The organism is Acidovorax sp. GW835-FHT14G06 (genome assembly GCF_058793595.1).
Map to the genome: position 1 here is coordinate 1 of NZ_JBXAGA010000010.1, position 52,750 is coordinate 52,750.

General features: G+C 62.6%; 67 protein-coding genes and 1 tRNA gene (1 of these 68 cut by a window edge). 51 read left to right on the top strand and 17 right to left on the bottom strand.

The features are described 5' to 3' along the window. Nucleotides 1–76 precede the first annotated feature (76 nt). The 4 genes from AC1Q64_RS17820 to AC1Q64_RS17835 all read right to left on the bottom strand — a co-directional run bounded on the left by AC1Q64_RS17820 (nt 77) and on the right by AC1Q64_RS17835 (nt 1,119). The gene (locus tag AC1Q64_RS17820; RefSeq protein ID WP_492252241.1) at nt 77–286 is read right to left on the bottom strand and encodes a hypothetical protein; all 210 of its coding nucleotides are present in this window, start codon (nt 284–286) and stop codon (nt 77–79) included. Beyond that, on the bottom strand, nt 286–504 hold the full coding sequence (locus AC1Q64_RS17825; RefSeq protein WP_492252242.1) for a hypothetical protein: 219 nt from the start codon (nt 502–504) through the stop codon (nt 286–288). The genes AC1Q64_RS17820 and AC1Q64_RS17825 overlap by 1 nt, the downstream gene beginning before the upstream one ends. Nucleotides 505–640: 136 nt before the next feature. Beyond that, a complete protein-coding gene (locus tag AC1Q64_RS17830; RefSeq protein WP_492252243.1) occupies nt 641–799 on the bottom strand; it encodes a hypothetical protein in 159 nt (52 codons plus the stop codon). A gap of 14 nt (nt 800–813) precedes the next feature. Next, complete coding sequence (locus AC1Q64_RS17835) at nt 814–1,119, bottom strand: hypothetical protein (RefSeq protein WP_492252244.1); 306 nt, start codon at nt 1,117–1,119, stop codon at nt 814–816. On the opposite strand from AC1Q64_RS17835, the gene AC1Q64_RS17840 reads away from it, so the two are divergent. Further along, nucleotides 1,107–1,394, top strand: a complete 288-nt coding sequence (locus AC1Q64_RS17840; protein WP_492252245.1) for a hypothetical protein — start codon at nt 1,107–1,109, stop codon at nt 1,392–1,394. The genes AC1Q64_RS17835 and AC1Q64_RS17840 overlap by 13 nt on opposite strands. A gap of 226 nt (nt 1,395–1,620) precedes the next feature. Here the strand turns inward: AC1Q64_RS17840 and AC1Q64_RS17845 are convergent, their stop codons facing one another. The 3 genes from AC1Q64_RS17845 to AC1Q64_RS17855 form a co-directional block, all read right to left on the bottom strand. Further along, the gene (locus AC1Q64_RS17845) at nt 1,621–1,977 is read right to left on the bottom strand and encodes an XkdD/Y8K6 family phage-associated protein (protein ID WP_492252246.1); all 357 of its coding nucleotides are present in this window, start codon (nt 1,975–1,977) and stop codon (nt 1,621–1,623) included. After that, entirely contained in the window at nt 1,974–2,222 is a 249-nt protein-coding gene (locus tag AC1Q64_RS17850; RefSeq protein WP_492252247.1) for a hypothetical protein, read from the bottom strand. The genes AC1Q64_RS17845 and AC1Q64_RS17850 overlap by 4 nt, the downstream gene beginning before the upstream one ends. Before the next feature lie 496 nt (nt 2,223–2,718). Continuing rightward, on the bottom strand, nt 2,719–2,880 hold the full coding sequence (locus AC1Q64_RS17855) for a hypothetical protein (protein ID WP_492252248.1): 162 nt from the start codon (nt 2,878–2,880) through the stop codon (nt 2,719–2,721). Nucleotides 2,881–3,350: 470 nt separating this feature from the next. Here AC1Q64_RS17855 and AC1Q64_RS17860 point away from each other — a divergent pair, with 470 nt between their 5' ends. After that, nucleotides 3,351–3,881 (top strand): hypothetical protein, encoded by a 531-nt coding sequence (locus AC1Q64_RS17860; protein ID WP_492252249.1) that lies wholly within the window; start codon nt 3,351–3,353, stop codon nt 3,879–3,881. A 31-nt stretch (nt 3,882–3,912) separates the two neighbouring features. Here AC1Q64_RS17860 and AC1Q64_RS17865 read toward each other — a convergent pair whose 3' ends face one another. Together AC1Q64_RS17865 and AC1Q64_RS17870 are read right to left on the bottom strand one after the other, a co-directional pair. Beyond that, a complete protein-coding gene (locus AC1Q64_RS17865) occupies nt 3,913–4,260 on the bottom strand; it encodes a zinc-ribbon domain-containing protein (protein ID WP_492252250.1) in 348 nt (115 codons plus the stop codon). A 10-nt stretch (nt 4,261–4,270) separates the two neighbouring features. Further along, nucleotides 4,271–4,888 carry a LexA family protein gene (locus AC1Q64_RS17870; protein WP_291440016.1) on the bottom strand — a complete coding sequence of 206 codons (618 nt, stop codon included), beginning with the start codon at nt 4,886–4,888 and terminating at the stop codon, nt 4,271–4,273. 103 nt (nt 4,889–4,991) lie between these two features. Here AC1Q64_RS17870 and AC1Q64_RS17875 point away from each other — a divergent pair, with 103 nt between their 5' ends. From AC1Q64_RS17875 to AC1Q64_RS18070, 40 genes are all read left to right on the top strand, one after another. Then, a complete protein-coding gene (locus AC1Q64_RS17875) occupies nt 4,992–5,246 on the top strand; it encodes a transcriptional regulator (protein WP_492252251.1) in 255 nt (84 codons plus the stop codon). Nucleotides 5,247–5,332: 86 nt separating this feature from the next. After that, nucleotides 5,333–5,710 carry a hypothetical protein gene (locus tag AC1Q64_RS17880; RefSeq protein ID WP_492252252.1) on the top strand — a complete coding sequence of 126 codons (378 nt, stop codon included), beginning with the start codon at nt 5,333–5,335 and terminating at the stop codon, nt 5,708–5,710. Beyond that, a complete protein-coding gene (locus AC1Q64_RS17885) occupies nt 5,707–5,871 on the top strand; it encodes a hypothetical protein (RefSeq protein WP_492252253.1) in 165 nt (54 codons plus the stop codon). Before AC1Q64_RS17880 ends, AC1Q64_RS17885 begins: the two co-directional genes overlap by 4 nt. A gap of 200 nt (nt 5,872–6,071) precedes the next feature. Beyond that, entirely contained in the window at nt 6,072–6,245 is a 174-nt protein-coding gene (locus AC1Q64_RS17890) for a hypothetical protein (RefSeq protein ID WP_492252254.1), read from the top strand. Beyond that, nucleotides 6,246–7,052, top strand: coding sequence for a hypothetical protein (locus AC1Q64_RS17895; RefSeq protein ID WP_492252255.1), 807 nt, complete (start codon nt 6,246–6,248; stop codon nt 7,050–7,052). Continuing rightward, nucleotides 7,049–8,413 carry a replicative DNA helicase gene (locus tag AC1Q64_RS17900; RefSeq protein ID WP_492252256.1) on the top strand — a complete coding sequence of 455 codons (1,365 nt, stop codon included), beginning with the start codon at nt 7,049–7,051 and terminating at the stop codon, nt 8,411–8,413. Before AC1Q64_RS17895 ends, AC1Q64_RS17900 begins: the two co-directional genes overlap by 4 nt. 193 nt (nt 8,414–8,606) lie before the next feature. Then, the gene (locus tag AC1Q64_RS17905; RefSeq protein WP_492252257.1) at nt 8,607–9,254 is read left to right on the top strand and encodes a ParB/RepB/Spo0J family partition protein; all 648 of its coding nucleotides are present in this window, start codon (nt 8,607–8,609) and stop codon (nt 9,252–9,254) included. After that, nucleotides 9,251–9,535 (top strand): hypothetical protein, encoded by a 285-nt coding sequence (locus AC1Q64_RS17910; RefSeq protein WP_492252258.1) that lies wholly within the window; start codon nt 9,251–9,253, stop codon nt 9,533–9,535. The genes AC1Q64_RS17905 and AC1Q64_RS17910 overlap by 4 nt, the downstream gene beginning before the upstream one ends. Before the next feature lie 184 nt (nt 9,536–9,719). Further along, nucleotides 9,720–9,947 (top strand): hypothetical protein, encoded by a 228-nt coding sequence (locus tag AC1Q64_RS17915; protein WP_492252259.1) that lies wholly within the window; start codon nt 9,720–9,722, stop codon nt 9,945–9,947. Beyond that, complete coding sequence (locus tag AC1Q64_RS17920) at nt 9,940–10,359, top strand: recombination protein NinB (protein ID WP_492252260.1); 420 nt, start codon at nt 9,940–9,942, stop codon at nt 10,357–10,359. Before AC1Q64_RS17915 ends, AC1Q64_RS17920 begins: the two co-directional genes overlap by 8 nt. A 140-nt stretch (nt 10,360–10,499) precedes the next feature. Beyond that, entirely contained in the window at nt 10,500–10,853 is a 354-nt protein-coding gene (locus AC1Q64_RS17925; protein WP_492252261.1) for a RusA family crossover junction endodeoxyribonuclease, read from the top strand. Beyond that, a complete protein-coding gene (locus tag AC1Q64_RS17930) occupies nt 10,847–11,110 on the top strand; it encodes a hypothetical protein (protein WP_492252262.1) in 264 nt (87 codons plus the stop codon). The genes AC1Q64_RS17925 and AC1Q64_RS17930 overlap by 7 nt, the downstream gene beginning before the upstream one ends. Continuing rightward, nucleotides 11,107–11,604: an HNH endonuclease family protein gene (locus AC1Q64_RS17935; protein WP_492252263.1), complete on the top strand. Its 498-nt coding sequence runs from the start codon at nt 11,107–11,109 to the stop codon at nt 11,602–11,604. Before AC1Q64_RS17930 ends, AC1Q64_RS17935 begins: the two co-directional genes overlap by 4 nt. 41 nt (nt 11,605–11,645) lie before the next feature. Next, on the top strand, nt 11,646–12,302 hold the full coding sequence (locus tag AC1Q64_RS17940; RefSeq protein ID WP_492252264.1) for a DnaJ-like cysteine-rich domain-containing protein: 657 nt from the start codon (nt 11,646–11,648) through the stop codon (nt 12,300–12,302). A 160-nt stretch (nt 12,303–12,462) separates the two neighbouring features. Then, nucleotides 12,463–12,567: transfer RNA gene (locus AC1Q64_RS17945), tRNA-OTHER, on the top strand. 213 nt (nt 12,568–12,780) lie between these two features. Continuing rightward, nucleotides 12,781–12,918, top strand: a complete 138-nt coding sequence (locus AC1Q64_RS17950) for a hypothetical protein (protein ID WP_492252265.1) — start codon at nt 12,781–12,783, stop codon at nt 12,916–12,918. Nucleotides 12,919–13,022: 104 nt separating this feature from the next. After that, nucleotides 13,023–13,229 (top strand): HNH endonuclease, encoded by a 207-nt coding sequence (locus tag AC1Q64_RS17955; protein WP_492252393.1) that lies wholly within the window; start codon nt 13,023–13,025, stop codon nt 13,227–13,229. A 298-nt stretch (nt 13,230–13,527) separates the two neighbouring features. Next, complete coding sequence (locus AC1Q64_RS17960) at nt 13,528–13,755, top strand: hypothetical protein (protein WP_492252266.1); 228 nt, start codon at nt 13,528–13,530, stop codon at nt 13,753–13,755. Nucleotides 13,756–14,029: 274 nt separating this feature from the next. Continuing rightward, a complete protein-coding gene (locus AC1Q64_RS17965) occupies nt 14,030–15,697 on the top strand; it encodes a terminase large subunit (protein ID WP_492252267.1) in 1,668 nt (555 codons plus the stop codon). Between the two features lie 3 nt (nt 15,698–15,700). Further along, nucleotides 15,701–17,029 carry a phage portal protein gene (locus AC1Q64_RS17970; RefSeq protein ID WP_492252268.1) on the top strand — a complete coding sequence of 443 codons (1,329 nt, stop codon included), beginning with the start codon at nt 15,701–15,703 and terminating at the stop codon, nt 17,027–17,029. Then, nucleotides 17,026–17,748, top strand: a complete 723-nt coding sequence (locus AC1Q64_RS17975) for a head maturation protease, ClpP-related (RefSeq protein ID WP_492252269.1) — start codon at nt 17,026–17,028, stop codon at nt 17,746–17,748. The genes AC1Q64_RS17970 and AC1Q64_RS17975 overlap by 4 nt, the downstream gene beginning before the upstream one ends. A 75-nt stretch (nt 17,749–17,823) precedes the next feature. Continuing rightward, the gene (locus tag AC1Q64_RS17980) at nt 17,824–19,065 is read left to right on the top strand and encodes a phage major capsid protein (protein ID WP_492252270.1); all 1,242 of its coding nucleotides are present in this window, start codon (nt 17,824–17,826) and stop codon (nt 19,063–19,065) included. A 75-nt stretch (nt 19,066–19,140) separates the two neighbouring features. After that, nucleotides 19,141–19,311, top strand: coding sequence for a hypothetical protein (locus AC1Q64_RS17985; protein WP_492252271.1), 171 nt, complete (start codon nt 19,141–19,143; stop codon nt 19,309–19,311). A gap of 1 nt (nt 19,312) precedes the next feature. Further along, nucleotides 19,313–19,903 (top strand): head-tail connector protein, encoded by a 591-nt coding sequence (locus AC1Q64_RS17990; protein WP_492252272.1) that lies wholly within the window; start codon nt 19,313–19,315, stop codon nt 19,901–19,903. Further along, a complete protein-coding gene (locus tag AC1Q64_RS17995) occupies nt 19,903–20,220 on the top strand; it encodes a phage head closure protein (RefSeq protein ID WP_492252273.1) in 318 nt (105 codons plus the stop codon). Before AC1Q64_RS17990 ends, AC1Q64_RS17995 begins: the two co-directional genes overlap by 1 nt. 1 nt (nt 20,221) lies before the next feature. Further along, entirely contained in the window at nt 20,222–20,653 is a 432-nt protein-coding gene (locus tag AC1Q64_RS18000; protein ID WP_492252274.1) for an HK97-gp10 family putative phage morphogenesis protein, read from the top strand. Then, entirely contained in the window at nt 20,650–21,003 is a 354-nt protein-coding gene (gene gp17, locus AC1Q64_RS18005; RefSeq protein WP_492252275.1) for a tail completion protein gp17, read from the top strand. Before AC1Q64_RS18000 ends, gp17 begins: the two co-directional genes overlap by 4 nt. Nucleotides 21,004–21,130: 127 nt before the next feature. Beyond that, entirely contained in the window at nt 21,131–21,772 is a 642-nt protein-coding gene (locus AC1Q64_RS18010; RefSeq protein ID WP_492252276.1) for a phage tail tube protein, read from the top strand. Nucleotides 21,773–21,876: 104 nt separating this feature from the next. Then, nucleotides 21,877–22,287: a phage tail assembly chaperone gene (locus AC1Q64_RS18015; RefSeq protein ID WP_492252277.1), complete on the top strand. Its 411-nt coding sequence runs from the start codon at nt 21,877–21,879 to the stop codon at nt 22,285–22,287. A gap of 92 nt (nt 22,288–22,379) precedes the next feature. After that, nucleotides 22,380–22,607 (top strand): DUF1799 domain-containing protein, encoded by a 228-nt coding sequence (locus tag AC1Q64_RS18020; RefSeq protein WP_492252394.1) that lies wholly within the window; start codon nt 22,380–22,382, stop codon nt 22,605–22,607. A 64-nt stretch (nt 22,608–22,671) separates the two neighbouring features. Beyond that, nucleotides 22,672–28,146, top strand: coding sequence for a phage tail length tape measure family protein (locus AC1Q64_RS18025; RefSeq protein WP_492252278.1), 5,475 nt, complete (start codon nt 22,672–22,674; stop codon nt 28,144–28,146). Then, nucleotides 28,143–29,096 (top strand): hypothetical protein, encoded by a 954-nt coding sequence (locus AC1Q64_RS18030; protein WP_492252279.1) that lies wholly within the window; start codon nt 28,143–28,145, stop codon nt 29,094–29,096. Before AC1Q64_RS18025 ends, AC1Q64_RS18030 begins: the two co-directional genes overlap by 4 nt. Next, nucleotides 29,093–29,758, top strand: coding sequence for a hypothetical protein (locus AC1Q64_RS18035; RefSeq protein WP_492252280.1), 666 nt, complete (start codon nt 29,093–29,095; stop codon nt 29,756–29,758). Before AC1Q64_RS18030 ends, AC1Q64_RS18035 begins: the two co-directional genes overlap by 4 nt. Continuing rightward, on the top strand, nt 29,755–30,894 hold the full coding sequence (locus AC1Q64_RS18040; protein WP_492252281.1) for a WD40/YVTN/BNR-like repeat-containing protein: 1,140 nt from the start codon (nt 29,755–29,757) through the stop codon (nt 30,892–30,894). Before AC1Q64_RS18035 ends, AC1Q64_RS18040 begins: the two co-directional genes overlap by 4 nt. A 2-nt stretch (nt 30,895–30,896) precedes the next feature. Beyond that, nucleotides 30,897–31,328, top strand: a complete 432-nt coding sequence (locus AC1Q64_RS18045) for a hypothetical protein (RefSeq protein WP_492252282.1) — start codon at nt 30,897–30,899, stop codon at nt 31,326–31,328. A gap of 63 nt (nt 31,329–31,391) precedes the next feature. Beyond that, entirely contained in the window at nt 31,392–31,637 is a 246-nt protein-coding gene (locus AC1Q64_RS18050) for a holin (RefSeq protein WP_492252283.1), read from the top strand. 62 nt (nt 31,638–31,699) lie between these two features. Then, nucleotides 31,700–32,113: a hypothetical protein gene (locus tag AC1Q64_RS18055; protein ID WP_492252395.1), complete on the top strand. Its 414-nt coding sequence runs from the start codon at nt 31,700–31,702 to the stop codon at nt 32,111–32,113. Next, entirely contained in the window at nt 32,110–32,319 is a 210-nt protein-coding gene (locus AC1Q64_RS18060; RefSeq protein ID WP_492252284.1) for a hypothetical protein, read from the top strand. The genes AC1Q64_RS18055 and AC1Q64_RS18060 overlap by 4 nt, the downstream gene beginning before the upstream one ends. Further along, a complete protein-coding gene (locus tag AC1Q64_RS18065) occupies nt 32,316–32,531 on the top strand; it encodes a hypothetical protein (RefSeq protein ID WP_492252285.1) in 216 nt (71 codons plus the stop codon). Before AC1Q64_RS18060 ends, AC1Q64_RS18065 begins: the two co-directional genes overlap by 4 nt. After that, nucleotides 32,531–32,974: a hypothetical protein gene (locus AC1Q64_RS18070; RefSeq protein WP_492252286.1), complete on the top strand. Its 444-nt coding sequence runs from the start codon at nt 32,531–32,533 to the stop codon at nt 32,972–32,974. Before AC1Q64_RS18065 ends, AC1Q64_RS18070 begins: the two co-directional genes overlap by 1 nt. 115 nt (nt 32,975–33,089) lie before the next feature. Here the strand turns inward: AC1Q64_RS18070 and AC1Q64_RS18075 are convergent, their stop codons facing one another. The 6 genes from AC1Q64_RS18075 to AC1Q64_RS18100 form a co-directional block, all read right to left on the bottom strand. Continuing rightward, the gene (locus tag AC1Q64_RS18075) at nt 33,090–37,511 is read right to left on the bottom strand and encodes a translocation/assembly module TamB domain-containing protein (protein WP_492252287.1); all 4,422 of its coding nucleotides are present in this window, start codon (nt 37,509–37,511) and stop codon (nt 33,090–33,092) included. Then, on the bottom strand, nt 37,511–39,442 hold the full coding sequence (locus AC1Q64_RS18080) for an autotransporter assembly complex protein TamA (RefSeq protein ID WP_492252288.1): 1,932 nt from the start codon (nt 39,440–39,442) through the stop codon (nt 37,511–37,513). Before AC1Q64_RS18080 ends, AC1Q64_RS18075 begins: the two co-directional genes overlap by 1 nt. A 139-nt stretch (nt 39,443–39,581) precedes the next feature. Continuing rightward, nucleotides 39,582–40,769 (bottom strand): vWA domain-containing protein, encoded by a 1,188-nt coding sequence (locus tag AC1Q64_RS18085; protein WP_492252289.1) that lies wholly within the window; start codon nt 40,767–40,769, stop codon nt 39,582–39,584. Nucleotides 40,770–40,793: 24 nt separating this feature from the next. Continuing rightward, the gene (locus AC1Q64_RS18090; RefSeq protein ID WP_492252290.1) at nt 40,794–41,390 is read right to left on the bottom strand and encodes a GNAT family N-acetyltransferase; all 597 of its coding nucleotides are present in this window, start codon (nt 41,388–41,390) and stop codon (nt 40,794–40,796) included. A 20-nt stretch (nt 41,391–41,410) separates the two neighbouring features. Further along, complete coding sequence (locus tag AC1Q64_RS18095; protein ID WP_492252291.1) at nt 41,411–41,656, bottom strand: hypothetical protein; 246 nt, start codon at nt 41,654–41,656, stop codon at nt 41,411–41,413. Continuing rightward, complete coding sequence (locus AC1Q64_RS18100) at nt 41,657–42,511, bottom strand: AAA family ATPase (protein ID WP_055401588.1); 855 nt, start codon at nt 42,509–42,511, stop codon at nt 41,657–41,659. Between the two features lie 106 nt (nt 42,512–42,617). On the opposite strand from AC1Q64_RS18100, the gene AC1Q64_RS18105 reads away from it, so the two are divergent. Further along, nucleotides 42,618–43,280 carry a c-type cytochrome gene (locus AC1Q64_RS18105; RefSeq protein ID WP_291433756.1) on the top strand — a complete coding sequence of 221 codons (663 nt, stop codon included), beginning with the start codon at nt 42,618–42,620 and terminating at the stop codon, nt 43,278–43,280. A 62-nt stretch (nt 43,281–43,342) separates the two neighbouring features. Here AC1Q64_RS18105 and AC1Q64_RS18110 read toward each other — a convergent pair whose 3' ends face one another. Then, nucleotides 43,343–43,825 carry a DUF3429 domain-containing protein gene (locus AC1Q64_RS18110; protein WP_291433758.1) on the bottom strand — a complete coding sequence of 161 codons (483 nt, stop codon included), beginning with the start codon at nt 43,823–43,825 and terminating at the stop codon, nt 43,343–43,345. A 211-nt stretch (nt 43,826–44,036) separates the two neighbouring features. Between AC1Q64_RS18110 and AC1Q64_RS18115 the strand changes: the two genes are divergently transcribed. Further along, nucleotides 44,037–45,299, top strand: coding sequence for a putative Na+/H+ antiporter (locus AC1Q64_RS18115; protein WP_492252292.1), 1,263 nt, complete (start codon nt 44,037–44,039; stop codon nt 45,297–45,299). 3 nt (nt 45,300–45,302) lie between these two features. Here AC1Q64_RS18115 and AC1Q64_RS18120 read toward each other — a convergent pair whose 3' ends face one another. Further along, nucleotides 45,303–46,136 (bottom strand): IclR family transcriptional regulator, encoded by an 834-nt coding sequence (locus AC1Q64_RS18120; protein ID WP_492252293.1) that lies wholly within the window; start codon nt 46,134–46,136, stop codon nt 45,303–45,305. 146 nt (nt 46,137–46,282) lie between these two features. Here AC1Q64_RS18120 and AC1Q64_RS18125 point away from each other — a divergent pair, with 146 nt between their 5' ends. The 7 genes from AC1Q64_RS18125 to AC1Q64_RS18155 all read left to right on the top strand — a co-directional run. Then, nucleotides 46,283–47,551 carry a 3-isopropylmalate dehydratase large subunit gene (locus AC1Q64_RS18125; RefSeq protein WP_492252294.1) on the top strand — a complete coding sequence of 423 codons (1,269 nt, stop codon included), beginning with the start codon at nt 46,283–46,285 and terminating at the stop codon, nt 47,549–47,551. After that, complete coding sequence (locus AC1Q64_RS18130; RefSeq protein ID WP_492252295.1) at nt 47,548–48,081, top strand: 3-isopropylmalate dehydratase small subunit; 534 nt, start codon at nt 47,548–47,550, stop codon at nt 48,079–48,081. Before AC1Q64_RS18125 ends, AC1Q64_RS18130 begins: the two co-directional genes overlap by 4 nt. A 16-nt stretch (nt 48,082–48,097) precedes the next feature. Continuing rightward, nucleotides 48,098–48,961: a branched-chain amino acid ABC transporter permease gene (locus AC1Q64_RS18135; protein WP_492252296.1), complete on the top strand. Its 864-nt coding sequence runs from the start codon at nt 48,098–48,100 to the stop codon at nt 48,959–48,961. Nucleotides 48,962–48,970: 9 nt separating this feature from the next. Continuing rightward, nucleotides 48,971–49,942, top strand: coding sequence for a branched-chain amino acid ABC transporter permease (locus AC1Q64_RS18140; RefSeq protein ID WP_492252297.1), 972 nt, complete (start codon nt 48,971–48,973; stop codon nt 49,940–49,942). After that, a complete protein-coding gene (locus AC1Q64_RS18145) occupies nt 49,939–50,796 on the top strand; it encodes an ABC transporter ATP-binding protein (RefSeq protein WP_492252298.1) in 858 nt (285 codons plus the stop codon). Before AC1Q64_RS18140 ends, AC1Q64_RS18145 begins: the two co-directional genes overlap by 4 nt. Beyond that, the gene (locus AC1Q64_RS18150; protein WP_492252299.1) at nt 50,780–51,520 is read left to right on the top strand and encodes an ABC transporter ATP-binding protein; all 741 of its coding nucleotides are present in this window, start codon (nt 50,780–50,782) and stop codon (nt 51,518–51,520) included. The genes AC1Q64_RS18145 and AC1Q64_RS18150 overlap by 17 nt, the downstream gene beginning before the upstream one ends. 69 nt (nt 51,521–51,589) lie before the next feature. After that, on the top strand, nt 51,590–52,750 hold the 5' portion of the coding sequence (locus tag AC1Q64_RS18155) for an ABC transporter substrate-binding protein (RefSeq protein WP_492252300.1). It continues 48 nt past the right edge of the window; only the first 1,161 of its 1,209 coding nucleotides appear in the window; the start codon lies at nt 51,590–51,592; its stop codon lies beyond the right edge, outside the window.

The window sequence follows — 52,750 nt, forward strand, 5'->3', positions numbered from 1 at the left end:
CCGAATGCTGCAAAGAATGCGAGAGCCCAGATGACCCAAAAGAGCAGGTCGTCTAGGCCGATCTCTATGTCATCGGTCATGGCGTTTTCCCCTGGCGCGCCAAAGCAAGCCGGTTGCGCTCTGCTTTGCGCTCGCGTTTTGCTGCAGCTTTGGCTACTCGTTCTGCGTCTGCATCGGTGAAGATGCGTGGTTGACGCTTTGTCTGTGTGAATAGCGATGCTCCCGGCAAGTGTTCAACGGAGGAGATAGCAGCTATCGCGTGGACCAAAAGAGAGGCTTTCAACATCACTTCACTCCTTCGCACTTGGCTAGTGCGGCCCAGGCAGCTTTGAGTGCATCTCGCTGGTTGTCGTAGCTGCCCCAGGCGTTAGGCTGAAAGAACTCAACCATCTCTTTCAGCGCCACCAGCAGCTCATCCCTCTGCTCCACTAACTGCACAGGTGACAGGCCAGTGTTGTGAAACACTGTTCCGGCTTCTGCGATCAGGCGGGTGTTGTCTCGCATGTGCACTCCAGTGGCATAGTCGGAGCCCGACCATCCAGGCATACCAGTTGCAAAAGTGCAATCCGCTATGCACGAAACTGCGTTTGACGATACGACTCCGCCATCAGCCTCCCAAGGCCCCGGCGTCGGCTTCATTTCACCCATGGCTGGCCTCCTGGTTCTGTTGTTCGCCACGTACTTCGCGCACGTAGCCGATATACCGGGCTCCTTCTTCTGGAAAGCCCTTGCGGCGCAGAGACTCCCCTGCGTCTTCCAAGGCTTCGCGCAGGAACAGGTTCTGCTCGTGTTCGGTCATTTGGCTTAGTGGAATCATGGTTTGCCCTCAAAGACCAACTTGCGCATGTCCTGCAAGTGGCGTTCTGTTGCCGCCAAGCTGCCAGCACTTCCAGTGCCTTCTGTGGGGCGCAATCCGCACCCCCAAAGTTCATCCATCAGTTGTTGAGCTGCGGTGAAGTCAAGGCGCAAAAACGGGTCATGAACCACCGTCGCGTCTTGAGCCGCCATCACGACTGGCTGAGCGACAGACAAAACCCCGTCTGTGCGGGATGCCATGTGCAGCTCTATGCCTGACCGCCACGGCGCGCGGGCAGCTTGAAAAATCAATGACGGATTCATCTCTCACTCCTTGCAACAATCCCCACCGCAACATCAGCGCGGGCCTTTTGTCTTTGTTCAAACGCGGCCCACAGTGCGTTGGCGTCGTCCTTGTGGCCTACGCAGGCATGTACCACTTCGTCGTCTCCGCGCATGTGGCTGACTTCAATGTCAACCTTGCACCACGATTCACCGCCGCAGACGATGCAGGGAGGCCCCTTTTGGCGCTTGCCGTTTTGCAGCGGGTAGCCGCGCTGCCTGCCAATCCTTGGGTATTGATGGCGGCTCATGGCTGACCCCCTTGTGCCACCAAGCCAGCAGCAACATCAGCCCTTGCCTTGTGCTCTGCTGTCCACAGTTCGGGTCGGTCTTTCTGTGCCTGGGCTAGGGCATCGCGCAGACTTGCTGCGGTGTCCTCTTGGGCCTGTATCTCTCCAGGGCCATCCAGCCATTGCGCCAAAAAAAAGCAGCCTAGGAGGGCTGCTATTGCTGCGGCGGTATGCCAGTTGGGATGAAGGCGGTTCATGGTGTTTCTCCGATGGCTTTGTTGATGGCCTGTTCGATCTGTTCAAACTGCCATGTGTGGCCGCAGGTCGGGCGCAACACCTTGGCGGCAAATTGCAGCCATTTCAGGAGGTCAGGCGCGGCGGCTATCAGGCGGGCATTTGCTTTGTCTGCTGGGTTGCCATTCATGCTCCCAACAGTGCAGATGCGCCGCGGCGCAATCTCCGCATGACCAACAGATCGAACGGCTGGGTGTAATGCGGTCGGGTGTACTACCCAAGGACCAGGCGTGTGCGCCGCGTTCTCTCCCTTCACCTTCGCTTGTGCCTCTGCACTGAGCTTCTCTGCTAGGGAGCGCTGTTGGGATGGGGTCATGCGAAACCTCTCATGTCGTCGTGGCAGTCATCGAAATAGCCCTGCGCAACCTCGCGCGCTTCTGGTGGCAGGCCGTTGCACATGGTCGCCAGCGCGGCGGCAATCTGCGCCACCAGAGCAGGGCACACAAGGCACGCCGGGACAGACCGAATGGCGGCAATCACGCGATCAGCCTGCTTGTCTGCAGCTTCTTCCAGTTCGCGCTCGGCAATTGCTGCCGCGAGTTCTGCAGGTATTACGTCCATGCTCTGCTCCATGAAAAAAGCCGCACTAGGCGGCTTGGGTTGTGTGGGGTTGGTGGTGGCCGGAGGTGATCCCGGCTTGCTAGCGCTACTCCTAAGCCTCTGACCTGGCTAGCTAGAGAGGGACTCAGCCCATCACCACTGGGCATTCACCACCACATCAGGGCGTGCGGGACTCGAACCCGCGTACTTGCAGCATCACGCCTTATCGGCCGATTGACGTGGGCTGTTGGTCATACCTACGAAACCTTGCCGCCCTGATGTGGTGGCCCTGAGCATCACGCCCAGGTGGCTTGCCCTGTCTATAGGAAGACAGGCAGGGAGCAATCCAGCCCCTGGGGTGTAGGGGCGGGGTTGGGTTACTGCTTTGCCACGAACGCAGTGAATTCGTCGTCGCTCATGTCGGAGCAGTCCACATCGTCAGGCTGCACATCAGCGGGATGCACCCACTTGAATTCCACCCCGCGGTGAACGAAGCGGAACCCCTGTTCCCGCAGGTTCACTGGCCGACACCAATGCTTGCGTCTGCGTTTGCCGCTTCGCACATCGCTTCGAGCGCTTCGGCCCAGCTATCGAAGTTGCCAGCGATGTAAGTGCCGCCGACACGCTGCAGGCCGAACTTGCCGTTTGCCTTGGCGACGATGTTGTGAGTTGCTTTCATGTCTATCTCCTGTTGAATGTCGAAGCGCCCTGACCATCAAGACGCTTTGAAATTCGCCCCTGTCTCCAAGGGCTACGGTCTTGCTTTTCTTGGCGACCAGGCCTCACCGCCGTATAGAACCCAGCGTTGGATTTCGCAGTGCACTGGCAGCCGGTCGTTTCCTTCCTTCGCCCTATCTCGTTCACGTTGCCAATCCCATCCAGGTGGCAGAGCGCTACTAGCCTTCGCACCGACGATCTTTTCTATCCCGCTACCGCCTGCGGTGCCCTGCGTTTACCCAGCCGTGCCTGCTGCAAGAACTCCGTGGTGACCGCCGATCCGCTCACCCTGTCGCTGCGTTTTGCTGCGATGGGTTGAAGTATAGAGACTCTATACATAGTGTCAAGCGTTTCTGAACTAAAAGTGTGGAATTTCTGCACTTTCTGTAAACTCGCGCCCAGCGCCACCCCGGCGCGCAACAGGAGCCGCACATGAAAGAAGCGACAGGCGAAAAAAAACCCGCTCAGGGCGGGCTATCGGGGCGCTGTTGTTCAGCGGTGCGGAAGAAGCGCAATGATCTTCTCGCGCAATTCGCGCATGGCAGATGGGTCAACAAGGATCGGCTGGCCTATTTCGTCTTGGCGGGTGCCGCGTTCTTCGGCCTCTATGGCTCTTCGCACAGCCTTGCGCACGCGCGCAGCTTGGACGCGCCCAGCCCTCCTATAGAGCAGATCCAAGTCGGCCTCACTGATATCGTGGATGCAGTGGCTTTGGGCGCCACGCAGCCGGATCAACTGGCCGCGCAATTGATCGGCAATGGCGTTGTACTCGTTGCGCCGATCCCGCCCGATAGCCAGGCGGTGGCCAAGAATGAAACCAATCAAGCCCGTGACCAACGGGGCGGCAAGCTGGACAACCGGACTACGCAGCAGCTCCTGGAAGCTCTCTTGCTCCATTGTGTGATTTCCTTTTCGGTATCGCTACTGCTTGGCTATGCTTGGGCGTATCGGCCCTGGTTCTAACCATCCTCACACTTGCCCAGCACTGTGCGGGCTACTTTGAAGCCTCGGCCGCCATCTTTTCGCACGCCTCAGCCATGAGCCGCGCTGTGGCCGGGTCGTTTGACTTCTTTGCCTGCTCCTGCCAGCACAGCGCAATTGCGGAACTCTGCCGCGACTTGGCCGCCCTTGATTCAGGAGTGCCGGAGCATGAGCCGATGAGCATCAGTAGCAGGAAGCCGCTCACTGGCACGCCAATAAGCCATTTCCACCAGCTTGACGACTTTGTGGCATCCGGGGGCGCGACCGTGGCCGCCCCAGTGACAGGCGCGCCGCAGTGCAGGCAGGCCGCCGCCTTGTCGCTGATTTCCTTGCCGCATTCGGCGCATGCAATGAGTGCCATCAATCCTCCGTTATCCGTCTTCCCATTTTCCTAGCACCGTGCCCAGGATGTGAAACTTCTCCCGGATGGGCTCATGGGATGGATTCAGCGGCTGCAGCCATTGGCGGCCGTCCTCATTCTTGTAGACCTTGAACGTCACTTCGTCTGTGCCATCAAGGCAGGCCACCACCCGGTCACCGTTTACTGGGGTTTTGCGCTCGGGGTCCACAAAGATGTAGCAGCCCTCGGGGTAGGTCCTGCTGTTGCCGCTGGGCGCCGTCATGGAGTCGCCGCGCACGCGCAGAGCAAACGTGCTGCCGCTGTGGCTGACGGGGCAATCCATCCAGCGGTCGGCCTGGCCTGGCAGGTGTGGATCTGCAGCGTTGCACCACTCACCGGCCTGCACCCAGGAAATCAGCGGCACCTTGCCGCGCAGGTCTGGGCCTGGCTCTGTATTGGCGACGCCCTCAAGCGGAAGTGGGTAGCCAGTCAGGGCTGAAACGCGCTTCATCTGCTCGAAGCTGGGCTTGTGCCGCCCATTTTCCCAGCCGGAGACATTGCCTTTCGACATCTCCAGTTTTTCAGCCAACCCGTCCTGCGTCAGCTGCGCGTGCTTACGGGCCGCCCGGACCCATTCATTCGTGCTCATGGAAGAAATGTAAAGAACATCTGAACAAATTGGGTGTTGAAATGCTTGACCTGCAAGGTGCAGAAGTTCTATACTGGTATCGAAATTCTGAACAGGACCACCGATGCACCCGATTGACAAAGCCGCCGACATCATCGGCTCACAAACCGCACTGGCGGCAGTGCTGGGCGTCAGCAAGGGCGCCGTCAGCCAGTGGAAAGACGAAGACCGCCGTGTTCCTGCCGCCCATTGCGTGGCGATTGAGCAGCACACCAAAGGCGCCGTCACCCGCCGCGACCTGCGCCCCGACGACTGGCACCTGATCTGGCCCGAGCTGGCCAAGCCCGCCCGCAAAGCCAAGCCCACCCAAGCGGCCTGAGCCATGGCAATCAATTTTTCTATTCGTGTTCATGGCGCCCATTGTTTGGCACGCCATTGATAACCAGTGATACCCGGAGATAACACATGCCATCAACCGTTATCAGTGCTGCCAAAGACCAGCTCACGCTGAACTTTGAACCCGGTCTTGCTGAACGCTACGGCTCCCTGCGTGAGTGCATCGCCACTGGTGTCTATCAGCGTGGGCTGAAGCGGGTTGCGATTGATCTGGACCAAGCGCCAAGCAATCTGTCGGTGCAACTGTCCGAAGACGCCAGCCGCAACTTCAGTGTGGACAGCTTGGAAAAGTACATCGAGAAGACCGGCGACACCGCCCCGGTGCATTACCTGATCGAACGTTTCCTGGCATCTGGCGCCCGCAATGACGGCGCCAAGAAGGTCGCCGCCATGCGCGCAAAGATGGCCGAAATGATGCGCGAGCTGGAAGGCATGGGTGCCGCATGACCTTCCCCACAGCCCGCCCCAAGGCCCAGCCAGGCAAAAGCGCTGGCATCCCCAAGCCCAACATGAATCTCAAGCGCTACCCCGGCTTCGTGCTGGAGAACCAAGAGACTGGACGGGCCAGCACCGAGCGCCGCAAGGCTATCAGCAAGGCGTCTGTATGAACCACCAAGCCTACGAAGCCGCCAAGGCATCTTGGATCAAGCGCCACCCCACAGCCACGCCCGAGCAGTACGAAGCCGCCATGAAGGCTCTTGCCAAGAAGTACAGGGTTTAAGAGTTTCACCCGGCTAGGTTCGCAACCGAAAAGCAGCCTCACCCACTGCCTGCCGACGTGATTTTGATGGGTGCATGAAAGGTGAACATGCGATTCGAACAGTTTGAAATTGAAGTGGATGAATTAGAAGACTCCGTCTTCATCAAACAAGATGGCGTTGACGGCGACCGCTACGACGTTGTCCGGCTTTGCCGGAGCCAAATCCCGTATTTCATTGCGTGCCTGCAAGAGGCCGTAGGTAATGCGCCAAGGGCAGAGTAGATGAAGCGTCCCGCCTTTCAGTTTTACCCTGCCGACTGGCGCAAGGACCCAGCTTTGTCGGCTTGCTCCTTGTCGGCTCGTGGGCTGTGGATTGAACTGATGTGCATCGCCCATGAAGCTAGCGCCTATGGCGTCCTGTCCATTAATGGGAAACCGATGGCGCCAGCTCAGATCGCCCGAATGGTTGGCGAATCGCCTGCTGCTGTAGTGAAGCTGATTGCTGAGCTGGAAGACGCTGGTGTTTTTTCGCGTGATGCCCAAGGTTGCATTTACAGCCGCCGCATGGTTAAGGACGAACGCGTTCGGAACGTTAGAGCAGATGCAGGAAGGTTAGGAGGGAATCCAAATTTGCTTAAGCAAAAGGATAAGCAAAACGAAGAGCAAAACCTAACCCCTTCATCTTCATCTTCATCTTCATCTTCAAATACAGAAGAACCTAACGGTTCTGTCGGCAGCGCCGACCGTTTGCCACGTTGCGATACGCAATCCGTGGTTGACCTGTACCACGAAATCCTCCCTGAGCTCCCATCCGTTCGGCTGATGAACGACCAGCGCCGCAAGGCTGCGTCAGCGCTGTGGAAGTTCGCCCTGACAAGCCGGAAGTCCGACGGATCGCTCCGGGCGACGAACGCGGCAGAGGCGACGGAGTGGATTCGTGGCTACTTCGCACGAGCTCGCGAGAACGACTTCCTGATGGGCCGTGGGCACAAGGCTCCGGGCCATGAGGGGTGGCAATGCGACTTCGATTTCCTCCTGTCCGAAAAGGGCAAGAAGCACGTCATTGAAAAAACCCAGGTGCACGCATGAACCCGATTGACCTTCCCCACGAAGAATTCAGCTATTCGCATGAAGCCGAGGGCTCCGTGATTGGCGCTGTGCTGTCCGTTGGACCGGACGCCTACGATGCATCGAACCTGACCGCATCGATGTTCTTTCAACCCCTGCACCAAGTGCTGTGGGCTGAGCTCGAAAAACTGATCCTGGCTGGCAAACACGTTGATGTGGTGGCGCTGATGGAATCTATGCGCGGTGCCGATGTGGACTGGGCCTATGTGCAAGGACTGACAGGCGCTTACGTGTCTGTTCGCGCTGCCCGTGGTCACGCCAAGATCGTTCGCGACTACGCCAAAGCACGCGCCTTGAAGGCTGCTGCCCGCAAGGTGGTGGCGCTCGCCGCTGACGAAAGCATCACCATCGAGCAGCGCGTCGGCCAATCGGTTGGCGAGCTCGAATCCGTAGTCGAGGAAAAGGCTGAGCGTGATGTTCAGCCGGTGTCGGACTTCGCACCCGACTTCATCGACCGCCTGCAAGCCATGGCAGACGGCACCCTGACAGCGGCACGCCCCACCGGCATCCCGACGCTGGACCGGTACCTTTCTGGCGGTTTACGTGACGAACAGTTGGTGATCGTCGCTGCCCGTCCATCGGTGGGCAAATCGTCCTTTGCTCAACAACTCGCCCTGAGCTCCGCGCGCGACGGAGTGCCAGCAGCGTTCTTCGGAATGGAGATGACCAGCCGAGAGCTCACGAACCGCACAGTAGCCAACCTGGGCCGCGTGTCGTTGGGCGGGCTGAAAACCGGCAAGTTGCAGGGCGAAGAATGGACACGCGTTAGCGAAGGCGTGGAAGCCCTGCGCGGCCTTCCCCTGTACCTGTACGACCAGCCCGCAATGACCCTGGCGGAAGTGGCCTCCAAGGCCCGCCGCGTGGTGCGCAAGTTCGGTGTGAAAGTTCTGGTTGTTGACTATCTGCAGTTGATGAAAGGTACCGGTGCCCGTGCTGAGCGCCGAGTGGAGCTCGAAGAAATCACCCGTGGCTCCAAGCAACTGGCAAAGCAACTGGGCATTACGGTGGTTCTGCTGTCCCAGCTAAATCGCGAGGTGGAAAAGCGCAGCAATCCCCGCCCCGTCATGTCCGACCTGAAAGAGTGCGGCGCCATCGAAGAAGACGCAGACGTGATCCTGGGCCTGTGGACGCACAAGAAGGGCGCAGAAGGCCAGGCGGATATCAAGGGCTGCGTCCTGTTGAAAAACCGCGACGGCCAGCAAGGCGAACTGGCATTGCACTTTGACGGCCCCTATCAGCGCTGGTCCGAGTCCACCGAGTCGTTGCAGGCGCCATCCACCCCTATGCCTCCGATGGGCTCGAAGTACGGCAAGGAGCTGTGATGCATGACATGCAGCACCTGCCTCCACTGGTCCCTAAAGCAATCCGGCCAGATGGCCCGACACGGACTAGCAATCTGCCTCAAGGGGCCGCGCTGGACGTTCTATCCGCCACAGCACGCATGTGGAAAGCACCAAGCAGTTGCACCGGATGTGGCGGCTGTGACGGTTCAGTGGCTCAACAAGGGGAAAAGTGATGAAAGACCGCGTGATTTTTGACGCTCAGGTATCCGACCGCAAGATTGTTTTTGTGCCGGTCAACACCATCCGCCACACCCCATACAACCCACCTGGCCGCACGGCAGAGGGCGCCGCACTCACGAAGCTGGTGGACACGATCAAGGCGCACGGCCTGCAGTACCCATTGCTGATTACGTCTGAGCGTGACTTGGTTGATGGGAATCGGCGGTTGACTGCTGTGAAGCACCTTGGCTGGCAGGTAGTCGAGTGCATCGTTGCATCCCGCCAAGCCGACCAACTATTCCGCGACATGAACACTAGCGCTGTGCCAATTCGGGGGAATGGCTGGCTTTACATAGGGCGCACTGGCGGCGCGCTGCCAAAGAAGGAGGCCGCGATGTACGCCGAGTTGCATGGGCTCATCGGCAATTTTGGCGTGGACTCGCTGCTGGCCGCGAAGCTGGGATTGAACGTCCTGCCGTTGTGCAAGAACGTTTGCGCGCAAGGCACGCGGCACCGTCTGGCAGAAGTCATTTTTGCCTGTGCTCAACGCAAGTTGACCAACAAGCTGAACGCCATCCTGCGCGCCGACATGCCGCGCGAGGAGAAGTGCAAGCAGATGGACGCGCTTTTATTCCAAAGCCGCGACGAGGTGACGGCATGAACCAAGACGAAATCATCGCCATGGCGAAAGAGGCGGGTTTTGGTATGCAGATGGCGCTGCTTGACCATCCTTATTGCCAAGCTGACGCGCAACGCCTGTATCAGCAGCTTGAGCGATTCGCCGCCCTGGTAGCCGCAAAAGAGCGGGAGGCTATTCAAGTGCTTATCGAGCAGCTTGATGAGCCGCCATATCGCGGCTACGAAAACCCAAATACTTGGGACGATGCGCTGATTGCTTTGTCGGCTTTGATCCGCGCCCGAGGCACGAAGGAGGGCGCATGACCGTTCACATCCTTTGGTGGCATTTCCCTGCGTTGCTGACGGCCGTATGGGTTGCAGTAGCCATGTGGCTTGGACTGCGCCCAGGAACCGCTTGGGAGGGTCTTATGTACGGGACAACCATGATTTTGCTCGCTCTGCCTGTGCTGTTTGTGTGGGTGGTTGCGATGGCTTGGAGGATCGCAGCATGACCATCGGCGTATTCCTCCCCGAAGGCACAGAAGCCGAAGTCTGCGCAGACATTGCCCGCCGCCAGCAGATGGGCATCAACAAGTACGGCACCACCGTTGCAGAGAACCGGCTTTCTCTGCGTGAGTGGCTGTCGCACCAGTACGAGGAGCTGTTGGACGCCGCGATTTACTGCAAGCGCGCGATTGCCGAGATTGACGCGCAGGAGGGGCGGCGCCATGGCTGAGCGCATCACCCTAAGCCTCTACAACGCCCAGCAGGCGCATCAAGCCATCAAGACGGCATGGATGCACGCCAAGGGCTGGCTGACGGCTGGCGATCAGCGCCTGACGCTGGAAATCCGCCCCGAGAAGCGCAGCGATGCGCAGAACCGCCGACTGTGGGCGATGCTGGCTGACATATCCGCACAGGTGGATTGGTACGGCCAGAAGCTGACCAGTGAGGAATGGAAAGACGTGTTCAGTGCGTCCCTCAAGCGCACCAAGGTTGTGCCAGGTCTGGATGGTTGGTTTGTCGTCTGCGGCCAGTCCACATCCAAGATGACCAAGGCAGAGATGTGCGAGCTGCAAGAGCTGATGGAAGCCTTCGGCGCTGAACGTGGGGTGAAGTTCCGCGCGCCGGAAGGGTGGGACGGCTGATGCTGACCTACAAGCACCCCAAAGCAAAAGCCTGCGCAGTGTGCGCGCGGGTGTTTGTGCCTGAGCGCGACGACGAGGCTGTGTGCTGCGCCGTATGCGCTCTGAAAAAAGCGCGCTCAGAAGCGGGAAGCGTTTTGACTGTGACGCTGCCATGGCCAGACCCCAACTTGTCGCCCAACCGCAAGAACGGCACCCATTGGGCAGGTGTGAACAAGGCCAAAGGCAAGCGATTGGCCGATGCGCGCGCATTGACCTTGCAGGCGATGGCCCAGGCGCACTACATGCCGCCGCAAGGAGCCCTGCCGCTGGTGCTTACGTTCGTCGCGCCTGACAAACGCCGCCGTGACCTGGACAACCTGCTCGCCAGCATGAAAGCCGACTTGGATGGATTGAGCCAGGCACTGGGCGTGGACGACCAACTCTTTGAGCCCATCACTTTGCGCCGTGAGTACGGCAAAAAGATCGGCTGTGTGCGTGTGGAGGTCGGATGCTGAACAAGCTCAACACCAAGGAGCGCGACCACCTTGCGCGCGTCAAGGAGCTTCCATGCAGCGTGTGTGACGCCAGTGGCCCCAGCGAGGCCCACCACATGAAGCAGCACCGGCAATACACCTGCATTGCCCTGTGCGAGAGCTGCCACCGTGGCGCTCTGATGGGCTTGCACGGCCAGCGTAGGGCATGGGCGATCCACAAGATGGACGAAGCCGACGCCCTGAACGTGACGATTCAACGATTGATGGAGACATTGTGATTCCCACCCTTGAAGCCATAAAAGCCAACTGCGACGAAGTGGGCGACTGCTGGGAATGGCGCGGCGCCCTGGATGGCAAGGCCCCGCTGATGCGCGTGAGCATGACCCGCCGCCTGGTTCCCGTTCGCCGCTGGATCTTGGAGCAGGCCGGGAAAATGAAAGACGGCTGCCTGGCCTGCGCCAAGTGCAACAACCCACGATGTGTGGCGCCTGAGCACGCTGTCGCCATGACCCGCCAGCAGCTGCAGGCACGCACCGCCAAGACCACCAACTACGGCAGCAGCATTGCCCGCCAGAAGAAGCTTTCTGCAGCCAGGCGAGCGCAAGGCACTGTGCTTACCGAAGAGATTGTCCGGGAGATGCGTGAATGCGGCATGACCAGCCGACAGGCTGCCGCGCGCTATGGCTGCGGGCAATACGCCGCGTGGCAGGCGATTTCCGGCAAGACATGGAAGGACTACAGCAATCCATTCATCGGCCTTCTGCAGCGGTAGGCATGAGATTGCATTCGATTTGGACGAACTGAAAGGAACCCATGCTCAATGACGAAATCCGCACAGTAGAAGAGTCCTACACCAGCGCCACCGCAAGCAGCAACCTGCGCTGCGAAGCTGACCGTCGCACGGATGTGGATGTCCTGATCGCAGCTGGCTGCACTCCCGGCATTCTGGGTGCCGCATTGATGCGCCTGCACAGCGAGTGGGACGGATCGGAGCGTATGCGTCCCGCAGTCGCGGCTGATTTCGTGAGTACAGCCAGGCAACGCCCAGCCGACAGCCGCAAGCCGGTTCAAACCACTGCTGCACTGCTGACCGCAGCGCAGAAGATGGCACACGACCACAACACCCAACAGGCAAAACTGCTGATGGGCAACTTGAAGACTATGCCCCGCGTGGTTGGAATCCTGGCTGAATGGGCGGCCATGCGCGCATTTCCAGACCCACATGCGATGGCCCAGGCTGCCGTGGCGTTCTGGCTGGATAGCAACTGCCACTCATGCCATGGGCGAGGAAACGAGGTAATCCCCGGAACCCCGTCGCTCGGGCGCAAGTGCAAAGCCTGCAACGGGACCGGTAAACGCAAAGAGCCTAGGGGCGAGGCTGGACGGTTGATGCTGTCGCTGATGGAGGACAGTGTGACCCGTGCTAGAACAAGTATGAAAAAAAGATTGCACAAACAGCCAAATGTGTGATAATGCAGCCGTCGATTGCACAGCCTGCTGAGGCTGTCGCGCGCGAATCTCTGCTGAATACCTGATGTGTAGCCCGTAGCAACATCAGACGCATCTAGCAGGATTGGTGTCTTCAAAATTTCAAAGCCGCACGGTTCATGCCCTGCGGCTTTTTCGTTTCCGCCGTGTGCCCGAGTGGCCGAAGGGTGACCAAGCTAAAGGGATTGGCGTGGCGCTTGGGCCGATACGCTGGTCTCCCTGGGTTCGAATCCCAGCGCGGCTACCACGTTCGCGGGCCTGCTGAAAAATCTTGTCGGACCCCGTTCCCAAAAGCAGCAGCGCCCGCAACACACAACCACCCCGGAAGCTGGACGGGAGCGCCACCAGGCGCTGAACTCCTGCGGCTGCCCAGCCGTTACCAGCAGAGGCGCGACGGCAAGCCCTGCCCGCATGTGCGAGTTGTCCGAAGGGCTATTAACTGGGGAAGTGCATGGCATCCATGACCATCAAAGTTAGCATTGCATGGTGGGTGCGTTGGTATATCTCCGGCGTGGCGCTGTGCTCCCTGCTAACTGGGTTGGAGCCCGACATGGAGAAGGTCAAGGCCAGGGTGATCAAGGGCGTGCGCTTGTCATGAAGCTCCAACGCATCCCAAACAGGCTGTCATCCATCGCAACCACGCGTCTGCCCACGCTGCAGACCAAGGCGGGGACAACACCCCGCATCCGAGGTGATGCATGGATGGCCACAAGGCGTCGCATCCTCCTGCGTGATGGCTACACATGCCAGGGATGTGGAGTGGTGAGGATGGATAACGAAGTCGATCACCGCGTGCCATTGGAGCAAGGCGGCACGAACGACGACGACAACCTGCAGACGCTGTGCGGTGGGCCGGATGGGTGCCACACGCGAAAGAGCAAGGCCGAGGCGAAGGATCGGGCCGGTTGAGGCAAAGGGGAGGGGGGTGGTGAAAGTCTGGAAGGCTGATCGGATCGAAACCCCGCCGTTCCCCACGCGGACAAAAAACCACCCTGTATGAATCCCTCGACAGGGGAAATCAAAGAATCAAAGGAATCAAATGCCCCGTGGTGGTAGCCGTCCCGGTGCTGGCCGGAAGCGGAAAACCACCGCTGAGGCGCCAGCAAGTGCTCCGGTAGTCGATGCGCAAGGCTTCAAGACTGCCGCCGCGCCCGAGAACTGGCCGTTCGGGAAAGCGCCTGTCGCTCCACCACCGCCAGAGCCCGATTTGTCTGGACTGATGCCTCTGGACTTCCTGCTGCAGATCATGCGTGACCAAGACGAGGACAAGGGACGGCGCATGCAGGCTGCGACCCTGGCGGCCCCTTACTGCCACGCCAAAAAGGGCGAGGGAGGCAAGAAGGAAGAGAAAGCGGCGGCTGCGGCCAAGGTCGCCAGCAAATTCGCCACGGCCACGCCGCCGAAGCTGGTTGCTGCTGGCGGTCGAAAAGTCTAGAAGCGAATAGGGCACAGCATGACATGGCAGCCAATTGAGAAAGCACCACAAGACGGGTCGATCATCTTGGTGGCGCATGCAAAACACCCGCGCCTAGAAGGCTCAAGGCGGGTCTATGAGGCCCGTTGGAACGAAGTGCAGCAAACGTGGACGAGCGTCAATGGATTCATCTTGCACACAGGTTGCGCTTACTGGATGCCATTGCCGCCACCGCCAGAAGATTGATGGTCAGAACATGTAACCCGCGTTGAGCGGGTTTTTTTATGGGCAAAGCATGGAATGGACAACCTCCTGTATTGACTGGGCTGATCGGCTCAGACAGGGGAAGTCCATCATCCCCCCACCGATCTTCCCCGAGCAGGCAGAGCAGGCGCTGAACATTTTCAAGCAGCTGAAGATCGTGGATGCCCCAGGCAGCCCGACCTTTGGAGAGTCGTGCGCCGAATGGGTGTTCGACCTTGTGCGCTCGATCTTCGGGGCCTACGACGCGGACAGCGGGCGGCGGCTGATCACAGAGTGGTTCATCCTCATTCCGAAGAAGAACAGCAAGAGCACCATTGCGGCCGGGATCATGATGACAGCGGTCATCTTGAACTGGCGGCAGTCGGCTGAGTTCTCCGTCCTGGCCCCTACGGTGGAGGTGGCAAACAACGCCTTCGCCCCGGCCCGGGACATGGTGCAGAAGGACGAAGACCTCGAAGTCCTGATGCATGTGCAGACGCACATCAAGACCATCACCCACCGTGAGAGCGGGGCGGCCTTGAAGGTGCTTGCGGCAGACCAGAACACGGTAGGCGGCAAGAAGTCTGTCGGGACGCTGGTGGACGAGCTCCACCTGTTCGGCAAGATGGCCAGCGCCGAGAACATGTTCCGGGAAGCCTTGGGCGGCCTGGCATCGCGGCCCGAGGGCTTCGTGATCTGGCTCACCACGCAGTCTGACGAACCACCGGCAGGCGTGTTCAAGCAGAAGCTGGACTATGCCCGCGACGTGCGGGACGGCAAGATCATCGACCCCGGTTTCGTGCCGGTGATCTTCGAGCATCCGCCCGAGATGGTGGCCAACGGAGATTGTCTGAAGCTGGAAAACATGGCCATGGTGAATCCCAACATGGGGTTCTCGGTGGACCAAGCATTCCTGGAGCGCGAGTTCAAGAAGGCCGAGCTGGCAGGTGGGGACTCTTTCCGGGGCTTCATGGCGAAGCACGCGAATGTGGAGATTGGCCTGAACCTGCGCTCTGACCGCTGGGCTGGTGCCGACTTCTGGGAATCCCAGGCCAAGGCCCCCGGGCTGACACTCGACCAACTGCTCGACCGCTCCGAGGTGGTTGACGTCGGGATTGACGGCGGCGGCCTAGATGACTTGCTGGGCCTGGCTGTTGTCGGCCGAGACAAAGACACCCGCGAGTGGCTGACCTGGACGCATGCCTGGGCGCACCCCTCAGTTTTGGAGCGCCGCAAGTCTGAGGCCGCGCGGTTCCAGGACTTCGCCAAGGACGGAAACCTCACGCTGGTGCAGAACATCGGCGAGGACGTGGAAGACGTGGCCGGGATCTGCGCGCTGATTGAGGCGCGCGGCCTGCTGGACAAGATCGGGTGTGACCCGGCGGGGCTGGGCGGCATCGTGGATGCCCTGTCAGAGGCTGGAATCCCCGAGGAAAAGCTGATTGGCGTAAGCCAGGGCTGGAAGCTCACGGGAGCCATCAAGACGGCAGAGCGAAAGCTGGCCGAAGGCGTGCTGGTTCACGGTGGCCAGCCGCTGATGGCCTGGTGCGTAGGCAATGCAAAGGTGGAGCCCAGAGGCAACGCCGTGATCATCACGAAACAGGCGGCAGGCTCCGCAAAGATCGACCCGCTGATGGCGTTGTTCAACGCCGTCACTCTCATGTCACTCAATCCTGAAACCTCGCAGCACACGCAAGGGTTCGTAGACCTCAACGCTTAAAAAATGACCGAATTCAACCTGTCTGCCAAGCGCCACCAGTCGCGCGTGTTGACGGACTGGGCGGGATCGCGTCCGGGCGCCTTCGAACGCATGGGGGTTAAAAACGCGACCGTTGTCAGCTCCAATGTGAGTGGGATGAATGAGCTGTTCCAGAACATTCCATCCCCATCTGGCTACCAGGTGAACGACAAGACAGCCATGCTGGTGTCGACGGTCTATGCGTGCCTGTCGAAGAAGTCGGGCGCCATTCAACAGCTGCCGCTGAACAAATACCGATTCGACGCCGAAAACAACCGGTCGCAGTCTCCACGCGATGACCTCTGGTGGATGCTGAACGAGTCTCCGGCCCCAGCATGGACTGCTGCGAGTTGGAAAGAGTGGATCGTCCGCTGCGTTGACCTTCGAGGCGACCAGCACACAGAGATCCTGCGCAGCCGCCGCGCTTCAAACTACGGAGAGCCAGTCGGCTTCAAGGTCCACCACCCAGACAACTGCGCTCCACGGCGCAACCCGAAAGACCCGTCCCGGCTGGTTTACGACGTGATGGACATTGCAACCGGCAAGGTCTACACGGTCGACCAGGACGACATGCTGCATTTCACAGGCTTTGGCTTTGATGGCATGCGTTCACTGTCCGCTATCCAGTCGGCCGCAAAGTCGGGAATTGGCAACTCCCTGGCCGCTGCTGACTACACCGGGAAATCGATTGGTGAAGGCGCTATGCCTCAACTCTCGATCCAGTACCCCAACAGGATGGCGCCGGATCAACAGAAGCTGCTGCGTGACAGCTTCAGTGCCACCTACAACCCATCGAATGGCGCGCGAAAGCTGCCTCTGGTTCTCACTGAGGGGGCCAAGGTGCAGGAATTGAGCCTGTCGCCGGTTGACATGGATCTGCTGAACTCGCGCCAGTTTGAGCGCGAAGACATCTGCCAGGCGCTGGGAGTCCCCCCGATCCTTATTGGCGACAACACCAAGACGTCCAGCTGGGGCACAGGAATTGAGCAAATCACGCTCGGTTTCGTCAAGTACACGATCAAACCGCACCTTAACCGCTGGGAAGAAGAACTGAACCGGAAGTTGTTCCGGAATGCTGGCCCATTCCTGGAGTTTGATCTGGATGAACTGCTGCGCGGTGACTCCAAAGCCCAGGCCGAAGCCGACCGCGCCGCGTTGGGTGGCGCACAGGGTGATGGCTACAAGACCGTCAACGAAGTGCGCCGCTCGCGCAACCTGCCGCCGCTGAAAGGTGGTGACGAACTCTACAAGGCCGCCAAGCCAGCTGCCACCGCTGCTGCGCCGGTCCCCGCATCCACCGAAGGCAACCCATGAAAATCAACAAGCTCATGCAGCTACTAAAGGACAACGCCCGCGCTGATGCGGCGCCGTCCGCGCTTCGCTGCGAGGTCGCCGAAGACGGCGCCCATGTCTACGTGTATGACGTGATCGACAGCTACTGGGGCGCCTCTGCGGAGGCCCTGGTGTCAGCGCTTGCGTCCGCCGGTGACAAGACAGTGCACATGCACATCAACTCGCCAGGCGGTGATGTGTTCGAGGCCCGGGCCATGGCGGCAGCAATTGTCGGCCATGCGGGCAAGGTCATTGCACACATTGATGGAGTTGCAGCCTCTGCAGCTACGTATCTTGCACTCGCCGCCTCTGAGGTCCGCATGACTGAAGGTGGCCTTTTCATGGTGCACAACTCATGGACCATGGCCATGGGCAACCGCACCGAGTTGCGCGACACGGCCAACCTGCTGGAAAAGATCGACGGGACTATTGCTGCTGACTACGCGCGCAAGACCGGCGCGTCTGCAGAGCAGGTCAGCGCCTGGATGGATGCAGAAACGTGGTTCACAGCACAGGAGGCGCTCGATGCTGGATTCATCGACGCCATCGATGCCAACACCAAGGGCGAGAAAAAGGCCCAGTGGAACCTCTCCGCATATGCCAATGCGCCCAAGCCCACCGAGCCAGATCCAGACCTGACCGCCCTTGCTGCGGCCCAACTCCAAACCAACCGCAATCGCTTGCGGCTGTTCCAGATCTAGCGCGTCTCCCGCGTCAGAGCAGAGCCACCTCCGGGTGGCTTTTTTTATGTCCGTCTCATTCACGAAAGGTCAAAAATGAGCATTCAAGCCCTCCGGGAGCGCCTGCAAGCCTCCAACAAAGCCGCCAATCACATCCTCGCCGAGAAGGGTTCGCAAACCTGGACCGCTGAAGACCAAAAGGTGTTCGACGACCATGTCAGCGAAGGCGAGCGCATCAAGGCGCAGATCGCAGCCCACGAGGCCATGATCGCCCGCGACCGTGAAGACAACTTCAAGGATGCCGACGACTTCCGCGTCGATCCGAAGGCCAAGAAGCAATCCGAGGCCACCAAGGCGTTCGACACGTTCCTGCGTAAATCCTTCCGTGACATGTCGCCGGAAGAAATCACCGCTGTGCGCAATACGATGTCGACCACTACAGGTTCGCAGGGTGGTTTCACCGTGCAATCTGAAGTGGCGGCCTCGCTAATCGACTACCTGAAGTCCTATGGCTTCATGCGCGCCGTCGCTTCTCAGATGACCACCGAGAAGGGAAACCCCCTGTCGTTCCCGACTTCGGATGGCACCACAGAAGTAGGCGAGTGGATTGCACAGAACACGACCGCCACCGCCGCCGACCCAGCGTTTGGCACGGTTGCGCTCAATGTGTTCAAAGCTTCGTCCAAGATCATTGCCGTGCCTTTCGAACTGTTGCAAGACAGTCAGATCGACATTCAGGCCATGGTGATGAAGCGCGCTGCGGATCGCATCGGGCGCCTTGGCAATGTCGGCTTCACGACAGGCGGTGGCACCACCGACCCTAACGGCCTGATCACGGCATCCAGCGTAGGCAAGACGGGCACGACTGGCCAGACACTGACCGTCATTTATGACGACTTGGTGGATCTGATCGATTCGCTGGATGTTGCCTATCTTGGCGCACCATCCACGAATCCAGAACTGGCTGGCGCTGAACCTGGCTTCATGTTCAACCAGGCAACCCGCCGCGTGCTGCGCAAGATCAAGGACACAGCGGGTCGTCCGATCTGGATGCCAAGCTATGACGAAGGCATGACTTCGAAGACGCCTGACCGCCTGCTGGGCTTCCCGGTCTACCTGAACAACGACATGGCCTCGCCAGCTGCAAACGCAAAGACCATTGCGTTTGGCAACTTCAACAAGTACATGATCCGCGACGCCATGGACGTGACCATGTTCCGCTTTGACGATTCGGCCTACATCAAGCTGGGCCAAATCGGCTACTTGGCATGGGCTCGCATGGGCGGAAACCTGCTCGACGTGAACGCCGTGAAGCTGTACCAGCACAGCGCAACTTGATCGCGTAAGCGCCACGCAAAAGCCGCCCCGGTTCGCTTGGGCGGCTTTTTCATTGACGTTTGATAGGAGAAAAGTATGGCCAAGAAAGACGAATCCCCGAAGACCGTAAAAGCCCGCGTCCTGATCGATTGCCGCTTTGGCAAGGTCGACGATGTGGTCGAGGTTGATGAAGACGTTGCGGTCGAATCTGGCGACCTGGACGCGAACCCTGACGCTGTTGCGTACGCCGAGAGTCTGAAGGGCTGACATGGCGCTGAAGCTCCAGACGCCAGCCGGAGCGCTGTGCGTGTCCGTGCAGGAGGCGAAGCTGCACTGCCGAGTGGCTGCTGACATTGCAGATGTGAGCAACACAGCAGAGGATGCGCTGTTCGCCTCGCTGATTGCATCGGCCACCCTGGAGGCGGAGCACCTGATGGGCCGTGCTGTCATGCCGCAGAAGTGGCAGCTGACGCTGGATGCATTCGAAGACGAGATGGCATTGCAGCGCCCGCCGGTGACGGCGGTTGACAGCGTGACCTACACCAACACGGCTGGGACGCCGGTTGTGCTGTCGTCGAGCGTCTATCAGCTCATCGCGGGCAGCGACTACACCTCAAGCATTGTCCTCGCATATGGCCAGGCCTGGCCCGCGATCCGCGCCCAACGTGAGGCCGTGAAGGTGATCTTCTCGACGGGGTATGCCGACGCGGCAAACGTCCCGGAGCCGATCAAGTCGTGGATAAAGCTGCGTGTCGGAGCGCTTTACGAGAACCGAGAAGCCTGGACATTGGGGCAAGCCATCGCACGAAACGAACACATCGACTATTTACTTGACCGCTATCGGGTTTGGGGCTTCTGATGCAAGCAGGCCGCCTCAACCGCCGCTGCGTCATCCAGCAGCCCGGAACCACGCAGGATGAACTGGGCCAGACCATCCCCGGCTGGACGGACTTCGCCACTGTGTGGGCCGACATCCGCATGAAGTCGGGCCTGGAGTCGATCAAGGCAGGCGCCCCGGTGTCAGTGGTGACTGCAGCCATCCGCATCCGCTACCGGGCTGGAGTGAATGCCGGGATGCGAGTTGTGCACAACCTGGTGGCCTACGAGATCAAGGCGGTGATGCCGGATGTGTCCGGCCGCGTGTTCCTGGATCTCGCCTGCGAAGTGGTGAACTGAAATGGGAATGGGTGTGCGCATGAACGTGGCTGGCTTCAAGGAGCAGCTGCGCGCCGAGGTGGACAAGCTCCACGCAGCCACCCGCCCGGCGGCTCAGGCGGGTGCGCAGATCATCTATGAGCGCGCACGCATCAACGCACCGGTGTCGCAGGACAGCCACTTTTTCTACATCCGCGGCAAGAAGTACGGGCCATATGCGCCAGGAACCTTGAAAAACAGCATCTATCAGGTCTACAGCAAGGACAACAGTTTCAAGGACGTGAGCACGTACCACATCAGCTTCAACAAGAGCGAAGCGCCGTATGGATTCATCGTCCACAACGGCACCAGCCGCACGGCGGCCCATCCGTTCATCAGCAAGGCGGTTGTCGAAACCCGCGCTGAAGTTCGTGCGGCCATCAAGGCACGCTATCTGGAAGAGGTCAACAAATGAGCATGGAATCGGACCTCTCGACATTGCTCAAGACCATTTGCCCGCGCACGTTCCCGGACGTTGCGGACATCGGCACAGCACCACCGTTCATCGCCTGGCAGCTGCTGGGTGGTGAGTCCGTCCGCGCGCTGGACAACACTGCGCTCGACAAGCGCAACAGCTATCTGCAGGTGTCGGTCTACAGCCTGACCCGCGCGGAGTCGCTGACCAAGATCCGCGCCGCAGAAGAGGCGATGTGCGCAAGCACTGCATTTACCTGTATCCCCATGGGTGAGCCGCTGGCCACCTATGAGGCCGACACCAAGCTTTACGGCGCCATCCAGCGCTTCTCCATCTGGGCAGCCAGATAACTGATTAGGCGAAAGCCGACCAAGCAAGCCCCTCTCGGGAAACCGGGCGGGGCTTTTTTCATGCCCGTTGAGGGCAGCAACCCGACCCGCCCAGCGCGGGTTTTTTCATTTCTGAAAGGCCCTCACCATGGCACTGTATTTCCCCGAAGGCTCTAGCCAACAGTTCTCGCAGACCTTTGCGTCTGCCAAGAACATCACCGCCCTGTCCAATGCGAATCCCGCAGTGGCCACCAGCGTAGCCCACGGCTATACGACTGGCGATGAAATCCTGATTACCTCCGGCTGGGAGGATGTGACCGATACCGTGGTCAAGATCACCGTACTGACGGCTGACACGTTCAGCCTCACCGGCATTGACACCACGAACACCGGTTTCTATCCGGTTGGCACCGGCACCGGAACTGCCCAGAAGGTCAGCGGCTGGACGGCCATCCCACAGGTGCTGACGATCAGCGGATCCGGTGGTGACGCTCGCTTCACCGATGTGCAGCTGCTGGCCCGCCGCAACAGCCTGCGCATCCCAACTGGCTTCAACGCCACCAGCGTCACACTGTCCCTGGCGCACGACCCCAACCAGGCGAACTACCAGACCATGCTGGGCATCTCGCGCAACCTGTCCAAGGTGGCCTTCAAACAGGTCATCTCTGGCGGCGCTGTGACCTACGGCTACGGCTACCTCAACGTGTCCGAAATGCCCAAGCTCAACAGCAACCAGGTCAACACCGTTGACGCTGCAATGACGGTCATCGGCCGCTCGCTCACGTACTGACCCCCGGCGAAAGCCACCCCAGCACCGACGCATCCACGTTCGTTCCTTCGCAGGGACGGCGTGGGTGCGCACGGGCATTTTCAACCCTGCGAAGAAAGTAAACCATGGCCAAGATCACCCTGGGCAAGCGCCCAAAGAACTTCAAGAAGACCATCTCCGTGCAGATGCTGGACGGCACCACGGGAACCGTGGAGTGCGTGTTCAAGTACCGCACCAAGAAGGAATACGGCGAGTTTGTCGATGGCATCACCGCAGCCGCCCGCGAATCCGAAAAGGCCAATGAAACCACCAAGGTGGAAGAGGCTGAAGTGAAACCATTCAGCCTGGCTGAGTACCTGGAAAAGTCGGTAGACGCCGGGGCCGACTACATCCTGCAGATCCTAGAAGGCTGGAATCTTGATGTGGAGCTGTCCAGGGAATCCGTCGAGGACTTGGGCAACGAGTTTCCTGGAGCTACTGCCGCCATCATCGAGACATACCGCACTGCGGTACTCGAAGGCCGACTGGGAAACTGAAATCGGCTGGGGCTGCGCTCTATGCCAAGGAAGAGGATGTCTCTGGAAATCCCTTCCTTGCCGCCCTGGCCGCGCGTCAAGAGGATGAGTGCATAGAGGTTTGGCCAGAAAACTGGGCGATTTTCGCTATGTTCTGCGCGCTGCAAACGCAGTGGAGTGTAGGAATGGTCGGGGCCACCGGCATCAGGTATGAGGCCGCATACCCACTCATCGACAGAGCTGCAAAAACAGAAGAAGAGTGGAGCGAAATGTTTGAGGATCTTCGGGTCCTTGAAATGGCCGCCCTCAAGCAAATGAGCGAGAACCGCTCCGACAAATAGCCACCCCCGGGTGGCTTTTCTATTTCCTGGCTCGCTTCGGCGGGCCTTTTTCATTTGGGCGCCCATGGCATCTGATCTCAACATCCAGGCCGACGTAGTCGTCAACTCGGAACAGGCTGAAAGCGCCTTCAACCGTGTTGGCGACAAGGCCCAGCAGATGGCCACTGAGGTAGCCACGTCTGCGACCAAGGCAGGCCAGGCCGTTGACAAGATCGGCGACGGCGCGGGCGCCAGTGCAGACAAGTTCACCCGGGCAGAAAGCCGCATCTCGGCATCCATCAAGCGCGCAACGAACGAGCTTGAATTGCTGGGCAAGACGGCTTCTCAGCGCCTGGAATTCAACATCAGCGACAAGGGCCTCGACGCATCCAAGTTTGAACCGGCGTTGAGGAAGTTGCGCGAGCTGGAAGAGCAAGCGGCAGCAGCACAACGAGCCGCCTCTGGTTCTCTGGACAAGATGGGGATTTCAGCAAAGCAGACCGCCGCTGCGCTGCGTGGAGTCCCAGCCCAATTCACCGACATCGTGACCAGCCTGCAGGGCGGTCAAGCACCGCTGACCGTGTTCCTGCAGCAGGGCGGGCAGCTCAAAGATATGTTTGGTGGTGCAGGCAACGCGGCTCGCGCCCTGGGCGGCTACGTGGTTGGCCTGGTCAATCCGTTCACCGTGGCGGCTGCGGCTGGCGTGGCCTTGGCTGTGGCCTACAAGCAGGGGAGCGCAGAGGCTGACGCTTACAACAAGGCCCTGATCACCACCGGTAACGCGGCTGGCACTAATGCGGCACAGCTCAAGGCCTACGCCCAAGAAATCAGCGCCGTAGTCGGCACGCAGGGCAAAGCCGCAGAGTCGCTGGCTGCTCTGGCATCCACTGGAAAGATCGGCGCCGAGTCTTTAAAGGAGGCCGCTCAAGCGGCTGTTCAGTACGAGCGCGCCACTGGGCAGGCGGTGGAGAAGACGGCAGAGCAATTTGCATCTTTGCGCAATGAACCTCTGGCTGCTGTGCTGAAGCTCAACGATGGGATGAACTTTCTCACGGACAGCACTTACAAGCAGATCAAGAGCCTGGAAGAGCAAGGCAAGACTGCAGAAGCCGCAAACGTTGCGCAGCGCGCCTTTGCTGACACGCTCGCAGGCCGCGCGGGCGAGATGGAGCGCAATCTTGGCACCGTGGAGCGAGGCTGGCTGGCCGTGAAGGATGCAGCCAAGAGCGCTTGGGACGCCATCCTGAACGTTGGCCGGGCTTCCACGAATGTTGACCAGTTGGCAGCGGTTCGCAAGCAAATTGCCGACCGAGAAAACCAACTTGCAAACGGCGGCTTTGGCGCCAACGGCGGCGGCGCGGCCTTTGGACGGCCAAGCCAAGCAGCAACGGAGCGCCTACGGGCAGAGCTTGCCGCACTGCAGGCCCAGGCTGCGGCGTTGGAGGGCGTTGCAAACCAGAGCCGCGTCGCGGCCGAAGAAGAGCGCAAGCGCGGCGAGCAGGTCAAGGCCACAGCCGCCTTCGACAAGGCGGGCGAGAAGTTCCTGACCGACAAGGCCAAGATGGAGCGCGAGCTCGCCGCAGCGCGCGTGCAGGGTGCAGAAGCTGGCAAGAGCCAGGCCGAGATCGAACAGCGCCTGGCGCAGATCCGCGAGAGCTATGCCAAGAAGGGTAGCACTGCCTCAGAGAACAAAGAGCTGCGCGACCAGATGCGCGTCTTTGCTGACTTGGCCGGTGTGTCATCCACCTACTACGCCGAGCTGGCCAACTACCAGAAGCAGCGCGCAAACAACGTCATTACCGAGCAGCAGTATGTGCAGGCGGTCGAGGCGCTGATTAAAAAGCAACCCTTTGCTGTCGCCATTGCGAAGGAGCAGGCAGACGCGACCAAGGCGCAGGCCAAGGCATCCGAAGAGGCAGCTAAAGCCCACCTGAAATACGTGGAGAGCTTTGGCAAGGGTGCTGCTGCAGCTCAGCAACAGGCCGACCAACTGCGCACAGAAGAGGCCGCCGCCGCCATTGCCGCAGGTGGTTACTACTCTCTTGCGCAGGCGATTGAGCTGGTGACCATCGCCCGCCTTGAGGAAAAGAGAGACGGCCTGCTGGGCAACGAGGACGCCTATCTCGCTGTCCAGAAAGAGATCGACGCTCGCAAGGAGTTGGTGGGCCTCATCGGCTCCAAAGAAGCCCGCAAGGCTGCAGAGGATTCTGCAAAGGATGCGGCCCGCGAGTGGGATCGAGCTGCGGCAGACATCAACCGCAGCCTGACAGACGCACTGCTGCGCGGGTTCGAGAGTGGCAAGGACTTCGCTCAGAACCTGCGCGACACGATCAAGAACATGTTCAGCACCTTGGTGCTGCGGCCAATCGTCAGCGCCGTGGTCAACCCGGTGGCGGGCGCCATCACCGGGGCCCTGGGCTTGGCTGGCGCTGCGAACGCGGGTACGTCCGCCCTGGGCGCAATCGGCAGCGCTGCCAGCGGGGCTTCGTTCCTGGGTAACGCTGCGGGCCTGCTGGGCGGCGCTGGCACGGCGGCCGGTTACGGCTTCTCCGCGCTCATGTCCGGCAACGGCTTGGGCGCTCTGAGTGGTGGCCTGAGCATGCTCACCTCTGGCGGCCCAGCGGCCATCATGGCCCAAGGCGCCGGGATGATCGCCGGGGTGCTGGGCCCAATCGCGCTTGGCATCGGCGCCCTCACGGCCATCATTGGCAAGACCAAGGGCGAAACCCGCACAGGCGGCCAGTTCGGCGTGGCCTTTGACGGCAGCGTGACCAACCAGCGCCGGGGCCAAACCTACACCATCGAGGGCCAGCAGTTCGACCGCGACTTCACCAACGGCCTGCAGACCGCGCTGAAGGACGGCATTGCCTACCGCCTTGAAGGCGACCCCGTTGCGCAGGAATCCGCCATCCGTGAAGCAGTGGCGGGCACGGCCAGCGGCATCAATGGGTTCCTCAAGGCCCTGGGCAGCGCTGCAACCCTCACCGGATTCTCCGCAGGCCTGGAAACCTCGGGCAAGGGCCGGGGCGGGGTGTTTGCGGGCGGCCTGCTGTCCACTGGCGCAGCCTTCGGAGAATCCGGCAAGGGCGACAACTACGCCGGGACTCTGTACGAGAAGTTCAGCACCAACAGCCCCGACTTCAAGACCGCGCTGGAGAACTTCACGCTCGATCTGAAGCAAGCCACGATTCAGGCGCTGCAGACTGTCTCGGACATCCCGCAGTCTGTGCAGAAGATGCTGAAGGGTGTGGACGCCGAGGGCCTCACCGAAGACGCCGCCAACAAGCTCCTGGAAACCATCAACGCCCAGATCGTCGGCGTGAACCAGTTCAAGGACGCGCTCAAGGGCATGGGCCTGGACACGCTGGCCACACTGAGCTTTGACGCAGCCGCAGGGCTGGCTGAAGTGTCCGGTGGGTTCGACAAGCTGCTGGGCAACCTGCAGACCTACTACACGAACTTCTTCACAGGCGAAGAGCAGCGCGCCAACCTGCAGCGCTCGCTGGCAGAGCAGCTGTCCACCCTGGGCCTGCAGCTGCCCGACATCAACGCCAGCAACGCGCGCGACCAGTTCCGCGCCCTGGTGCAGGGGGCAGAAAAGGACCTCAGCGAGTCCGGCCGCAAGACCTACGCAACCCTGCTTGCACTGTCCGGCGCCTTCGCATCCATCACCGAGGCAGCCCAGACCACCACGCAGACCCTGGAGCAGCAGCGCCAGGCCTACTACGGCGCCCTGCAAGATGCAGTGTCGGCCCGCAACAAGTCCCTGCAGAGCCAGCTCAGCGCCGCGCAGGAGGTGGAAAGCACCCTCGACAACCTGTTCGGCATCCTGCGCAGCAACGTGCGGGAGCTGTACGGCCAAGTGGACGGCACGCGCGGCATGCTGGCCAGCCAGGGCAATGCCTTCATTGACCAGGCGCTGGCCACTGCAAAGGCCTCGGGCTATCTGCCAGACGCCGACAAGCTGGCCGAGGCAATCGGCGCCGTGCGTGGTGGTATGGACGGCGGCGCGTACACCACCCAGTTTGCTGCCGACCGCGACCGCCTGGTATTGGCGGGGAAGCTCTCGGGCCTGGAAGGCATTGCAGAAAAGCAGCTCACAGACGCCCAACGCACGGTGCGCGCGCTCGAAACGCAGATCGACCAGAACGAGCAGGTGCTCGACTACTGGAAGCAGCAGATCGACATCGCGAACGGCACGTACCAGGGCATCCTGAGCGTTGAGTCTGCTGTGCAGCAGCTGAGCGGCTTCTTGGGTGGAACGGGCAGCACCCGGCCAACTGCTGCAACCGGCAGCCTGGGCGGCGACGTGTCGGGCCCCGCCTACCGGGACAGGGGCACCGTGGCGCGCGCCGACTATGGCGCAGATGTGGCTTTGTCCAGTTTCGACAAGTTCAAGGCCTGGTATCAGGGCCTGGCCACAAACGCCAACGTGGGCGCGCTGCAAAGCGCTGGCTACCAGGTGCCCGACTGGATGCGCGTGGGCGGCATGGCGGGAGACAGCACCGACAAGGAACTGTTCGGGTCGTACCTGTACTTCAAGAACAACCCGCAGTTCGCCAAAGACTTCGAGCAGGTCATGACCACGGGCCGCTCCAGCCTGCCTACGGATGGCAGCACCCTGGTGCGCAGCGACCTCTCGAAGATGCCCGCCGACGTGGCTGCGTATTTTCAGAACGACCGCAACAGCCTGCTCAGCTATGAGAGCTTCGGCCTCGACCCTGTGTTGGCCTACAAGCTCTACAAGGACGGGCCCGAGCAGTTCGGCCTGAACCTCTCGCGCGAGAACTTCACCGAGTGGCTGCGCACCCACAAATGGACGGATGGCGGCGTGGTATCGGCCAACAACACGCTGGACACGGCCAAGCCCTACGCAGGCTACAACCTGGCGCGCTACGACAACGGCACCGGCAACATCGTCAACCTCGACAGCACCATCTACTCGCCGGACGGCAAGTACCTGGGCATGGCGGGGCGCGACCTGATGACCAGCGTGTACGGCTCTGCATTCCTGGGCACCACGGGCGGCAACTATGGCGATGCCACGCGCTCGGCGCTCTACAACAGCCAAGTGCAGGGCGGCAACAGTGAGGCCGCTTACTACGGCGCCATCAAGAGCAATCTGGACGCCGCCATCGCGGGCGGCATGTCCGCTCAGGGAATCGCCGACGCCATCACGCAGACGGGTGCCTCCATGGCCGACGTGGCTGCGGCCTACGGCATCACCGTGGCCCAGCTGGAAGAAAACCTCCGCGCGGGCGGTGCCACCAACATCCCGAAGTTTGCCGTTGGCACCAACTACGTACCGCGCGACATGCTGGCCTACATCCATGAGGGTGAGGCTGTGGTGCCCAAGGCCTACAACCCGGCTGCGGGTGGCGGAAGCGCTGGATCTGGCCGCCTGGAGGCTCTGGTGGAGCAGTTGCTGGCGAAGGTAGACGCCCTGGAGGCGGCGGCGAATGAAACCGCTGGCAATACCCGTCCGCTCCCACAACTTAGCCGCCAGTTCGATCAGTACAGCAATGGCGGGCAATTCAGCCGCCAGAAGGCCGTCGCATGAACATCCTCCTCCCCAAGACCATTACGACCGCCATGTTCGGCGCCGGAACCAACATCCCGGATGTTGACACCTCGATCACCCCCGCAGAGGTCGCATGGACATCTGGCGGCACGTTCGTACTGAAGGACCGCCGCACGCGCGATGGGTGCTGGTACGAGTGCGTGCAGCCCATCACCGGGGCCCCTGCAAACACCTATGTGCCAGGCAGCGCGGCCGCAGAGGGTTGGTGGCTGAAAGACGAAGGTGCCCCCACCAACCGCATGGCCCCCTTCGACAAGTACCTGTTCACCAAGGCGCGCCGCGCCGGGAATGTCACGTATGAGCTGACGCCAGGGTTCATCAATGGTGTGGCCATCTACGAGATTGAGGCCGACCACCTCAACATCACGGTGAAGGATGGCGCGACCAACCTGATCACGCCCGTGGACATTGAGTTGTGGGAGCAGGCCCCCGGCTTGTGGGAATACCTGTTCGGCGAACTTGCACGCGGCACTTACTACGCGCTCAAGGACATCCCGATCAACCCGAATGCCAAGGTCACGATCACGCTCACCCGGAACAACCCTTTGGTCGAGGCCGCTGTCGGCTTCATCAGCGTGGGCAACTGGAAGACCCTGCTTGCGCCGCTCACGCAGGCCAGCGGCGTGCAGTACGGCGTCGAGGCCACCACGCGGGATTACTCGTACAGCCAGGAATACAAGGATGGAACGTACATCGATGTGGAGGGCCGCAAGGCTACCGACATCAACCTGTCCTGTGTGATTGATGCAGCAGGCGCGCCCTCGGCAAAGCTGCTTCTGGAACAGATCCTTGGTAAGGCTGTGGCCATCGAGGTGAGCGAGCTTCCCAAGTATTCCCACCTGGCCACGGTGGGCAAAGTCACCGGCTCTGTCCGGTCCGTCAACTGGCCCACTGCTCAGGTGGACCTGCAAATCAAAGGCAATGTATGACCAGTCCTGTCGCGCCAGATGCGGCGCCGTCCGTGCCGGAGTTCCCGGCGCTTGGCGATCCTTCGTTTAATGCAAAGGCCTACACCTGGGGTAGCTGGGTTCCATCGCTGGTGACCTGGATCACTGGCGCGGTTTCCAAGGCCTACCAGAACGCGTTGAGCGCCTTCGAGAGCGCCACCGCCGCTGCCGCCAGCGCCACCGCATCCGAGGCCTCGGCCGTTACATCAATGGCTGGGTCCAACTTCAAGGGCGACTGGGCTGGACTGACTGGGCCACTGAACAAGCCCGCATCTGTGGCGTATGCAGGTCGTGTCTGGCTGCTGCTCGACAACCTGGCCGACGTCACGGCCGCCGTGCCTGGCGTGTCTGCCAGCTGGCGTGCGTATGACGTTTTCTTGCCTCTGGTGCCGGTGTCCGGCACAACGCAAACGGCCGTGGCCGGATACCACTACCCGCTGAACAACGCGGCCGCAACCACCCTCACATTGCCAGCATCCCCAGCAGAGGGCGCAATGGTGTGGATCACCGTTGCCAACGGCCGTTATGACAACACCGTGGCCCGCAACGGCAGCACGATCATGGCGCTGGCCGAAGACATGCTGCTCGACAACCCGACCACCTATCAACTCCGATTTATCAATGGTTCCTGGAGGCTTCTATGAGCGCAGCAAGTCAGTTTGGTGGCGGTGCGCCGCTTGGCTCCACCGCCAAGGGCTACGGCCTGACAGAGCCGCAATATGTGCGCGCTGACGGCCGCGCGCTCACCCGGTCTGCATATCCCCGGCTGTCCACCAAGTTCCCGTTCGGGCGCCTGACTGGCACCATCCGCACGCTCGGCAGCACCCCCAGCAGCTACAGCGTGGCTGCCAGCCCGACGTACTTCGTCACACCCTTGGCGGCTGGCAACCCGGGCATGCAGTATTCAACGGACGGTGCGACCTGGTCATCTGCATCCCTTTCCACCCCGTCTGCGTCTGTGGCATGCGTTATTTGGGCGGGCACTCGGTTCTGCGCTGTCAACACCACGACCACGCAGCCGTTCGTCACCACGGGTGACAACCCAAATTCGACATGGACGTCTACGTCGGGTGGCATCAACAGTGTCCCCGCCGGGCTTCTGAATTTGCTGGCATATGGGTCAACTCCAGCGCGCATCGTCAGCATCGGCGGGTCTTCAGGCACTAGCGTGTACACGCTCGACAACGGCTCGACCGCTTGGACCAACCGCACGGGGCTGACTTCGCTGTACCGGCGCGGCGTCTGCTGGTCCGGCCAGAAGTTCTTCATCGTGTGCGATGGCGCTGCGGTCGTCAGCACATCCACTGACGGCGTCACCTGGGCTGAATCACAGATCCCCGAGGCCATTGCAGCGTCGTCGGGGGACATCGCCAGCAATGGCGCTGGCGTCATCGTGATGACCGGCGCAGCGTCCGGGTTGTGGGTCAGCTCTGACCACGGCGTGACATGGTGCGCTGTCGGCATCCCTGGGGTTGCAAGCTCTAACGCCTGGAAGGTGACCTACTCGGGCGACCGGTTCTTCATCTCCACGGCCGCAGGTGTCGCGATGTCCATGGACGGCAAGGAGTGGTTTGTCGAGTCCCAGTCTTTGCAGGCCCGCGCGCTCAACTCTGGTTTTGCGAAAAAGGGTTCCGCCATCGTCCAGATTCAGGCCTCTGCCACGGCGTACTCGTTCACCGAATCCGCGACTGATTTCTGCGTTCCCATGCTGCAGAGCTACGGCCCCGCAGTGTCTGGCAACCCCATCGCTTCCGAGCCCGTATTTATCAAGGCCCTGTGACCATGACCACTCTGCACCATTTCGACCTTTGGGGCTGGTACTCGCCCGCCGAAATCCCTGGCCGCGCCACGGACGTTGCGCCCGACAGCCTGCCCGCCGAGCGCGTGGTGGGCCAGCCCTGGCCCAACTGGACGGGGGAGGGCTGGGCCATGCTCGACTACATCGAGCCTCCGGCCCCAGATGCTCCGGCGCAAGCGCCGCGCCTCATAACCGTAGGCGCGCTATTCGACCGCTTCGGGCCGCTCAAGTGGCAGATCCTGGCCGATCAATCGCCACTGGTGCAGGCCGTCATCCGTGACGCCCAGGTGCGCCGCCACATCGACCTGAGCAACCCTGATCTGCCGGGCGGCCTTGCCATCCTGCAAAGCGCTGGCCATGAGATCGATGCAGCGGCTGTGATTGATGCGCCAGTGCAGCCGCACGAAGTGCCCTGAGCAACGAACACAAGAACAACCAACCCGCTGCGGCGGGTTTTTCTTTGCCCGGGAGGGGTATAGATGAGCAACCACGCAGCAGAAAACGCGGGCATCGTCGCCAGCAAAGTGGCCGCATACGGAGGTGCCAGTGGCGCCGTAGTAGCTGGGCTGACCCTGAACGAGCTCGGCGTGATCGTCGGCATCTTTGTGGGCTTGACCGGGTTGATTCTTGGGCAAATCTGGTCCTGGAGAAAAGACCGGCGCGAGGCCAGAGAGCAGGAATTGCGGATGCGCAGGGACTTCGGGTCCAACTGGAGTGAGCTGTGAACATCCTGCAAACCATCACCGACACCGCCATTGACCCAGCGCTTGAACTGCTGCCCAAGCACATGGACAGCCCGCTAGCCCGGGTGATGCTCCTGTCCATTGGGCTGCAGGAAAGCCGGTTTGAGTACCGCCGCCAAATGGGCAACGGCCCCGCCCGTGGGTTTTGGCAGTTTGAGCAGGGCGGCGGCGTGCGCGGCTGCGTCAACCACCCTGCTAGCTCTGGCCTGCTGCGGCAAATCTGCGTGGTGCGCGGGGTGGCGTTTGAGCCCCGTGCGATATGGGCAGCGCTGGAGCGTGATGACGTCCTGGCCGCAGCGGTGGCACGCCTGCTGCTTTACACCGACCCACGCCCTCTGCCAGCAATGGACGATGCGCAAGGCGCGTGGGACTGCTACTACCGCAACTGGCGCCCCGGAAAGCCGCACCGTCAGACCTGGGACGACTTGCACGCGCGTGCCGTGGAGTTTGTGCAATGAACGAAAAAGACCGCTGGAAACATCGCCGCCGCATGGCGTGGCTGTCACTGCTGGCAGGGCTGGCGTTCCCGCTGCTGCTGCTCTACACAGACTCGGCACAGCTTGGGGTTGTGGCCGCGCCGTTCTACACGTTTGCCGGTGCCGTGGTGGTGGCATACGTGGGCTTTGCGACCTGGGATGACAAGTCCAACAAGGACCCATCATGAAACTCACCGTACTCATTGCCGCCGTTTTGATCAGCGCAAGTCTCACCGGCTGCGCCACCACAAAGGGCCTGGAAGTCTCAGCAGAGGATGCCAAGGAATGCGCCGAGGTGGGCTGCACTCCGTGGTCTGAGCGCCAGCTAGAGGGACTCGCAAAGCACTTCTACGGCCTGGGCGTGAAGGCTGGGATTCAGCGGCAGAAGGGGTCGATCTGATGTGGGCCTATGTCGGTGTTGCCGTGGCCGCTGGCCTGATCGGCTGGACCGCCCAGGGGTGGAAGCTGGGCGAGGAAATCGCAGAGCTTCAAGCGCACTACGCAACCGAGGCGCAAGAGGCCACGCAGCGCGAGTTGCGCAAAACAGCACTTTACAAGGAGCAGTCAGATGCAGCACTCAGAAAAGCCGAAGCGCGCGCGGCTCAAAACAAGCGCGATGCTGACGGTTTGCGCGATGAGCTTGATGGGCTGCGGGGCGACCTTGCCACAGTCCCCGACAGAATCCGCAACGCTTCCCGCGAGGCCGTCGATCAGTACGCCACTACCGCCAGTCTCGTATTCGATCAGTGCATCCGAAGATATAGCGAGATGGCGGGCGCAGCTCAAGGCCACGCCTCTGATGTCCAAACCTTGATGGATGCGTGGCCCTCACAGCCGCGCTGATACGAAAGTGATACGTCGCCACCGTTTCTACAGTGTAGCGACCCATTGAACTACGAGGAGGCAAGGCAGCCGCGCATTGTAGTGGCGCGCGCGGGCCTCTTGAGCCGCTTGGTCCTCAGTCGTATTTCACGGTGTAGATGATGTCCACCGCGCTTTTCTCGCCGGTCTGCCCGCGCAGGGTGAGGCGGCGGGAGAGGTCGTAAAAGATGTAGAGCGTGCCCAGCGTGCCCGACAGGCTGCGTTCGTAGGTCACGTACAGGTCTTTGGACAGGCGTTTGCCGAAGGTAAGGGCGGCAGTGCTGGCGTCGTCGCCCGCCGTGGCGCCACGAAACCCGATTTCATCCAGGCCCAGGCGGTTGGCGGCGTTGGCGGTGGGGTTCTTGTTGCCGTTGCGGCCCAGCAGGGCGAGGGCAGCCTGCTGCAGCACGGCGGCTTCGGCGCCGCCTGCCGATGCGTTGCGGCCCAGCACCACCCACGACAGTTTTTCGGCGTCGGGCAACTCTGGGTCGGAGTAGAGCGTGACGCGCGGCGCCTGCGCGCTGCCGGTGACCTGCACGCCTGCGCGCACGCTGATGTTGGGGCGCAGCGCCAGGATGTCGAGCGAGGGGTTGTTGTACGGGCCGTTGAAGCGGATGAGGCCCGTCTCCACATCCAGCATCTGGCCCCAGGCGCGGTAGCGGCCCTGGTCGGTGCGCACCTCGCCGGTCACGCGCGGCGGTGCGCCGGGCACGGCGCTGCTGCGGATGTCCACCTCGCCCGTCAGCCGGGTGGTGATGCCCTGGCCCTGCAGTGCAAAGTCGCGCCCGAGGTTGAGGGTGATGGCGATGTCGGGAGGCTTGGCCGTCTCTGCCTGCGCCGCCACCTGGCTGGCCTTGGCGGCGGCCTGGGCCTTGGCCTGGTCTTCACGGTCCTTGGCGGCGGAGCGCACGACCACGTCCGATCCCAGGCTGGGTGCAGATTCATCGGGCAGGATGATGGTGGCGCGGTCAGTGGTGAGGTTGCCGCGCAGGCTGATCTGGCCCTGCTGCAATTGCGCCTGCACCTGGCCCGACACGCTGACCTGCCGGTCGGCACGCACCAGCACCTGCAGGGCCTTGGCCTCGGCCTGCAGTGACATGGTGATGCCTGACAGGCCTGTGCCTGTCGTGGCACTGTCGCCCCAGGCCACGCGGCCGGTAGCGGTCAGCATGCCGCCGTCTTGCGCAGCGGCCGTGCGGTTGCCGCTGAAGCCTGCGATGCGCGCGTTGCTGCCACGCCCGCCTTGCAGGCGGAACTCGGTGATGTTGAGCTGGTTGCCCTGCAGCGTGGCGCGCAGGCGGCCACCTTGCAGGTCCACTCCATCGACTACCGACCGCACCGCCATGTCGTCGGCCCCCAGAGTGCCTGCCCAGCGCGGGGCATCGCGCGTGCCCGACAAGGTGGCGCTGGCATCCAGCGTGCCGCGCACGCGCCAGCCGGGCGGTGCCAGGGCCGACCACACGCCCACGTCGGGCAGGCGCGCACGCAGGGTGCCGGCCAGCGGCGCATCGGCAGGCCAGGTGACGGGGGCATCGGCGTTGGCTACGGCCAGGCGCGTGCTGGCGATGGCGTCGATTTCGCCCGCGCGGTCGCTGGCCCAGAGCAGGCGCGCGCGCAGCGTGTCGCCTTCGGCGGTGACCGTGATTTCTGCCTGGCGTACACCGGCTGGAGTGCCTGGGGCGCTCGATGCGCTGGATGCACCTGCAGGCGGCGTGGCCGCAGTTGCCAGTACGGTGGTGGCTCCGGCACCGGTGCCTTGGCCGCTGCTTTGCACCGCCGTGACGGCGGTGGCATCGCCCGCCAGGATGCGCAGGTCGCCACTGGCACGGCGCAGGCTGGCGCTGGCTCGCAGGGCGTTGCCCGTGGTGTCCACACTCCATTGCCCGTCGAGCACGATGCTGCTGGCCAGCCCCATGCGCGCAAGCAACGGCTGCGCGGGCCGGCCCGCGGCGGCGGGCGTCTCGCCCAGGCCCAGCGCATCCACCCAGGCCATGGGCAGGCCCTGCAGCGTGCCCTGCGTTTGCAACCGCATGGGGGCGCCGGGTGCCGTGGCTGTGGACCATTGAACGGGCGACCAGCGCAGCGTCACGGTGCCTGGCAAGGGGCCCGTCACGCGGGCTTGCCCGGCTGCTGCCTGCAGGCTGAGGGTGGCGCTGGTGGCGGGCGATGGTGTGGCACGCCCGCTGGCTCCTGACGCGGGTGCGCTGGGCGTGTGGAGGCCGGTGCGCATGGTCAGGCCCAAAGGCTCCGACAGTTGCAGGGCCCAGGAGGGCCCGGGGTGCTGCGCCGCTTGCGCTTGCAGGCGCAGTTCGCTGACCTGCACCTGCCATTGCCCTGCACCCACCAAGGTGCTGGAGACGCGGGTCTGCACCGCCGTCTGCAGGGCCTGGGGGGCTGGCGTGCGGACCTCGCCACGCAACGACAGGGTGGCTTGTGCCAGGTGGCCACCCAGTTCTGCCTGGATGGCGCGCAGTTGCAGGACTTGCCCGGCTGCCGTGCCGCCGCCTGCGTTGTTGGTGGCGGGCAGCGTCAGGTCCAGTTGGGGGGCATTCAGCGTGGCCTGTAGCTCAAAGCGGTCTTGGTTGCGGGGCGGCGCGCTGGTGGCGGTGGCAGTCTGAAGCTGCTGGGCCAGCGTCTGCCAGCCCCCCTTCCAGCGGGCGGTGAGTTGTGCCGCACCCTTGGCACTGGCCCCTTGCAGCGTGCGTTGCACGGTGGGGCCCACCAGCGGCAGGCTGGTCAGCCAGCGCTGCGTGCGGTCGGTGTCGGTCCACTGCACCTGCAGGTCGCCGGCGCCGCTTTGGGCAGCCAGCGTGCCTTGTGCCTGCGCCGTGGCGCCGGGCACCGCCAAGGTGACCTTGCCTTGGGCAGACTGTGCGGCCAGCGCTAAGCGCAGGTCGGTAGCTTCCACACGGGCCTGCAATGCGTCCAGCAACAGGCGGTCCAGCCGCACCGTGCCGCCAGCGGCGGCCTGCCACGTGCCTTGTGTGCTCAAGGTGTTGATGCGAAGCGGTGTGCCTGCCACCGCTGTTGTCTTTGTCGTGGCAGCGCGCGCAGCCGTGCCTGGGTCGGCCCGCACATCGGCGCTGAAGCGCACGGCGTCGTCCTGGGTTTGTGCGGTGACGCGGCCGGAGAGCGGGGCGGCGGCCAGCAGCGTGTGCAGGGCGTCGGGGCGCAGCGCGCGCAGGGTGGCCTGGCCTTCCAGGGCGTGGGTGGCGGGGGTGTAGTGGCCCTGAGCAGTGATGCTGCCCGCGCCTGCCTGCAAGGTGGCGCTGGGCAGGGTCCAGCGGGTACCGTCGTAGTTTGCGCTGGCGTCCAATGCGGTCAGTGGCAGGCGGGTTTGGTCCCACGGCCCGGGCAGGTCGTTGCGCAGCTGGGCCTGCAGGCTCCAGCCTGCGGGGTCGCCAGCCGTGCCTGAACCACCGGATGTCGGCCCGGCTTGCACAGTGCCATGCAGCTGCGTGACAGGTGCCAGTGGCCACAGGGCCGCCAGATTGACGGCACGCAACGTGGCGTTGGCGGACTGCAGGGGTTGCTGCGCCCATGGTGCCAGCGTGGCGGCCAGGTCGGCCTGCATGGGTTGTGTAGCGGGTGCAAGGGTTGTGCGTGGGGGAGGGTGTGGTGGTGCAGCCGGTTTGCTGGCAGGCGCGGCTGCCGGCGGTGTTGCGGCTTCGCTGGGCGGCGCGGGGTTCAGGCGTGCCTGCAGCTGCAGTTGAGCTGCGGCGGTGGCCAGCGTGCCCTGCAGCGTGGCGTGGGCTCCCACCTGCAGCGCCGCGCCGCCCCCGGGTACGGCGGTGTGCACGGTGCCGTCCACGGTGGCGTCCAGCGCCATGGGGGCTTGTGCGCCCAGCGTGGCGCGTGCGCTGTACTGGCCCTGGGCCAGCTCTACCGCGCCGATGTTCAGACGGTGCTGGCGGCCGTCAAACCGGTAGTCGCCCACCAGGCCCACGGCCTCCACGGCGGGCGACCCGGCCCACAACAACTGGTCCACACGGAAAGGCACGCCCAGCTGCAGTGGCAGCACCAGGTCAGTGAGGGGCGTGGGCGGTGGCTCGGGCACGTCGGCGGGCCGGGGCTGGGGCGTGATCAGCACGCGGGTGGCATGCACCTCGCCCAGCTCCAGGCGGCGCTGCAGCAAGGGGGCCAGCTGCCAGCCCAGGCGGATGTCGGTCACTTCCACCGCCAGGGTGGGACTGCTCCAGCGCAACCAGCCAATGCGCCCGCCGCTGCGCAGCGAGCCGCTGACCTCGCGGCTTTCCAGTTGCTGGTCGGCGGGCAGGTATTGTGCGGCGCGGGCCAGCGTGGTGGCCAGCGATGTGCCGCTGCCTGCCCACCACCACAGCAGCGCGCTGGCCGCCAGCAGCAAGGCCACCAGGGCCACCAGCAGCCAGCCCAGTGCACGCAGTACACGGTGGGCATCGGATGGGCGCGGTGGGCGAGGGCGCTGTGCCGACGAAGACCCGGCGCTGAAGTCCGACGCGCGGGAGCGGGGTGTGGGATGGTGCGGGGTGTTCATCGCCATCAGAAGCTGAACCCCAGGCGCAGGTGCAGCCGCACCGCCTTGGTCTTGACGCCGTAGGCCAGATCGGCCTGCAGCGGGCCCACGGGGCTGCGCCAGCGCACACCGGCGCCTACGCCCACACGCGGGCTCAGGTCACCGACCTTGTCGGCCACGGCGCCCGCATCTACAAACAGCGTGCTTTCCCAGTCGGTCATGGCGCCTTTGTAGACGATGGGGCGTTGCCACTCCACGCTGCCCACGGCCAGGTAGCGGCCACCATAGAGCTGACCCTTGTCGGTGCGCGCGCCGATGCTGCGGTAGCCGTAACCGCGCACCGTGGTGTCGCCGCCGGTCACAAACAGCTGCGTGACGGGGATCTGCGCACCCTCACGCGCCAGCACCGCGCCCGCCTCGGCCCGCAGTGCCACACGGGCATTGCGGCCGATGCCCGCCTCGTCCAGCACGCGGCCTGCGGAGATGAAAGACTGCCACCGCACCAGGGTGCGCACAAACGGGTCGCGCTCTGGCCGCAGCGTGGTGCCCAGACCCAGCTCCACCGCCACGCCATGGCCCCGCGTGGGGGCGGTGAGGCTGTTGAAGTAGCGCCCGGTCCAACCGTAGTTCACGCTCAGGGCCGTGCTGGTGTCGGAGGGCGATCGCATGTTGTCGGTCAGCCCCTGGCTGTTGGCGTAGTCGTACTGCAGAAAGTAGTTGCGGTCGATGGTTTTGGTGCTTTTGCTGCGGCCCGTGCGCAAGCGGCCGCTGTTCACGTCGTAGTCACCCGTGGCCTCGCGCAGCACCTGGACACCCGCAAACCAGCGCCAGCCGTTGTTGTTGGGCAGGTCGGTCCATTCGGTACTGGCGAGCTTGGTTTCGCGGTCGAGGGCGAGTTTGGTCACCGCGCGCCAGCCCAGCACAGGCATCTGGTTGTGAATGTGCTCCAGCGACAGACGAGCACCGCTGTCGGTCGAAAAGCCCGGGCCGAACACCAGCTTCTGCATCGGGGCCTCGCGCACCTGGGCCACCACTGGGGCGGCCTGCGGGTCGGTGCCTTCGGTGTCGAGCGTGAGGAACACGGCGTCGTAGTAACCGCTGCTGGCCAGGCGCAGCTGGGCGTCCAGCATTTCTGCCTCGTCATACACCGCGCCCGTGGGCAGGCGTGCCAGGCGCCGCGCGCCGTCGCTGTCGTAGCGCTGGCTGCCCTGCACGCGCAAGGGGCCGAAGCGGTAGGCGGGGCCGGGGTCGTAGCTCACGCCCAGTTGGGCTTCGTGCCGGTCGGCATCGATCTCGGCCCGGCTGTTGGCGATGCGCGCCGTGGGGTAGCGCCGTGCCTGCAGCTGGCGCAGCCCATCGGCCTTGGCGTTGTCCCACGCAGACTGGGTGAAGGGCTGCCCGGGTGTAAGGGACCAGTTGCGCTGCAGACGCTGCTGTTGGCGCGCCAGACTGTCGCTGTCGCTGTCGCTGTCGGCGTCGCCCGCCACCGTGATGTCGGCACTGGCAATGCGCGTTGGTGGGCCGGGATCCACGGTGACCGTGACGGTGCGGTGCGGGGCCTTGCTGGCACCCGCGGTTTCCTGCGCCTCGGTCAGCTCCACGGTGATGGTGGGCGCAAAGTAGCCCAGGGTGCCCAGCAGTTCCCGCGCATTGGCGTCGGTGGCGCCCAGCAGTCGCTGCAACTCGTTGGCCTGCAGGTCGGGCAGCTGGCGAAAGCGCTGCAGCTCCAGGTGGCGCTCCAGCGTCTCGCGCACCGCGTCAGGGGCGCGCACCACCACGTCAAACGACGCCGCGCCATCGCTGGCTGTGGTGCTGGCAATGTCGCTGGTTGTTGGCTGGTCGGCTCGCGGCAGCAGGCTGCAGCCACTCAGGCACAGCGCGCTGGAAAGCAGCAACGCCGACCACAGGGCCGGCGTTGGGGTGGTAGCGGTGGCTGGGCGCAAAACGCAGAAGGGCACGGCGCGAGGAATATGTCAGAAGGATCGTAGGGGGAGGGCAAGCCTGCCAGCTCGCCCGATGCATCCCCGACTATGCCCTGAAACGGGACCGCCCCCTGTCGGACAGATGCTCACAAGGCATCTGACCCCGGTACCACGCCTATTTGGACAGCAGCCGCATGGTTTCTTCCAGCCCCTTGAGCGACAGCGGGTACATGCGGTTGCCCACCAGCTGCTGGATGATGCTGATGCTCTGGCGGTACTGCCACACGCCCTGAGGCTCGGGGTTGATCCACGCAAACTTTGGGAAGGCATGGGTGAGCCGCTGGATCCACTCGGCGCCCGGCTCCTCATTGTTGTACTCCACGCTGCCGCCAGGCTGCAGGATCTCGTACGGGCTCATGGTCGCATCGCCCACAAAGATCAGTTTGTAGTCCTTGTTGTACTTGCGGATGATGTCCCAGGTCGGGAACTTCTCGGCAAAGCGGCGGCGGTTGTTTTTCCACATGAAGTCGTACACGCAGTTGTGGAAGTAATAGAACTCCAGGTGCTTGAACTCGCTCTTGACCGCACTGAAGAGCTCTTCCACGCGCTGGATGTGTTCGTCCATCGTGCCGCCCACGTCCATCAGCAGCAGCACCTTCACGTTGTTGTGCCGCTCGGGCACCATCTTGATGTCCAGGTAGCCCGCGTTGGCGGCCGTGCTGCGGATGGTGTCGGGCAGGTCCAGCTCCAGTTCATGCCCTTCGCGTGCAAACTTGCGCAGGCGGCGCAGCGCCACCTTGATATTGCGCGTGCCCAGCTCCTGCTGGTCGTCGTAGTCCTTGTAGGCGCGCTGCTCCCACACCTTCACTGCGCTCTTGTTCTTGCCTGCGCCGCCAATGCGCACGCCCTGCGGGTTGTAGCCGCCGTGGCCAAACGGGCTGGTGCCGCCCGTGCCGATCCACTTGTTGCCGCCCTCGTGGCGTTCTTTCTGTTCTTCGAGGCGCTTTTTCAGCGTCTCCATCAGTTCGTCCCAGCCCATCTTCTCGATGGCGGCCTTTTGCTCAGGCGTGAGTTCGTTCTCCAGGATCTTGCGCAGCCAGTCGGCCGGGATCTCCTTGGTGAAGTCGGCCACCATCTCCACACCCTTGAAGTAGGCGCCGAAGGCCCGGTCGAACTTGTCGTAGTGCTTCTCGTCCTTGACCAGCGTGAGGCGCGAGAGGTTGTAGAAGTCGTCCAGGCTCCACGCGTCATCCGACTTGGGGCCCACCACACCGGCCTGCAGGGCTTCGAGCAGGGTGAGGTATTCCTTGACCGACACGGGCAACTTGGCCGAGCGCAGGGTGTAGAAGAAGTCGATGAGCATGATTTGGGCCTCTGGCGCTAGTGCTTATTGCGCGTGACGCTCTAAAAGATATAGCAACTGTGCCTTGGCCTCGGGCCATTCGCCGGCACGCATGCTGTACATCACCGTGTCGCGTATGGTGCCGTCGCGGCGCAGTGCGTGGCCGCGCAGCACGCCATCCTTCTTGGCGCCCAGGCGCTCGATGGCGCGTTGCGACGCAAAGTTGTAGTTGTCGGTGCGCCAGCCCACCACATGGCAGCCCAGCGTGTCGAAGGCGTGGCCCATCATCAGCAGCTTGGCGGTGGTGTTGACGTGGGTGCGCTGCACACTTTGGCGGTACCAGGTCCAGCCAATTTCCACGCGCTTCACTGCGGGCACGATGTCGTGATAGCTGGTGGAGCCCAGCACGTTGCCAGTGGCATCTTCGACCACAGCAAAGGCAAAGCGGTTGCCGTCTTCGCGCATCTTGAGCGCTGCATCGATGTACGAACGGGTGTCCTGTGGCTCTGGCACCGAGGTGATGCGCAGCTTCCACAGCTCGCCATCGGCGGCAGCGGCCCGCAGGCCGTCTTCATGTGCCAGAGCCAGCGGCTCCAGGCGGACGCCGCGATCGCGCAGGGTGACAGGTTCTACAAAAGCCATGGGTCTCTACCCTTCAGTCATCAATCCTTGGACGGCTGGCTGCGGCGGCTGTTCTGCCAGCGCCGGGCTGCATGCAGGCCCAGGCCACCACCGATACCCACCAGTGCGATGCCAATCAGGCTGCCGGTGCCGTAGCCGGGCGCGAAGACGTCGAACCCCAGCAGCTTGCCCAGCCAGAAGCCCAGCAGCGCGCCACCCACAAAGCCCACAGCATCTGCGACGCCGTTGACCAGCAGTTGACGGGTGTCGTTGTTGCCGTCGCTCACTCAGCGGTTCCTCTGGTTCATGAACACCAGCTTTTCGAACAGGCTCACGTCCTGTTCGTTCTTGAGCAGCGCGCCCACCAGAGGCGGCACCGCCACCTTGTTGTCGGCGCTTTGCAAGGCGGTGAGCGGAATGTCTTCGGCCACCAGCAGCTTGAGCCAGTCGATCAGTTCGCTGGTCGATGGCTTCTTCTTGAGGCCGGGCAGGTTGCGCACGTCATAGAACGTCTTCATCGCCACGCTGAGCAGCTCGCTCTTGAGCGTGGGGAAGTGCACGTTGATGATCTGCCGCATGGTGTCGGCTTCGGGGAACTTGATGAAATGGAAGAAGCAGCGGCGCAGAAACGCGTCGGGCAGCTCCTTTTCGTTGTTCGACGTGATGAACACCAGGGGGCGGTGCTTGGCCTTGATGAGTTCGCGTGTTTCGTAGCAGTAGAACTCCATGCGGTCGATCTCGCGCAGCAGATCGTTCGGGAATTCGATGTCGGCCTTGTCGATCTCGTCGATCAGCAGCGCCACGGGGCGGTCGGCCGTGAAGGCCTGCCACAGCACGCCCTGAATGATGTAATTGCGGATGTTCTTCACGCGCTCGGCGCTGTCACCGTCGTTGAGCTGACTGTCCCGCAGGCGACTTACCGCGTCATATTCATACAGGCCCTGCTGGGCCTTGGTGGTGGACTTGATGTGCCACTGCAACAGCGGCATGTCCAGCGCCTGGGCCACTTCCTCGGCCAGCATCGTCTTGCCCGTGCCGGGCTCGCCCTTGATCAGCAGCGGCCGCTGCAGCGTGATGGCGGCATTGACGGCGAGCATCAGGTCTTGGGTGGCGACGTAGTTCTGGGAGCCTTGGAATTTCATGGGGGAAAACACCGGATCGTTGATGAATGGGCTTGACAGGGCGCTGGCTATAATCGGCGGCTGATCAGAGCCCAGAGCTGAACTTCCACGAGATTGTGCGCGCAAAATGAACAAAACGTTGACCACGCTATTTGCCCTGGCTGTCGCTTCCGTGACCGCCTTGTCCCACGCCCAGGAAGCCAAGGGCGACGTGGAAGCCGGCAAGCAAAAGATTGCCATGTGCATTGGTTGCCACGGCATCGTTGGCTACCAAGCCAGCTTCCCTGAGATCCATAAGGTGCCCATGATCTCTGGCCAGAGCGCCAAGTACATTGCGGCAGCGCTGGTCGCCTACCAGAAGGGTGAGCGCAAGCACCCCACCATGCGCGGCATCGCCGAGTCGTTGTCCGAGAAGGACATCGCTGACGTGTCAGCCTACTACGAACAGCATGGCAAGACCGGTGCCGAGCTACCCGCCAAGCCCTCGCGTGAACCCAGCGTGCAAGTGGCCGAGCTGCTGAAGAAGGGCGCCTGCGTTTCTTGCCACGGCGACAACTTCGCCAAGCCCATCGATCCCTCTTACCCCAAGATCGCAGGCCAGCACGCTGACTACCTGTTTGTGGCGCTCAAGTCCTACAAGGTCGAGAAGAACGCCAACGTGGGTCGTGGCAACGCCATCATGGGCGGTGTGGCCAAGCAGTTCACCAACGCTGAACTGAAGGCGCTGTCTAACTACATCAGCAGCATCGACGGCGATCTGCACACGGTGCCCCAGTCGCGTTTCCGCTAAGCGGCAGTCCACCGGTGATAAAAAGCCCGCTTCGGCGGGCTTTTTGCTGGGCCATCGAATCGTCAGCGGCTGGCAGCCATGGCGCCCACTGCCAGGCACACACAGGCCGTGATCGTCAGGCGCCAACGCAGTGGCAGGTACCACGCGGGCAACGATGTGCGTGCAGCCAGCCGATGGTCTTGCACCAGGTGGGCTGCAAAGCCTGCTATCAGCAACACGGCTCCTGCTGCAGGGGGCAATAGTGTGGCAGGCCAGGCCATCAGCGATGGCACTACGCTCCACACAAAGCAGTGCGTGCGCTCTGTGGCGCTCAGCCCGCTTTGTGCCATGGCGAAGCCCCAGTGCAGCGCTCCCACAAAACTCAGAATCACCGCGCCATAGGCCAGTAGCGCCGCGCTCCACCACGGCGTGCCGGGTGCCCACAGGCCCACAGCCGCCAGCGCCACAAACGGCAGCAGGCCCCCATAGCCCAGCCAAGCCACGGGCGATGGGATCGGCGCAGGGGGCGGTGAAGACAAGGGTGGTGCGGTTGGATGATGGTGCATGGGACCTCCAAGTGGGGTGCCTCCATTGTCTGGAAAGCGAGACTCCCGAGTGGGCTGCATGGTTGTGTGCGCCGTGCGCTGCGTGCAACGCGCGCTGCGCCTACACAGGGTCGCCGTAGTGCCACGGTAAAATCACAGATGGGTGTCGGCGCCATCGTTGCTCGGCAGGTTCATGCGCTGGTCGGGCCGCCGCGCGGTTTTTTTGCGACCCATGAACTCCTCTCCCACCCTGATCCAGGGGATTGGTGCAGTCCTGTTCGGCCTGGCCATCCTCCATACCTTCTCCACCAAGTACTTCGAACGTCTGGCGCACACGCAGCCCAAGCATGCGGGCATCTGGCATTTGCTGGGCGAGGTCGAGGTGGTCTTCGGCTTCTGGGCGCTGGTGCTCATGCTGTTCATGTTCACCATCAGCGGCAAGCAGGAGGCCACCGCCTACCTGGACTCGCGCAATTTCACCGAGCCGCTGTTCGTGTTCGCGATCATGGTGATTGCGGCTACTCGGCCGATTCTTCAGATGGCTGGCTCGGCGGTGCGGGTGTTGGCACGGTGTATGCCTTTTCAGCGCGGTGTGGCGATGTACTTTGTGGTGTTGTCGGCCGTTCCGCTGCTGGGCTCCTTCATCACCGAGCCTGCTGCGATGACGCTGGCGGCGCTGATGCTGCGTGACATCCTGTTTTCGCAGCCTTTGTCGAACAAGCTCAAGTATTCGACCATTGGTGTGCTGTTCGTCAACATCTCGATCGGCGGCACCCTCACGCCGTTCGCCGCGCCGCCGGTGCTCATGGTGGCGGCGCAGTGGAACTGGGACCTGTGGTTCATGGTGTCCAACTTTGGCTGGAAGGCGGCCGTCGCGGTGGTGGTCAACGCCGGTATCGCCACACTGCTGTTTCGCCACCAGGTGGGGCACATGGGACGCAAGATCACGACGGACGAGGTGCCCGTGCCTGTGTCTGTGATGCTGGTGCATCTGGTTTTCCTGGGGCTCGTCGTGCTGTTTGCGCACCACCCAGCAGTCTTCATGGGCCTGTTCCTGTTTTTCATGGGGTTCACCACGGCCTACCAGCGCCACCAGAACCCGCTGATCCTGCGCGAGGCCTTGCTCGTGGCTTTCTTCCTGGCCGGTCTGGTGGTGCTGGGTGGCGTGCAGCAGTGGTGGTTGCAGCCGGTGCTCATGAAGATGGATGCCAACGCCGTGTTCTTTGGTGCTGCGGCGCTCACGGCCTTCACGGACAACGCAGCGCTAACTTACCTGGGTTCTTTGGTCGAAGGCCTCAGCCATGAGTTCAAGGTGGCCTTGGTGGCAGGTGCGGTGACCGGCGGTGGCCTGACCGTGATCGCGAATGCGCCCAACCCGGCAGGCGCGGCGATCCTGAAAGAGAAGTTTGCTGACAACGCCATCCACCCGCTCGGACTGCTGCTCGGGGCTTTGCCGCCTACGATGGTGGCGGTGCTGGCGTTTCGCTTGTTGTAGTCGTTACCGCTCGGCCAACACGGCCTGGCTGGTCATGGCCTCGCAGATGGCGCGGATCTGCGGGCGCATAAGCCGGGCCACCTCGTCGCGCCGGTGCGACTCCAGCCGCCCCGAGATCGCGGCCACGCTGATGGCGGCGATCGGGTTGTCTGGCGGGAAAGCGATGCCGATGGCTGCTGTACCTGGTGTGACCACGCTGTCCAGAAACGCATAGCCCTTCTCGCGTCCCACCTTGATCGCCTCGCGCAGGTAGGGGGCTGTGACGAATCCGTACTTCTCGTACTTGGGCGCGTTGGCATCGATGATGGATTCGGCCTCGTCCGGAGGCAATGCGCACAGGATCGCTAGCCCGCCCGCACCCACGCCCAGCGGGCGGCGAATGCCCACGTCCAGCGCCAGCGATTTGATGGGGTAGTCGCCCAGTGCGCGGTGGGTGCACACGGCCTCCAGGCCGCTGCGTTCGCTCAGGTAGATGGTGTCCTGGGTGACTTCGGCCAGCTTTTGCAGCGCGCTGTCGCACAACTCCGACAGCCGGTAGCGGGGGCGTGCGAGCAATCCCAGCTCGTACAGCAGCGGGCCCAGGTAGTACTTGCGTGTGTGGGCGTCCCGGTCCACCAGGCCTTCGGCCTCCAGCCGGTGAAGCATGCGAAAGCAAGTGGACTGCGGCAGGCCGCTGGTGGCGGCGATCTCGCCGATGCGCATGCCACCTTTGCCACGAGACGCCACGATACGGAGCATCTGTACGACACGTTCGATGCTTTGAGTCCCTGTTTTTGAATTTCCACTATGTGGCGGTTTATTTGTCTCTGATGGGACTGTTGTGGTGTTTTTGTTCATGTTGTCTTTGTAGTTTGTATCCACATAGTGGGCAATCTAGGGTTTACCCAGGCGATTGAGCTGTCGTTTGATTTTTTAATAAGTAATCAAACGATTTTTCAACTTCCACATAGTGGATAACTGGGTGAAGCCACATGTCTTACACGATGACTGAAAAGATCCTCGCCCGGGTTGCAGGGGTGACTGCGGTCCGGGCGGGCGACGAGATCCTGGCGAGGCCGGATTTCGTGATTGCCTATGACTTTCCGGGTTACACGGATGTGTTCTTCAAGGAGGCCAAGGAGGACTTCGGTGTGGACAAGGTGCCCAGCCCCGAGCGCTTTGTGCTGTTCATCGACCACATGGTCCCGGCCGCCGCCCCCAAGGAGGAAGAGCTGCACAAGGTCACCCGCGCCTGGGGCAAGGAGCAGGGGGTGCCCGTGCACGAGCGCGAGGGCATTGGCCACCAGGTGTCGGCCGAGCTGGGCTACGCCACGCCGGGTGCATTTGCGGTGCATTTCGACGGGCATGTGAGTCAGCTGGGTGCGTTCGGCACGTTGGCCATTGGAGCGCGCAAGAGTGTGCTGGAGACCTTTGTCTCCGAGCGCATGGCGCTCGTGGTGCCGGGCACGGTCAAGATCGAAGTCACCGGCACGGTGCAGCCCGGTGTGATGGCGCGCGACATCTTCCACCACCTGGTGCGGGTGATGGGGCCATCGTCCTGCCGCTTCAAGGTGGTGGAGCTGTGCGGCACCGTGATCGATGCCATGAGCATCGAGGGCCGCCAGACGATCTGCGGCCAGGCCATGTTCCTGGGCGCGACCACGATGCTGATTGCGCCCGATGCCAAAACGCTGGAACACGCCAAGGGCCGCTCCAAGATCGCCCTGGACCCGGTCTACCCCGATGCCGATGCGCACTACGACCGTGTGGTGACCGTGGATGTGAGCGACCTGACGCCCATCGTGGTGGCGCCACCCAGCCCCGCCAATACCCGGGACCTGACCGAATACGCAGGCCTGGAAGTGCACATGGGTTACCTGGGCAGCTGCGCCAGCGGCCGCCTGGAGGACCTACGCATTGCCGCCCAGGTGCTCAAGGGCCGCAAGATCAAGCCGGGCTTCCAGCTGCATGTGGTGCCCACCTCGCAGGCCATCATGTCGCAGGCCGCCAGCGAAGGCCTGATCTCCACCCTGGTGGATGCAGGCGCGTTCATCAGCTCGTCGAGCTGTGACTATTGCTATGGCCGCATTGCCACCATGACCGATGGCCAGCGCGCTGTGTCCACCGGCACGCTCAACACACCCGGCCGCATGGGCAGTGCCGACTCCGAAATCTTCATCTGCAACGCCGCTGTGGTGGCTGCGTCGGCCCTGGAAGGCTGCATCACTGACCCCCGGCCCTATCTCGCCAATACCCCAGGGAGCGCAGCATGACACTGCCCACTTTGCATGGCCGCGCGGCCTGGATCTTTGCCGAAGACGATTTCGACATCGACCTCATCGTCGGCATCAAGAACATCAAGATCACCGACCTCAATGAGCTGGCGGCGGTCACCATGACCAGCTACGACCCTGACTTTGCCAAATCCGTCGCCAAAGGTGATTTGCTGGTGGGTGGGCAGAACTTTGGCTACGGCCACCCGCACTACCCGGCCATGCGGGCCATGCGCCACCTGGGGGTGGCCGGCGTGATCGCCGAGTCGTTCTCGCCAGGCTTCTTTCGTGGCGAGATCAGCATGGGTTTTCCGCTGATTACGTGCCCAGGCATTCGCGCAGCCATAGAGCGCTGGGACACCCTGCAGGTGGATTGGGAGCGTGGCGTCGTGGTTAACCAGCGCACAGGGCAGGCGCTGCCTTTCGAGCCCTGGTCGTCCACCGAGCGCGCCACCATCGAGGCGGGCGGGTTCACGCCGTATCTCAAAGCCCGGCTGGCACGCGAGCGTGCTGCTGCTTCGGCGACATGACAGGCGGGGTCACACCATGTTGCAGATGATTGTGAGCGGCGTCGCCCTGGGCGCCATCTACGGGCTGATCGCCCTGGGCATCGTGATGGTGTTCAAGGCGACAGGCATCCTCAACTTCGCGCATGGCGAAGCGGCCATGCTCTCGGCCTTTGTGGCCTACACACTGTTCAAGCTGGGCCAGCCGCTGTGGGCGGTGGTGCCGCTCACGCTGCTCTTTGGCGCGGCGCTGGGCATGGCGATTGAACGGTTCATCATCCGCCGCTTCATCGGCAAGGCACTGCTGTCGTCTGCGATCTGCACACTGGGCCTGTTCCTGGTGTTTGGCGACCTTGCCATCTGGGTATGGGGCAAGGACACGCAGGAGCTGCCCAGCATCTTCCCGGCTGCCCCCATCGACATCGGCGGTGTGATCGTCTCGGGCATCGACCTGGGCATCGTGGCCGTGTGCGCCACGCTGGCAGGTTTGCTGTTTGCGTTCTTTCGCTTCACGCGGCTGGGCATCGCCATGCAGGCCACGATGGAAAACCCCACGGCTGCGCGCCTCATGGGCATTCCGATCAAGCGCATCTATGCGCTGGCCTGGGCGCTGTCGCATGTGATCGCAGCCACGGCGGGCCTGTTGATTGCACCGCTGACTTTCGTGCATTTTTCGATGATGCAGCACGCCCTGCACTTCGCGTTCGCTGCGGCGGTATTGGGCGGCATTGGCAGCATGCCGGGCGCGCTGCTGGGCGGCGTGATCATCGGCGTGTCGTCCAACCTCACAGGCGCTTATGTGTCCTCGGCCTGGAAGGATGCAGTGCCTTTCATTGTGATGCTGGTCATCCTGGTCCTGCGACCACATGGCCTGCTGGCGCGCGCTCAGATCAAGAAGGTATAGGGGAACGCCATGACCAAAGTCTTTGACACATACCCCTGGCTCGGCCCGTTGCTTTTCGTGCTGGCCTTCGTGCTGGCACCGCTCGTGCCAGGTGGCTACGTGCTGTACATCTTCACGCTCGTCATCATCTACACGCTGGCCTCTTTTGGCACCAACATCCTCACCGGCTATACCAACCTGATCTCCATGGCGGGTGCCGTGTTCTTCGGAATCGGTGCCTATGGTTCGGCCATCCTCACCACGCACTTTGGTGTGCCGCTGGTGCTGTCGATGTTCATCGCGGCCAGCATCGCCACCGTGGTGGGCTTGCTGCTGGCGCTCCCCGTCCTGCGGCTGGAGGAGGTGTTCCTGGCGATTGCCACACTGGGTTTCGTGATGATCTCGGTGGAGATCGCCAAGTCCAGCGGCGACATGTCGGGCGGCGAGAACGGCATGGGCGCGCCCGGCCCCACGTTGTTCGGCTGGGCGCTGGACGAGCGCGCGTACCACGTGTTCACCGCCGTGGTGCTGGCGGGTGCGCTGTGGGTGGCGCGCAACCTGGCGCGCAGCCGGTTTGGGCGTGGCTTTCTGGCCATCAAGGGCAGCGAGACAGCTGCTCGCGCTCTGGGCCTGAACACCACGGCGCTCAAGCTGGTGGCGTTTGGCGTCTGTGCCTTCTACACCGGCCTGTCGGGTGCGTTGTATGCACCGCTGGTGCGCTTCATCGACCCATCGCTGTTCAGCATCATGGTGTCGATCAGCTTCGTCTCGATGGTCATCGTGGGCGGTCTGGGCTCCATCCTGGGCTCGGTGCTGGGGGCGGTGTTCGTCATCGGTGCGCCGCAGTTGCTCACCTACCTGGGGTTTGATCAGTTCCAGCGCGCGCTGTACGGCGTGGCCATGATCCTGGCGCTGATGTTCCTGCCCGACGGGCTGGCCAGCCTCTTCAAGCGCAAGCGCCTGCCCGGCGCAGATGCGGCGCAAAGCGGGGTGGCGCGATGAGAGTTTTGGACGACAAGACATTGCCGTTGCAGGCAACTGTGTCGGCAGCACCCGGTCGGGCAGCCCCATTGCTCAGCATTCAGGGCGTGCGCATGGCGTTCGGAGGCATTGTGGCCGTGCAGGACGTGAGCTTCGACGTGATGCCCGGCACGGTGCACGCATTGATCGGGCCCAATGGCGCTGGCAAGACGACGATGCTCAATTGCATCAGCCGCTTCTACACGCCCCAGCAAGGCTCCATGCGGTATCGCACGGCCGCGGGTGACGTGGAACTGCTGGGCTGCAAGGCGCACCACGTGGCGCGCCTGGGCATTGCCCGCACCTTCCAGAACCTGGAGCTCTTTGCCGAACTGACCGTGTTTGACAACGTGCTGATTGCACGGTCGATGGCGATGCGCGCCACGCTGCTGGAAGCCCTGCTGGGCCTGCCACGCCAGCGCTGTGAGGAGCGCGAGGAACGTGAGCGTGTGGAGGCGGTGCTGGAGAAGCTCAACCTGCAAGCCCATGCCCATGCGAAGGTGCGCGACTTGCCTTATGGCACGCAGAAGCTGGTGGAGCTGGCCCGTGCCATGGCGCTGGAGCCACGCCTGATGCTGCTGGACGAGCCCGCAGCGGGCATGAACAACCGTGAGATCGATGCCCTGGGCGAAACACTCAAGCGGCTGCAGGCCAGCACGCAAGCGACCCTGCTGCTTATCGAGCACAGCATGCCGCTGGTGATGTCCATCTCGGACACGATCACCGTGATGCACAACGGCGCCTTCCTGGCGCAGGGCTCCCCCAGGGAGATCGAAAACCATCCCGCCGTGGTTGAGGCGTATCTCGGAGGAGGCAAGAGTGGCAAACGGCGTTGAACCATCCAGTGCGCCCGCACTGCTGAGCGTGGACAACCTGAGCGCGGGCTACGGCAAGATCCGCGCGCTGCACGGCGTGAGCCTGCGCGTACCGCAGGCCCGCATCGTGTGTGTGCTGGGCGCCAACGGCGCGGGCAAGACCACGCTGATGCGTGCACTCTCGGGGCTGCTGCCCGTCAGTGACGGGCAAGCCGTTTTTGACGGCCAGTCCATTGCCAACGTGCCCGCCGAAGCGCTGGTGCGGCGAGGCATTGCCCATGTGCCGCAAGGCCGCATGGTGTTTTCGCAACTCACGGTGCGCGACAACCTGGTGCTGGGTGGATACACCCGCCCAGCAGCCGAGGTGCGCGACGACATCGACCGGGTGCTGGGTTATTTCCCCCGGCTCAAGGAACGCATCACATCCCGCGCCGGAACCCTGTCAGGCGGCGAGCAGCAGATGCTGGCCATTGCCCGGGGCCTGCTGGCCAAGCCGCGCCTGCTGATGCTGGATGAGCCCTCCATGGGCGTGGCACCCATCCTGAAAGACGCGATATTCGAGACGCTGCGCGACATCCGCGACCGCGAAAACCTCACGCTGCTGATCGTGGAGCAGGACGCAGACATCGCGCTCGACATCTCCGATGAAGGTTATGTCATCGAGACCGGCCGTGTCGTGATGCAAGGCCCGGCCGCCGAGCTCGCAGGCAACGAAGACATCCGCCGTGCCTACCTGGGCGGCTGACCGCAGGCTCGGCTTTGCAAGTTCCTTCCCCCATGTTCCCTTCCCACCGATAAACACAGGAGACAAACCATGACCCACCTCACCCCCCGCCGCACTCTGCTGGCCGTAGCAGCTGCCAGTCTGATGACCGCCACCCTGGGCGCGCATGCTTTCGAAAACAAGGAAGAGGGCGTGCTGACCCAGGAGATCGTGCTGGGCTCATCACAGCCGTTGTCCGGCACGCTGGCCTACATGGGCAAGGCCGTGGACGAAGGCATGCGCACCTACTTCGACATGGTCAACGAGCAGGGCGGCGTCAATGGCCGCAAGATCAAGCTCATCACCTATGACGACGAACTCAAGCCCGCCAAGTCGGTGGCCAACGCCAAGCTCCTGGTCGAGCGCGACAAGGTGTTTGCCATGGTGGGCAACATCGGTCATGCCACCAACATCAGCGCCTACGAATACAGCTCCACCAAGAAGGTGCCCACCATTGGCGCGCTGAGCATTTCCGACCTGACCTCCAACCCGCCACGCGACCTGCTGTACGTGCTGCCGTCGCCCCAGTCCACCGAGACGGCGGCCTACATCGACCACGCGGTGGAGGTGCTCAAGGCCAAGAAGATCGCAATGCTCTACCAGAACGACGGCTGGGGCAAACCGGCCTACGACATTGCCGTGCAGCGCATGGAAAAGCACGGCATGAAGCTGGTGGAGGCGCAGACCTTTGAACGCTTCGCGACCGACCTGACCTCGCAGGTCTTCAAACTCAAGCAGGCTGAGCCGGACGTGGTCATCGTCTACGCGCTGGGCCAGGAGGCGGTGCAGTTCTTCCGCGGTGCCGAAAAGCTGGGCTGGAAGCCCACGGTGTTTGGTGCGGGGGGGCTCAACGACCCCAAGTTCATCGAGCTGCTGGGCAAGACGCAGTCCAAGCTGTATGTGGCCTCGTACTACGACGCGGTGGATGGCAACAACCCAGCCATCCAGTCGTTCTTCCAGCGCTACACCAAGCTGTATCCCAAGTCGGCTCCCACCTCGATGGCGCTCATGGGCTATTCGTCGGCCGCTGTGACGGTCGAGGCCTTGAAGCGCACCGGCGCCGAACCGAGCCGCGCCAAGGTGGTGGCCGAGCTGGATGGCATGAAGGACTTTGACCAGAAGATCGGCCCCAAGATCACCTTCCAGCCCGTCAGTGCTGGTGGCTATGCGCGGCGCGGCCAGACGGGTGTGGCGCTGATGGAGCTCAAGGAC

Excerpts from the sequence above, each read along its gene's own strand:
- AC1Q64_RS18140 (WP_492252297.1), top strand. The coding sequence starts at position 48,971 with ATGACCAAAGTCTTTGACACATACCCCTGGCTCGGCCCGTTGCTTTTC.
- AC1Q64_RS17835 (WP_492252244.1), bottom strand. The coding sequence starts at position 1,119 with ATGAATCCGTCATTGATTTTTCAAGCTGCCCGCGCGCCGTGGCGGTCA.
- AC1Q64_RS17955 (WP_492252393.1), top strand. The coding sequence starts at position 13,023 with ATGGCCACAAGGCGTCGCATCCTCCTGCGTGATGGCTACACATGCCAG.
- AC1Q64_RS17910 (WP_492252258.1), top strand. The coding sequence starts at position 9,251 with ATGAACCAAGACGAAATCATCGCCATGGCGAAAGAGGCGGGTTTTGGT.
- AC1Q64_RS17825 (WP_492252242.1), bottom strand. The coding sequence starts at position 504 with ATGCGAGACAACACCCGCCTGATCGCAGAAGCCGGAACAGTGTTTCAC.
- AC1Q64_RS17820 (WP_492252241.1), bottom strand. The coding sequence starts at position 286 with ATGTTGAAAGCCTCTCTTTTGGTCCACGCGATAGCTGCTATCTCCTCC.
- AC1Q64_RS17840 (WP_492252245.1), top strand. The coding sequence starts at position 1,107 with ATGACGGATTCATCTCTCACTCCTTGCAACAATCCCCACCGCAACATC.
- AC1Q64_RS17830 (WP_492252243.1), bottom strand. The coding sequence starts at position 799 with ATGACCGAACACGAGCAGAACCTGTTCCTGCGCGAAGCCTTGGAAGAC.
- AC1Q64_RS18130 (WP_492252295.1), top strand. The coding sequence starts at position 47,548 with ATGACACTGCCCACTTTGCATGGCCGCGCGGCCTGGATCTTTGCCGAA.
- AC1Q64_RS18045 (WP_492252282.1), top strand. The coding sequence starts at position 30,897 with ATGACCACTCTGCACCATTTCGACCTTTGGGGCTGGTACTCGCCCGCC.
- AC1Q64_RS18065 (WP_492252285.1), top strand. The coding sequence starts at position 32,316 with ATGAAACTCACCGTACTCATTGCCGCCGTTTTGATCAGCGCAAGTCTC.
- AC1Q64_RS18105 (WP_291433756.1), top strand. The coding sequence starts at position 42,618 with ATGAACAAAACGTTGACCACGCTATTTGCCCTGGCTGTCGCTTCCGTG.
- AC1Q64_RS18120 (WP_492252293.1), bottom strand. The coding sequence starts at position 46,136 with ATGAACAAAAACACCACAACAGTCCCATCAGAGACAAATAAACCGCCA.
- AC1Q64_RS17975 (WP_492252269.1), top strand. The coding sequence starts at position 17,026 with ATGAAAATCAACAAGCTCATGCAGCTACTAAAGGACAACGCCCGCGCT.
- AC1Q64_RS17855 (WP_492252248.1), bottom strand. The coding sequence starts at position 2,880 with ATGAAAGCAACTCACAACATCGTCGCCAAGGCAAACGGCAAGTTCGGC.
- AC1Q64_RS18110 (WP_291433758.1), bottom strand. The coding sequence starts at position 43,825 with ATGCACCATCATCCAACCGCACCACCCTTGTCTTCACCGCCCCCTGCG.
- gp17 (WP_492252275.1), top strand. The coding sequence starts at position 20,650 with ATGAGCATGGAATCGGACCTCTCGACATTGCTCAAGACCATTTGCCCG.
- AC1Q64_RS17890 (WP_492252254.1), top strand. The coding sequence starts at position 6,072 with ATGCGATTCGAACAGTTTGAAATTGAAGTGGATGAATTAGAAGACTCC.
- AC1Q64_RS17985 (WP_492252271.1), top strand. The coding sequence starts at position 19,141 with ATGGCCAAGAAAGACGAATCCCCGAAGACCGTAAAAGCCCGCGTCCTG.
- AC1Q64_RS17870 (WP_291440016.1), bottom strand. The coding sequence starts at position 4,888 with ATGAGCACGAATGAATGGGTCCGGGCGGCCCGTAAGCACGCGCAGCTG.
- AC1Q64_RS17880 (WP_492252252.1), top strand. The coding sequence starts at position 5,333 with ATGCCATCAACCGTTATCAGTGCTGCCAAAGACCAGCTCACGCTGAAC.
- AC1Q64_RS17865 (WP_492252250.1), bottom strand. The coding sequence starts at position 4,260 with ATGGCACTCATTGCATGCGCCGAATGCGGCAAGGAAATCAGCGACAAG.
- AC1Q64_RS17885 (WP_492252253.1), top strand. The coding sequence starts at position 5,707 with ATGACCTTCCCCACAGCCCGCCCCAAGGCCCAGCCAGGCAAAAGCGCT.
- AC1Q64_RS17965 (WP_492252267.1), top strand. The coding sequence starts at position 14,030 with ATGGAATGGACAACCTCCTGTATTGACTGGGCTGATCGGCTCAGACAG.
- AC1Q64_RS18040 (WP_492252281.1), top strand. The coding sequence starts at position 29,755 with ATGAGCGCAGCAAGTCAGTTTGGTGGCGGTGCGCCGCTTGGCTCCACC.
- AC1Q64_RS18115 (WP_492252292.1), top strand. The coding sequence starts at position 44,037 with ATGAACTCCTCTCCCACCCTGATCCAGGGGATTGGTGCAGTCCTGTTC.
- AC1Q64_RS18125 (WP_492252294.1), top strand. The coding sequence starts at position 46,283 with ATGACTGAAAAGATCCTCGCCCGGGTTGCAGGGGTGACTGCGGTCCGG.
- AC1Q64_RS17900 (WP_492252256.1), top strand. The coding sequence starts at position 7,049 with ATGAACCCGATTGACCTTCCCCACGAAGAATTCAGCTATTCGCATGAA.
- AC1Q64_RS18055 (WP_492252395.1), top strand. The coding sequence starts at position 31,700 with ATGGACAGCCCGCTAGCCCGGGTGATGCTCCTGTCCATTGGGCTGCAG.
- AC1Q64_RS17920 (WP_492252260.1), top strand. The coding sequence starts at position 9,940 with ATGGCTGAGCGCATCACCCTAAGCCTCTACAACGCCCAGCAGGCGCAT.
- AC1Q64_RS18145 (WP_492252298.1), top strand. The coding sequence starts at position 49,939 with ATGAGAGTTTTGGACGACAAGACATTGCCGTTGCAGGCAACTGTGTCG.
- AC1Q64_RS17995 (WP_492252273.1), top strand. The coding sequence starts at position 19,903 with ATGCAAGCAGGCCGCCTCAACCGCCGCTGCGTCATCCAGCAGCCCGGA.
- AC1Q64_RS18050 (WP_492252283.1), top strand. The coding sequence starts at position 31,392 with ATGAGCAACCACGCAGCAGAAAACGCGGGCATCGTCGCCAGCAAAGTG.
- AC1Q64_RS18070 (WP_492252286.1), top strand. The coding sequence starts at position 32,531 with ATGTGGGCCTATGTCGGTGTTGCCGTGGCCGCTGGCCTGATCGGCTGG.
- AC1Q64_RS18035 (WP_492252280.1), top strand. The coding sequence starts at position 29,093 with ATGACCAGTCCTGTCGCGCCAGATGCGGCGCCGTCCGTGCCGGAGTTC.
- AC1Q64_RS17970 (WP_492252268.1), top strand. The coding sequence starts at position 15,701 with ATGACCGAATTCAACCTGTCTGCCAAGCGCCACCAGTCGCGCGTGTTG.
- AC1Q64_RS17895 (WP_492252255.1), top strand. The coding sequence starts at position 6,246 with ATGAAGCGTCCCGCCTTTCAGTTTTACCCTGCCGACTGGCGCAAGGAC.
- AC1Q64_RS18085 (WP_492252289.1), bottom strand. The coding sequence starts at position 40,769 with ATGCTCATCGACTTCTTCTACACCCTGCGCTCGGCCAAGTTGCCCGTG.
- AC1Q64_RS17905 (WP_492252257.1), top strand. The coding sequence starts at position 8,607 with ATGAAAGACCGCGTGATTTTTGACGCTCAGGTATCCGACCGCAAGATT.
- AC1Q64_RS18090 (WP_492252290.1), bottom strand. The coding sequence starts at position 41,390 with ATGGCTTTTGTAGAACCTGTCACCCTGCGCGATCGCGGCGTCCGCCTG.
- AC1Q64_RS17940 (WP_492252264.1), top strand. The coding sequence starts at position 11,646 with ATGCTCAATGACGAAATCCGCACAGTAGAAGAGTCCTACACCAGCGCC.
- AC1Q64_RS18060 (WP_492252284.1), top strand. The coding sequence starts at position 32,110 with ATGAACGAAAAAGACCGCTGGAAACATCGCCGCCGCATGGCGTGGCTG.
- AC1Q64_RS17860 (WP_492252249.1), top strand. The coding sequence starts at position 3,351 with ATGAAAGAAGCGACAGGCGAAAAAAAACCCGCTCAGGGCGGGCTATCG.
- AC1Q64_RS18030 (WP_492252279.1), top strand. The coding sequence starts at position 28,143 with ATGAACATCCTCCTCCCCAAGACCATTACGACCGCCATGTTCGGCGCC.
- AC1Q64_RS18010 (WP_492252276.1), top strand. The coding sequence starts at position 21,131 with ATGGCACTGTATTTCCCCGAAGGCTCTAGCCAACAGTTCTCGCAGACC.
- AC1Q64_RS18000 (WP_492252274.1), top strand. The coding sequence starts at position 20,222 with ATGGGAATGGGTGTGCGCATGAACGTGGCTGGCTTCAAGGAGCAGCTG.
- AC1Q64_RS17990 (WP_492252272.1), top strand. The coding sequence starts at position 19,313 with ATGGCGCTGAAGCTCCAGACGCCAGCCGGAGCGCTGTGCGTGTCCGTG.
- AC1Q64_RS17980 (WP_492252270.1), top strand. The coding sequence starts at position 17,824 with ATGAGCATTCAAGCCCTCCGGGAGCGCCTGCAAGCCTCCAACAAAGCC.
- AC1Q64_RS18135 (WP_492252296.1), top strand. The coding sequence starts at position 48,098 with ATGTTGCAGATGATTGTGAGCGGCGTCGCCCTGGGCGCCATCTACGGG.
- AC1Q64_RS17875 (WP_492252251.1), top strand. The coding sequence starts at position 4,992 with ATGCACCCGATTGACAAAGCCGCCGACATCATCGGCTCACAAACCGCA.
- AC1Q64_RS18100 (WP_055401588.1), bottom strand. The coding sequence starts at position 42,511 with ATGAAATTCCAAGGCTCCCAGAACTACGTCGCCACCCAAGACCTGATG.
- AC1Q64_RS18025 (WP_492252278.1), top strand. The coding sequence starts at position 22,672 with ATGGCATCTGATCTCAACATCCAGGCCGACGTAGTCGTCAACTCGGAA.
- AC1Q64_RS17915 (WP_492252259.1), top strand. The coding sequence starts at position 9,720 with ATGACCATCGGCGTATTCCTCCCCGAAGGCACAGAAGCCGAAGTCTGC.
- AC1Q64_RS18075 (WP_492252287.1), bottom strand. The coding sequence starts at position 37,511 with ATGGCGATGAACACCCCGCACCATCCCACACCCCGCTCCCGCGCGTCG.
- AC1Q64_RS17850 (WP_492252247.1), bottom strand. The coding sequence starts at position 2,222 with ATGGACGTAATACCTGCAGAACTCGCGGCAGCAATTGCCGAGCGCGAA.
- AC1Q64_RS17930 (WP_492252262.1), top strand. The coding sequence starts at position 10,847 with ATGCTGAACAAGCTCAACACCAAGGAGCGCGACCACCTTGCGCGCGTC.
- AC1Q64_RS18015 (WP_492252277.1), top strand. The coding sequence starts at position 21,877 with ATGGCCAAGATCACCCTGGGCAAGCGCCCAAAGAACTTCAAGAAGACC.
- AC1Q64_RS17950 (WP_492252265.1), top strand. The coding sequence starts at position 12,781 with ATGACCATCAAAGTTAGCATTGCATGGTGGGTGCGTTGGTATATCTCC.
- AC1Q64_RS17845 (WP_492252246.1), bottom strand. The coding sequence starts at position 1,977 with ATGACCCCATCCCAACAGCGCTCCCTAGCAGAGAAGCTCAGTGCAGAG.